The 57,671-nt window shown below is 56.7% G+C and carries 47 protein-coding genes and 1 tRNA gene (1 of these 48 running past the window's edge); 26 read left to right on the plus strand and 22 right to left on the minus strand.

The window, feature by feature from the left end; all coding sequences use genetic code 11:
• Nucleotides 1-116: 116 nt before the first annotated feature.
• Entirely contained in the window at nt 117-1,175 is a 1,059-nt protein-coding gene (locus GOV80_RS20480; protein WP_170787363.1) for a helix-turn-helix domain-containing protein, read from the minus strand.
• Between the two features lie 253 nt (nt 1,176-1,428).
• Here GOV80_RS20480 and GOV80_RS20485 point away from each other — a divergent pair, with 253 nt between their 5' ends.
• From GOV80_RS20485 to GOV80_RS20495, 3 genes are all read left to right on the plus strand, one after another.
• Nucleotides 1,429-2,475: an aspartate/glutamate racemase family protein gene (locus tag GOV80_RS20485; RefSeq protein WP_170787364.1), complete on the plus strand. Its 1,047-nt coding sequence runs from the start codon at nt 1,429-1,431 to the stop codon at nt 2,473-2,475.
• 55 nt (nt 2,476-2,530) lie between these two features.
• Nucleotides 2,531-3,814 (plus strand): carbohydrate porin, encoded by a 1,284-nt coding sequence (locus GOV80_RS20490; RefSeq protein WP_170787365.1) that lies wholly within the window; start codon nt 2,531-2,533, stop codon nt 3,812-3,814.
• 289 nt (nt 3,815-4,103) lie between these two features.
• The gene (locus GOV80_RS20495) at nt 4,104-5,819 is read left to right on the plus strand and encodes an adenylate/guanylate cyclase domain-containing protein (protein ID WP_272871076.1); all 1,716 of its coding nucleotides are present in this window, start codon (nt 4,104-4,106) and stop codon (nt 5,817-5,819) included.
• A 244-nt stretch (nt 5,820-6,063) separates the two neighbouring features.
• On the opposite strand, the gene GOV80_RS20500 is transcribed toward GOV80_RS20495, so the two are convergent.
• Both GOV80_RS20500 and GOV80_RS20505 read right to left on the minus strand, forming a co-directional pair.
• On the minus strand, nt 6,064-6,258 hold the full coding sequence (locus GOV80_RS20500) for a DUF1059 domain-containing protein (protein WP_170787366.1): 195 nt from the start codon (nt 6,256-6,258) through the stop codon (nt 6,064-6,066).
• Nucleotides 6,259-6,289: 31 nt separating this feature from the next.
• A complete protein-coding gene (locus tag GOV80_RS20505) occupies nt 6,290-6,700 on the minus strand; it encodes a GFA family protein (RefSeq protein WP_170787368.1) in 411 nt (136 codons plus the stop codon).
• 159 nt (nt 6,701-6,859) lie between these two features.
• Here GOV80_RS20505 and GOV80_RS20510 point away from each other — a divergent pair, with 159 nt between their 5' ends.
• Complete coding sequence (locus GOV80_RS20510; protein WP_170787370.1) at nt 6,860-7,756, plus strand: LysR family transcriptional regulator; 897 nt, start codon at nt 6,860-6,862, stop codon at nt 7,754-7,756.
• A gap of 57 nt (nt 7,757-7,813) precedes the next feature.
• Here the strand turns inward: GOV80_RS20510 and GOV80_RS20515 are convergent, their stop codons facing one another.
• The 3 genes from GOV80_RS20515 to GOV80_RS20525 form a co-directional block, all read right to left on the minus strand.
• Nucleotides 7,814-8,209 carry a rhodanese-like domain-containing protein gene (locus GOV80_RS20515; RefSeq protein ID WP_170787372.1) on the minus strand — a complete coding sequence of 132 codons (396 nt, stop codon included), beginning with the start codon at nt 8,207-8,209 and terminating at the stop codon, nt 7,814-7,816.
• Nucleotides 8,210-8,395: 186 nt separating this feature from the next.
• Nucleotides 8,396-10,042 carry a tetratricopeptide repeat protein gene (locus GOV80_RS20520; RefSeq protein ID WP_170787374.1) on the minus strand — a complete coding sequence of 549 codons (1,647 nt, stop codon included), beginning with the start codon at nt 10,040-10,042 and terminating at the stop codon, nt 8,396-8,398.
• Between the two features lie 383 nt (nt 10,043-10,425).
• Entirely contained in the window at nt 10,426-11,706 is a 1,281-nt protein-coding gene (locus GOV80_RS20525) for a tetratricopeptide repeat protein (RefSeq protein WP_170787375.1), read from the minus strand.
• A 266-nt stretch (nt 11,707-11,972) separates the two neighbouring features.
• Between GOV80_RS20525 and GOV80_RS20530 the strand changes: the two genes are divergently transcribed.
• From GOV80_RS20530 to GOV80_RS20540, 3 genes are all read left to right on the plus strand, one after another.
• Nucleotides 11,973-12,893: a sulfurtransferase gene (locus GOV80_RS20530; RefSeq protein ID WP_170787377.1), complete on the plus strand. Its 921-nt coding sequence runs from the start codon at nt 11,973-11,975 to the stop codon at nt 12,891-12,893.
• 62 nt (nt 12,894-12,955) lie between these two features.
• On the plus strand, nt 12,956-13,747 hold the full coding sequence (locus GOV80_RS20535) for a class I SAM-dependent methyltransferase (protein ID WP_237215966.1): 792 nt from the start codon (nt 12,956-12,958) through the stop codon (nt 13,745-13,747).
• A 66-nt stretch (nt 13,748-13,813) separates the two neighbouring features.
• Entirely contained in the window at nt 13,814-14,323 is a 510-nt protein-coding gene (locus tag GOV80_RS20540; RefSeq protein WP_214648083.1) for a MaoC family dehydratase, read from the plus strand.
• 163 nt (nt 14,324-14,486) lie between these two features.
• Here GOV80_RS20540 and GOV80_RS20545 read toward each other — a convergent pair whose 3' ends face one another.
• From GOV80_RS20545 to GOV80_RS20555, 3 genes are all read right to left on the minus strand, one after another.
• The gene (locus tag GOV80_RS20545) at nt 14,487-15,338 is read right to left on the minus strand and encodes a LysR substrate-binding domain-containing protein (RefSeq protein WP_170787381.1); all 852 of its coding nucleotides are present in this window, start codon (nt 15,336-15,338) and stop codon (nt 14,487-14,489) included.
• Nucleotides 15,339-16,021: 683 nt separating this feature from the next.
• A complete protein-coding gene (locus GOV80_RS20550; RefSeq protein ID WP_237215964.1) occupies nt 16,022-16,894 on the minus strand; it encodes a methyltransferase domain-containing protein in 873 nt (290 codons plus the stop codon).
• Nucleotides 16,895-17,024: 130 nt separating this feature from the next.
• Nucleotides 17,025-17,597, minus strand: a complete 573-nt coding sequence (locus tag GOV80_RS20555; protein WP_170787383.1) for a carboxymuconolactone decarboxylase family protein — start codon at nt 17,595-17,597, stop codon at nt 17,025-17,027.
• 453 nt (nt 17,598-18,050) lie between these two features.
• Here GOV80_RS20555 and GOV80_RS20560 point away from each other — a divergent pair, with 453 nt between their 5' ends.
• Nucleotides 18,051-18,254, plus strand: coding sequence for a hypothetical protein (locus GOV80_RS20560; protein WP_170787385.1), 204 nt, complete (start codon nt 18,051-18,053; stop codon nt 18,252-18,254).
• A gap of 326 nt (nt 18,255-18,580) precedes the next feature.
• Here the strand turns inward: GOV80_RS20560 and GOV80_RS20565 are convergent, their stop codons facing one another.
• Complete coding sequence (locus tag GOV80_RS20565) at nt 18,581-20,863, minus strand: adenosylcobalamin-dependent ribonucleoside-diphosphate reductase (protein ID WP_170787387.1); 2,283 nt, start codon at nt 20,861-20,863, stop codon at nt 18,581-18,583.
• A 129-nt stretch (nt 20,864-20,992) separates the two neighbouring features.
• On the opposite strand from GOV80_RS20565, the gene GOV80_RS20570 reads away from it, so the two are divergent.
• On the plus strand, nt 20,993-21,424 hold the full coding sequence (locus GOV80_RS20570) for a DUF1489 family protein (RefSeq protein ID WP_170787389.1): 432 nt from the start codon (nt 20,993-20,995) through the stop codon (nt 21,422-21,424).
• Here the strand turns inward: GOV80_RS20570 and hisG are convergent.
• Genes hisG through hisS form a run of 3 tightly spaced genes read right to left on the minus strand, consistent with a single transcriptional unit; the run spans nt 21,421 to nt 24,686 of the window.
• Nucleotides 21,421-22,110 carry an ATP phosphoribosyltransferase gene (gene hisG, locus GOV80_RS20575; RefSeq protein ID WP_170753491.1) on the minus strand — a complete coding sequence of 230 codons (690 nt, stop codon included), beginning with the start codon at nt 22,108-22,110 and terminating at the stop codon, nt 21,421-21,423. The two genes, GOV80_RS20570 and hisG, sit on opposite strands and share 4 nt — an antisense overlap.
• A complete protein-coding gene (locus GOV80_RS20580) occupies nt 22,107-23,195 on the minus strand; it encodes an ATP phosphoribosyltransferase regulatory subunit (protein WP_170787391.1) in 1,089 nt (362 codons plus the stop codon). The genes hisG and GOV80_RS20580 overlap by 4 nt, the downstream gene beginning before the upstream one ends.
• Nucleotides 23,196-23,198: 3 nt before the next feature.
• Entirely contained in the window at nt 23,199-24,686 is a 1,488-nt protein-coding gene (hisS, locus tag GOV80_RS20585) for a histidine--tRNA ligase (protein WP_170787393.1), read from the minus strand.
• Nucleotides 24,687-24,810: 124 nt separating this feature from the next.
• Here hisS and GOV80_RS20590 point away from each other — a divergent pair, with 124 nt between their 5' ends.
• Nucleotides 24,811-25,005 (plus strand): SlyX family protein, encoded by a 195-nt coding sequence (locus GOV80_RS20590; RefSeq protein ID WP_170352274.1) that lies wholly within the window; start codon nt 24,811-24,813, stop codon nt 25,003-25,005.
• Nucleotides 25,006-25,215: 210 nt separating this feature from the next.
• Here GOV80_RS20590 and dnaE read toward each other — a convergent pair whose 3' ends face one another.
• Nucleotides 25,216-28,716, minus strand: coding sequence for a DNA polymerase III subunit alpha (dnaE, locus tag GOV80_RS20595; protein ID WP_170787395.1), 3,501 nt, complete (start codon nt 28,714-28,716; stop codon nt 25,216-25,218).
• A 344-nt stretch (nt 28,717-29,060) separates the two neighbouring features.
• Between dnaE and xdhA the strand changes: the two genes are divergently transcribed.
• The 8 genes from xdhA to GOV80_RS20635 all read left to right on the plus strand — a co-directional run bounded on the left by xdhA (nt 29,061) and on the right by GOV80_RS20635 (nt 40,351).
• Nucleotides 29,061-30,458, plus strand: coding sequence for a xanthine dehydrogenase small subunit (gene xdhA, locus GOV80_RS20600; protein ID WP_170787397.1), 1,398 nt, complete (start codon nt 29,061-29,063; stop codon nt 30,456-30,458).
• Entirely contained in the window at nt 30,455-32,857 is a 2,403-nt protein-coding gene (xdhB, locus tag GOV80_RS20605; protein ID WP_170787399.1) for a xanthine dehydrogenase molybdopterin binding subunit, read from the plus strand. Before xdhA ends, xdhB begins: the two co-directional genes overlap by 4 nt.
• Nucleotides 32,857-33,792 (plus strand): xanthine dehydrogenase accessory protein XdhC, encoded by a 936-nt coding sequence (gene xdhC / locus GOV80_RS20610; protein WP_170787401.1) that lies wholly within the window; start codon nt 32,857-32,859, stop codon nt 33,790-33,792. The genes xdhB and xdhC overlap by 1 nt, the downstream gene beginning before the upstream one ends.
• Nucleotides 33,789-35,306, plus strand: a complete 1,518-nt coding sequence (locus tag GOV80_RS20615; protein WP_170787403.1) for an ABC transporter ATP-binding protein — start codon at nt 33,789-33,791, stop codon at nt 35,304-35,306. The genes xdhC and GOV80_RS20615 overlap by 4 nt, the downstream gene beginning before the upstream one ends.
• A gap of 62 nt (nt 35,307-35,368) precedes the next feature.
• Nucleotides 35,369-36,451 (plus strand): ABC transporter permease, encoded by a 1,083-nt coding sequence (locus tag GOV80_RS20620; protein ID WP_170768970.1) that lies wholly within the window; start codon nt 35,369-35,371, stop codon nt 36,449-36,451.
• Nucleotide 36,452: 1 nt separating this feature from the next.
• Entirely contained in the window at nt 36,453-37,373 is a 921-nt protein-coding gene (locus GOV80_RS20625; protein WP_170787405.1) for an ABC transporter permease, read from the plus strand.
• Between the two features lie 32 nt (nt 37,374-37,405).
• A complete protein-coding gene (locus tag GOV80_RS20630) occupies nt 37,406-38,479 on the plus strand; it encodes a BMP family ABC transporter substrate-binding protein (RefSeq protein ID WP_170768968.1) in 1,074 nt (357 codons plus the stop codon).
• Between the two features lie 117 nt (nt 38,480-38,596).
• Nucleotides 38,597-40,351, plus strand: a complete 1,755-nt coding sequence (locus GOV80_RS20635; protein WP_170787406.1) for an adenylate/guanylate cyclase domain-containing protein — start codon at nt 38,597-38,599, stop codon at nt 40,349-40,351.
• 27 nt (nt 40,352-40,378) lie between these two features.
• Here the strand turns inward: GOV80_RS20635 and GOV80_RS20640 are convergent, their stop codons facing one another.
• Both GOV80_RS20640 and GOV80_RS20645 read right to left on the minus strand, forming a co-directional pair.
• Nucleotides 40,379-41,611 (minus strand): HlyD family secretion protein, encoded by a 1,233-nt coding sequence (locus GOV80_RS20640; protein WP_170787407.1) that lies wholly within the window; start codon nt 41,609-41,611, stop codon nt 40,379-40,381.
• Nucleotides 41,612-41,614: 3 nt separating this feature from the next.
• Nucleotides 41,615-41,983, minus strand: a complete 369-nt coding sequence (locus GOV80_RS20645) for a hypothetical protein (protein WP_170769817.1) — start codon at nt 41,981-41,983, stop codon at nt 41,615-41,617.
• 142 nt (nt 41,984-42,125) lie between these two features.
• On the opposite strand from GOV80_RS20645, the gene GOV80_RS20650 reads away from it, so the two are divergent.
• Together GOV80_RS20650 and GOV80_RS20655 are read left to right on the plus strand one after the other, a co-directional pair.
• Nucleotides 42,126-43,199 (plus strand): NAD(P)/FAD-dependent oxidoreductase, encoded by a 1,074-nt coding sequence (locus GOV80_RS20650; protein WP_170787408.1) that lies wholly within the window; start codon nt 42,126-42,128, stop codon nt 43,197-43,199.
• Complete coding sequence (locus tag GOV80_RS20655; protein ID WP_170787409.1) at nt 43,196-43,849, plus strand: DUF938 domain-containing protein; 654 nt, start codon at nt 43,196-43,198, stop codon at nt 43,847-43,849. The genes GOV80_RS20650 and GOV80_RS20655 overlap by 4 nt, the downstream gene beginning before the upstream one ends.
• 351 nt (nt 43,850-44,200) lie before the next feature.
• Here GOV80_RS20655 and GOV80_RS20660 read toward each other — a convergent pair whose 3' ends face one another.
• The 4 genes from GOV80_RS20660 to GOV80_RS20675 form a co-directional block, all read right to left on the minus strand.
• On the minus strand, nt 44,201-46,708 hold the full coding sequence (locus tag GOV80_RS20660; RefSeq protein ID WP_170787410.1) for a GcvT family protein: 2,508 nt from the start codon (nt 46,706-46,708) through the stop codon (nt 44,201-44,203).
• A 137-nt stretch (nt 46,709-46,845) separates the two neighbouring features.
• Complete coding sequence (locus GOV80_RS20665) at nt 46,846-48,243, minus strand: FAD-binding oxidoreductase (protein WP_170787411.1); 1,398 nt, start codon at nt 48,241-48,243, stop codon at nt 46,846-46,848.
• 26 nt (nt 48,244-48,269) lie between these two features.
• Nucleotides 48,270-50,063 (minus strand): gamma-glutamyltransferase, encoded by a 1,794-nt coding sequence (gene ggt, locus GOV80_RS20670; RefSeq protein ID WP_170787412.1) that lies wholly within the window; start codon nt 50,061-50,063, stop codon nt 48,270-48,272.
• Between the two features lie 45 nt (nt 50,064-50,108).
• The gene (locus GOV80_RS20675) at nt 50,109-51,095 is read right to left on the minus strand and encodes a 2-hydroxyacid dehydrogenase (RefSeq protein ID WP_170787414.1); all 987 of its coding nucleotides are present in this window, start codon (nt 51,093-51,095) and stop codon (nt 50,109-50,111) included.
• Nucleotides 51,096-51,274: 179 nt separating this feature from the next.
• On the opposite strand from GOV80_RS20675, the gene GOV80_RS20680 reads away from it, so the two are divergent.
• Nucleotides 51,275-51,754 carry an SH3 domain-containing protein gene (locus GOV80_RS20680; RefSeq protein ID WP_237215965.1) on the plus strand — a complete coding sequence of 160 codons (480 nt, stop codon included), beginning with the start codon at nt 51,275-51,277 and terminating at the stop codon, nt 51,752-51,754.
• A gap of 2 nt (nt 51,755-51,756) precedes the next feature.
• On the opposite strand, the gene GOV80_RS20685 is transcribed toward GOV80_RS20680, so the two are convergent.
• Nucleotides 51,757-52,665 (minus strand): haloalkane dehalogenase, encoded by a 909-nt coding sequence (locus GOV80_RS20685; protein ID WP_170768959.1) that lies wholly within the window; start codon nt 52,663-52,665, stop codon nt 51,757-51,759.
• 302 nt (nt 52,666-52,967) lie between these two features.
• On the opposite strand from GOV80_RS20685, the gene GOV80_RS20690 reads away from it, so the two are divergent.
• The 3 genes from GOV80_RS20690 (at nt 52,968) to GOV80_RS22760 (ending at nt 55,317) form a co-directional block, all read left to right on the plus strand.
• A tRNA-Gln gene (locus GOV80_RS20690) sits at nt 52,968-53,042 on the plus strand.
• 231 nt (nt 53,043-53,273) lie between these two features.
• Entirely contained in the window at nt 53,274-55,127 is a 1,854-nt protein-coding gene (locus GOV80_RS20695) for an adenylate/guanylate cyclase domain-containing protein (protein ID WP_170787416.1), read from the plus strand.
• Between the two features lie 64 nt (nt 55,128-55,191).
• Nucleotides 55,192-55,317, plus strand: coding sequence for a hypothetical protein (locus GOV80_RS22760; protein WP_419555666.1), 126 nt, complete (start codon nt 55,192-55,194; stop codon nt 55,315-55,317).
• A gap of 304 nt (nt 55,318-55,621) precedes the next feature.
• Here the strand turns inward: GOV80_RS22760 and GOV80_RS20705 are convergent, their stop codons facing one another.
• Nucleotides 55,622-56,011: a hypothetical protein gene (locus GOV80_RS20705; RefSeq protein ID WP_170787419.1), complete on the minus strand. Its 390-nt coding sequence runs from the start codon at nt 56,009-56,011 to the stop codon at nt 55,622-55,624.
• 132 nt (nt 56,012-56,143) lie between these two features.
• Between GOV80_RS20705 and GOV80_RS20710 the strand changes: the two genes are divergently transcribed.
• Nucleotides 56,144-57,031: a transferrin-binding protein-like solute binding protein gene (locus tag GOV80_RS20710; protein WP_170787421.1), complete on the plus strand. Its 888-nt coding sequence runs from the start codon at nt 56,144-56,146 to the stop codon at nt 57,029-57,031.
• A gap of 144 nt (nt 57,032-57,175) precedes the next feature.
• Nucleotides 57,176-57,671 carry the 5' portion of a tetratricopeptide repeat protein gene (locus tag GOV80_RS20715; RefSeq protein WP_170787423.1) on the plus strand. 737 nt of this gene lie beyond the right edge of the window, so only the first 496 of its 1,233 coding nucleotides appear in the window; it begins with the start codon at nt 57,176-57,178; its stop codon lies beyond the right edge, outside the window.

Below are 57,671 nucleotides of genomic sequence, written 5' to 3' on the forward strand. Positions count from 1 at the left end.
GAGAATTGAATCAGCAGCTTGCCTCTCAATCAAGGAAGAGTTTTTCAACGACATCAGCTCAGAGCAGTCGTTCGCTGCGCAGTGCATCAGTGACCGCTGTGCGGACAAAGCGTAATTTAGCCGCGTTCGGCGGCAACGCCCGCTATCAAACTTCTTCCGCTCTTGTCCGCTTCAGCGAGAAGCCGAGTATTAGCCTGCCGTCTGAACTCACTCGGGGTTTGCCCGACCCATTCCTTGAAAGAGCGCGTAAAACTGGTTGGGGCCGAATATCCAAGGGCGTCGGCAATATCTCCAATAGGTCGGTCGGTTTGCTTCAACATTTCGACCGCGTAATTTGTCTTTAGGTGGACGAGGATTTCACCAAGGCTGGTGTTTTCCTTTTCAAGCAACCTTGAAATGCTGCGTTCTGATTTTCCGCAGAGTTTGGAGGCTGACTGCGATGTCAAAGCTACTTCACCAACAAATGGTCGAAGAGCTTGTTCGATTGCGGCTGCGGCCTTGCGCGCAGGAAACCCACTGGTCGCGTCCATAGTAGAGCGTTGTTCAAATTCGGATCGGTGGAACGGAGTTGTCAGCCAACTTGATGGAAACCCAAGTCGGTATCCGTGCCGATCTCCCCTTATCGCCTTGATGCCCAAAAACAGTGGCGGTAGGGCACTCGGGTCGCTTACTGTCACAACGATATTATGTGCATTCCAATCGTCACCCATTGCTCGACGAATGACCGACACCATCATTGCTGCAAAAAATCCATCGATTTGCGCGGGAACAAATGACGGCTCAAAAGCCCGGCGCCCGTAAAATACTGCCCGATCCCCATGAATTTCCAGGGATTGCGTTTGAGCGCTGGAGTGTTCCGTTGCTTCAATAGCAAAACGCGTGAGCAATTGGCCCAAGTCTGAGGCTTCGGCGCTGGCGGTAACCATGGGCGGCCATGTCGCGGTGTTCACAGCCTCTCCGAGGTGGGCGAGGAATGCCGGATCTCCGGCGGCAGCGGCCGCATCTTCACAAAACTGGTAAATTACCAACGCTGGGACAAAAGTTTCAGCATTTTCGAATGCGGATCGCTTTAGGCCGACACCATCCAATATGGCATCTGTGGGTAAATGCATCTTGTCCAGCGCGGCGACCAATACCGCAGCCGAATTTAGCCGGATCAGGGGGAGTTCACTCATATCCGGCCGTCGACTACTGACAGGGGAATTAGTCTGGTGGCGCATTCTTCCATAACAACACCAATTATGAACACTGCGGAATGGAATCTGACCGTACCACTCAATCTCGGTCAGTTAAATGGCGGCGTCGTCCGAGAAAGAAAGGACGCCAAAGCGCAGATGGGCTTTTCTGAACTCACATAGAGCGGATTCTGCGGGTCCTGTCTGCCAGGGCCGTGGAACTTGGCCAGAGTGGCTGCGAGGAGGAATTCACATGACCGATCATGTCGACAACAATCAATCTTACAGCGAAAAGATTTCGAGACTGAAGGGGAATGGCGATACCCCGGCAGATATCGCTGAGGGCGCCCCGCAATCGCCTGAACGCCGCGAACTGCTGGTGGCTGGTGGCGCCATCGGTGCGACGATGATGGTTGGCGGCCGTGCCGATGCCCAGGCGGTCTACAGCAATAGCCCACCGTCGGATGTTCCCGCTGAATACACAGCTCCATCTGAGACGCTGAAGCCAGGCGAGCCAACCAGTGATTACTACGTGCCGTCCACGGAAAGGGACGCCAACGTGAACTGGTGGATGGGACGCAATGTCGGTGGCGTTACGATTGGCTTAATACAACTCCGAGCGCACCTACCGATGGCACCGGGTAATATGGGCAATGCAACGACATTCGATTTCCCGCTGCTCTACCGCGAGATGCTGCCGGAAAACCCGTATGACATAATGGCGCTCGAACCTCCCGAAGCCTTCACGGACGAAATCGTCAAGGCGGCGCGCTGGCTGGAGCTTCAAGGGGTGCGCGCCATCATGGGGAATTGCGGTTTCTTTGGAACTTATCAGAAAGCTGTCGCCGAACAGATTGACACACCTTTCTATTCTTCCAGCCTCATTCAGCTTCCAACAATTCTGCAAAGCTTGCCGAGGAAGAAAAAGGTTGGTGTCATTACTGCGAGCGGCGAAGTTCTTGCGGCGGGGCCTGCGATTGAGAATTGCGGTGTCTCTCCAGAAGACAAGGCGAACAGGATTGTCATTGGAGGACTGGAGAATGGTCCGGAAATGAAGAAAGTCCTGAACTTGGTCGGGAGTTATAACATGTTGTTGCTGGAGCAGGAGATCGTTGCGATGGCGCGGTCGCTCGTAGAGAAAGATCCGGCAATCGGCTCAATCTTGCTGGAATGCACAGAACTGCCACCCGCCGCACATGCGGTACAGAATGCGGTCAGATTACCTGTGTGGGATTACACCACGCTTACCAAGTGGATCCACGACGGCTGTCTCAGACGACCATTCTACGGGGTTATCTAAAACCATTGATGTCAGATCCGACTCAGTCAATCGTTTCAAAACACAGGCAAAATGAATGATAGGCCAAAAACAATCCAACCAGTCGATGGCATCGATACTGCTGGCCGTGGCCTTAGGCATTGCCGCTCCCGGTGTCGCCATTTCAGAGGAGCTCTCGGCACCAACTGTGTCCGAAGGTCAAGCCAGAACGATCCCTCGCGGCCCCAACGAAGTTTCGGCGCGAATAGAAGCGGATAACGAGCCTAAAGAGACTACCTTTGATTTTCCAGGTATCGACCGGGCGCTTGAACCTTGGAACGATTGGAAATCGCGGATTGCCGAAGACAAGGGTGTCAGGCTGGGTTTCGACTATAACTTCGCAACGCAGGGAGCGAATAACGAAGCCGGAGAGGACAGTGCCACCGGTGGAATTTTCCGGGCCTATATCAGTTGGGATCTATGGGAGCGTACCGATAAATCCCGAACAGGGACTTTGGACATACGGGTCGAAAACAGACATCGCGTCGGTACGGCTCTGGCTCCCGAAGCTCTGGCTCCGAATTTTGGATGGGCAGGAACGACCGCACCGGACTGGAGCAATCAAGGCTGGGGGCTTCCTGTTTTCATGTTGCGGCAAAGATTAGATGTTGGCGACGCACCCATCGAATTACGGGTCGGCAGAATGAGCGCCTTTTCCCAATTCGACATTACACCATACTCGGACAACCTGACGACGTTCCAAAACAACAGCATCATTCTCAGCCCGACCATTGGTTACCCTTCAGCGGGATCGTTTGGCGTAGGGGGGTATGTCGGGATTCCCCGTAGCAAACTCTATGTCTTGGGCATGATCATGGATGCCAATGGGCGCTATGATGATTTGTCGCTGGAAACACTTGGTGACGGAGAATATTTCAAAGCGTTGGAATTCGGCTGGACCGATCAGGACTTGTCTGGCCTGTCCTACCTTTTCAACAACCTACACATAGCCCTTTGGCATACAGATGACGCCAATTACGGAGCAGGGTTGACTGGCTCTTACACATTTACAGAACAGCGTCTTGGAACGTTCGGCCGCATTGCCTGGGCCAAGGACGGGGCTGGCACACTTTACCAAAAACTCGTTTCTGCTGGTTTCACTAAAGGAGTATTCCGTGACAGTATGATCGGCATGGGTGCCAGCTGGGGAGAAGTTCAAAACACCGATGAAAGCCAGATCGCAGCAGAGTTATTTTACAGATGGCAAGTTGCTCAAAATCTGGCGATTACCCCCAGCATTCAATTTCTTTCCAATCCGGTATTCAATCCAGCCGAAAAATCGGTCACCGTATTCGGGGTCCGGGCGAGAGTTACATTTTAGCCAGTGGTTAATCGAATTATTTTCGGCTACCGCAACAATCAGTGCCTTTAATGCAGCTCCAATGACAGGTTTATTACGTGTTGCAGTCTTTCGAATGAACAGCGGCATTCGTCAAGATGGGCTCGAAGCGGCCATTCTCCGCAGCTTGCATGTTTGGCAGGTCCAGCCCGAAGCAGGCATTCACAGTCAAGCTTTTCAGTTTTGCACCAAACCATTCACTAGGACATGCGCGACGTTCAGGAAATCATGTTGTCTTTTCCAAGCAGCGTAATTTGCGTTACCAATAGACATGAATGGAGACCGCAGACTTTCCGCAGTACTCTCGGCCGATGTAGTAAACTACTCAGGCCAGATTAAGGCAGATGAAAATAGGACTCTCAGCGAACTTCGTGTTCTACGTCGAGAGTTATTTGATCCTTTGGTTAGCGATCATCAAGGTAATGTCGTTAAGAGGATGGGTGATGGATGGATAGTCGAGTTTAACTCGGTATCTGATGCAGTACGATGCGCCCTTGATCTTCAAAGCCAGGTGTCAACTCAGTCCTCATTGAAACTACGAGTGGGTGTGCATCTTGGAGATGTCGTATTCGACGAAGATGACATTTTCGGCGATGGCATCAATCTATCTGCACGTCTACAAGAGGCTTCCAACGAAGGGGCTGTGTTAATTTCAGATGTCGTCCATCGCAGCCTTGACGAGCGCCTCGCTGAGCAATTTTATCGCGCTGGAGAGCGACAGTTTAAGAACGCGCCGTCACCAATAGAAGTTTTCCAATGGTCGCCGCCAGGTTCTGCCCCACCGCGAGTAACTCCGGCTAGCCATACAAAGTCTCTGCTAATCGGCGTCTTACCTTTCGATAATCTTTCTTCTGACCCCGATCAGGAGTTTTTTGCAGATGGAATTACCGAAGAGATCATCACCACTTTATCAAAACTCCCGAATTTACTGGTCGTCGCGCGTAACTCTACATTCGTCTACAAAGGTCGCTCCGTTGACGTGAAACAGGTCGGTCTGGAGCAGGGTGTCGATCTTGTACTTGAGGGAAGTGTCCGTCAAAGCGGTAACCGGGTGAGGATCACAGCACAGCTAATCGATGCAAAGTCCGGCATGCATATTTGGGCAGACCGCTATGATCGCCTCATTGAAGATGTATTCGAAGTTCAGGATGAAATCGCGCTTAGGATTGCAACCGAGCTTCAAGTCGAACTGTTGGCGGGAGAAATGGCTCGTTTCAGAGGATCCGGCACAAATAACCTTGGCGCGTGGACTGCTCAACTAAAGGCCGTTGAGGCTTCGCGCAGAATTACCAGGGAAGCTCAGGCCGACGCTCGCCGATTTGCACAACAGGCAATTGAACTCGACCCGGGTTACTCGGCTCCGTATTGTACTTTGGGATTCATTTGCACTGTCGAAGCACGACATGGATTTGTTGCTGACCAGCGTGCCGCGCTAGCGGAGGCTCGTGACTGCGCTCAGCGGGCTCTGGAAATAGACAGCTACAACCCAGAGGCTCACGCTATTGCGGGTTTTGCGGACGCAATCGATGGCAAGCTGGTTTCGGCTATCGAAAAGTTCAACGAGGCACTAGCGCTGAATCCAAACCACGCTGACGTGGCTGCCAGACTGTCAATCACCCTAGCTTTCAATGGCCAGGCAAATGAAGCGATCCAAGTCGCACAACAGGCCATTACCTTGAACCCTCACTATCCAGGTTGGTATGCAGGCGTTCTGGGTTTAGCCCTTCGACTTGACGGTCAATACGAGGAAGCCAAGAAAGCATTCACCGAATATGGTCAAAGGGTTGAAGGCTTTGGTCACCTCGACCTCGTAATCGTCCATGTAGAGACAGAGAACCTGGAGGCCGCTCGCGATGAAGCACGGAATGTGATGAAATACCGCCCTCTGTTTTCCATTTCGGCCTGGGCGAAAACTCAACTTTTCTCTGACAGAAAAAGGCTGGAGAAAGACTGTGCGTCATTGCGACTAGCCGGTTTGCCTGAATAGGAGCAGGGTTTCGCTGAAGCAGGATGGTTTGTGATGCAAACCAATCTCACAAGTTTCCGATTTGGGTTCGTGATGGCCGTGCGCTTCTAGGCGCCTTGGCGGTAGGCCGCAGTCCAAACCCGGATACTCACAAATGGGCCCAGCAATTTCCCAGTAGCAGACGAAAGCTGCCCTTCGCGGTTAAACAACCAAGTTGATATTTTTGGCCGATTATCCGAAGGAACTTGAAGCTTAATTTATTTGATCACGCGGGCTTTATTAGTGTTTCCAGATATGCCCGAGTGTCGGCGTCCCACGAGCTGGGGTCCTCTCCATGGGCGACCACCGCGTGCAGTTCCATGAGCTTCCAGACTTCGTCCTTGGTCGCTGCGATCACTTTCCCTGGGCAGGCCTCCATGCCCTCGCAATCCTTGCAGGCATATGAATAAACAGTGTTCATCGCTTTCTCCTCCGTTCGCTCGAAAAGTTGCTTAGAACTCAGGAAACGTCGGCAGCCCGTCGTCGAGTTTTATCCATGGCTGCTGATGTGACACGAAGATGTGGGCCTTGGGTTGCGCAATCGATGGGTCGTCCAACGTTACAGAAGAAAACCAAGCGTCAGCGCTCCAGTCTTGGCCCTCAACTTCATTTAGGGCGGCATAGGTCAACGTCGTTCCACAGTCCCGACAAAACCCGCGGCGAATACCCGGAGTTTTCTCAATGTGTTGGATTTCGCCTTTGATAACGGCGAAGTCTTCGGCGGCCACTTTAGCCCAAGTTGCAAAGGCGCCACCAAGGGCCATTTGGCATGAACGACAATGGCAATGTCCCGACCAGACAGGTGGTGTCGCGATCTGGTATCGAACAGCACCACAGTAACATCCACCTTGAAGTTTTTCCATCGTATCAAGATCTCCTGGCATGCGGCTAGGTTGACATCAGCACTAAAGCATCCGCTCCAATATTTTATAATAGAAGCGCAGATTTCACTGTGAATAATGTCAAGAATGCCGATATCATGCGACTCAAATAGTCTAATCAAACATTAGAAAATCTACAGCATGGACTGGCTGCACCTTCCCCCAATGAACGCTTTGCGCGCCTTCTCAGCGGTTGCGGAAGCTGGGAGTTACACCGTGGCTGCTGAACGCTTGAACGTGACCCAAGCGGCTGTCAGCCAGCAGGTCAAATCGTTGGAAAGGCATTTGGGTGTAGCTCTCGTTGTTAGACGTGGGCGCAGCATTGAATTGACAGAGCCAGGCATCATTCTTGCGCGTGAACTGGGTATCGGCTTTGAAATCATTGGAAGGGGTGTCGAACGACTGGCAGAACACACAGCGCAGCGTCCCGTTCAAGTGACAATGTCACCAGCATTCGCGGTGGAGTGGCTGTTGCCGAGAATGGCAGAGTTTCAACGTGAGCATCCAGAGATCACTTTGATGCTGAACCCAACTTCTGAACTGGTTCAGATAAGACCAGGCGGCATCGATGTCGCCATTCGGTATCACGACAGACGCATGCCGAGAAAAGAAGAGGATACTGTCCTTGTTTCCGACATGGTCGTGATCGGGGCACCTTCACTGGTGGGAGGCCAAGATCTGCGTGACCCGGCTTCTCTGACGAAGCTGCCCTGGTTGCAGGAACTGGGCACCAACGAGGCGGCTGACTGGTTCACCTATCACGGGGTTGTTCCTGCCGAACCATTGACCATAAATCACATGCCGGGGAACCTGATCATGACTGCGGTTCGCCGGGGTGACGGTATCACGTATACCGCCAGAGCTTTTTTCGAGGACGATCTATCATCTGGTCGGATGATTGAATTGTTCTCTGAGCCTCTCTTCGGCGTCTATTACATCCAGACGCAGGCAGAATTTCAGCGCCCCGAGGCTAAGGTGTTCGTCAACTGGCTTAAATCTCAGTCGCAAGTCGTATCGAGACACAACTCTGGAAGCTGAGACGTATCTATTTACCCCTCTGCTCTGTTTGCTCAAGACCGTTGGTTTCGCCGTTTCTTAAGGCTGCTTTGTGGAGGAGCCAGCTGCGATCAGAGCCGCCATCCCTCCATCGATGAACTGCACGTTTTGAAAACCCATCGCAGTCAATACATTTGCCGCTGCCGCGCCTCGGTAACTAGGAGCGCCGCCACAGGTGGTGAAAATTCGCCTTCCACGATCCTGTAACTCTTGAGATCTGTATTCACTTTCAAGGTCTGCCATCCAAGCGACGGCGCGACCAGGAGCCGGAATTGCTCTCGGGCTGAGACCCGTGGCCGCCATTTCAGCACTATCCCTCACGTCCACCACAAGTGCGTTGGGGTCTTCGATCAGTACTGCCAGCGCGTCAGTTGCTGAAATTGGATTTGCTTTGGATATTTCCTGAGCTTCCATTTGTGCGAATGTTAAGACCATGTTGCCCCCCGACTGCAAATCCTACGCGATGCTACCATGCGGCTGATTTACCGCAAAACGGCATCCAAGCGATGATTGCCGGTCTTGTGGTCGCCCAGACGGTTGCCATCAACGAAGTTAAACAATTCCCGATCAACGGCAGAAGCGGGCCTCGCAAATGCCCCAGCCATTGCTGTTGATCCGAGATTACTCGGCGGCCAACGCCTTCTGCCTGCAATAACACGACGCCTTTATCGGCACCTCGGCGCGGGCAGCGGCCTTGTCCAATTGTAGCTTAATGTGGGCGGCTTCGACCGTTTCACCGCGCCGGGTGAGACATTCGTGCAAACCATGCAGGCTCCAGACGTTGCCCGGATGCTGACAGGCCCGGCTAAGCGTTGCATCCAGGCCAAGGTCTGCACGGTAAACAGCTTCGGCTTCCTCCATCTGGCCCTGTTCAAGAAGAAGAGCACCCAGCGCATGACGGGTGGGTTGCATCCAGCCCCAGGGCTCGTCGTATGGCAAGTTATCGTCGATCTCCACTGACTTTCGCAGGTGATCAAAGGCCGTTTCGTGCTCTCCTGTGTGATAGGCCAACTCACCCAGCATCATTTGCTCAGCGACCTTCAGAATGTCCCGACATGTGTTGTTGAACAGCATTCGGGTCTCAGGAACTCTGGCCAGAGCATCATAGAACTTGGCTTTTTCACTCTCGGCTTCAGCGACCCTGTGTAGGTTGGCCAAGGCAACCGTCCTTGCATACCGCATCATGGCGATAGTGACGCTGTAGAGCTCCGAATCTTCAGGTAAATCCTGATCAAGGATAGCCTGCCAGCGTCCAAACCTGATCAATACATGTTGTTTCATAGGAATGAACGCCTCGAACCAATCAGCCATTGGTCGAAGTGTCTCTGAAGGTAAAGTTTCGACAAGCTCATCGGCAGCTTCCAGTGCCGCCGTTGGCTGCCCTAAAAACATCGCTCCGTAGATTTTGAAGTGGTAGTTGTGACACCTGTAAACGGAATAGAAGTTGTCAGGACCTTCGCGTTCCAGGAACTTTCGATCTGACAAGATGGCTTTGTGATTACGCAACACAACGTTCATGTAATCTCCACACAAGACGTCAATATGGGTGGGCATGTGAAGCAAGTGCCCGGCTTCAGGCACCAACGTGCTGAGCACATCACCATGGCGAAGGGCTCGCTCAGGATTTGGCGACATTTCCATCAGGTGAATGTACATGTGCAGGAGCCCTGCGTGCTCCCATGCTCTGGGGAGTGTATCAAATGCAGTTTCGAGGACTGCTATGGCTTCAAGTGTATCGGCTCCATCCGCTGGTTTCCCAGTCGGCAAGTCCCAAAGCTGCCAAGGGGTCCGATTCATGAGTGCCTCGGCTAGGAGGGCGCAAACGTCGAGATCCTGTTTGAATTCAGCATGCAGCTTTCGCATCGCGTCAGCGAAGGCATCATTCCACGGGCTGAAATCCTCAATATCCGATGAGGATGGATAACGAGCCGGAATGGCTTCGATGAGCGCGCGTTCAACAGGCGTCAGTTTGTCCTTTAACGACGCAGCAGCCTCGATTGACGCTTTTGCCAAGGCGATACAGTCAGGCTTCTCGTCTTCTTCGAATGTTTCCCAGGGCTTGTTGTAGTTCGGCCCAATGCAATACGCGATGCCCCAATGCGCCATTGCGCAATTTGGATCCGCAGCCACGGCATTCTGAAAGCATACAATCGCTTCTTCGTGGTTGTACGCATAAGTCCAAGCCAAACCACGATCAAACCAAAGCTGGGCTTCGTCCGACGAGGTTGTGATCTTTCGGCTGTAGCTACCGAGATCATAGTATTCCATCACAATAACCCCCTAATTAAAGGTAGGAGGTTACCACAATGGGCTGTTTCTCGATACTGGCGACATCAAAGCCGACCCAAGGCATAGACCCGACTTATATGAGCCCCATTTGATCGAAGCATTCTTCTTGGCGACTGATCAACTTATCGGCTACGTGCGTGACGCACCGTCCAATCCATCCACAGTAGCCCACCGACAAGACCACAAACACCGCTCGCACACCTAAGACGGGCTTTTGAGAAAGCTGATGTCGGCAGTCAGGTTGGTCTTTTCCGCCAACCAACACTTTTGGGGCCTGGTAACGTCGTGCGACAGCTTCTGTTCTAACTGGCGTTGAAAACGTGTAATTTGAGCTCATTGCGGGCGTCATAAATACGGGCACCCTACCCTTCTAGAGTGGCAACTGCATGGTCGTGAGAGGTATGCGGTCGATGCATGTTGAGGATACGTCGAGCTTCATTCGATTGTCCCGATATTGCCAGCGCATGCGCCAATGAAAACTCAATAATGTCGCGTTGCGCCCGGCTACCACCAAGGCGTTCGTGCTCAGACATGACACTTACGAATTTCTCAATCGCTTCGTCCGCATTTCCATCCGCCAAGGCACGGAATGCGCCTGCTACCGAAGCAACGGTGGGGCCTGCGGGTCCCTTTGCGCCGTCAATGGTTGCTTCCAGACGCTCTCTGTTTCCAGCCATCGCATGCGCAAGAGCAGCGTGAACATCCGCAAAAGCCAAGCCAGGTGAAGGAAAGAACTGAACAGCATAGTCGCTGAGTTGTTGCCAACGCTCCTGAGGAATTTGCTCGCCAGCCAAAAAGGCGCGGTGAACAATTGCCACACTATCAGTCAAAACGTTAAGTGGCGGCGCAGGAGGTCGGTCGGGGGAAACATAATCATCGAACAGCTTCCACATACCTGCCACATCGCCGCTCTCAAGCGCCCACAGAGCGACGTGCCAGCTGAGATGGCAGTGCAGATACGCTGTTAAGGGATAGTCTTGCCAGAACTCGCGAAGATAAGCGTAGCCAGCGTCCGTCTCCCCGTTCTCATAGTAGAGATGGGCCCTGACATGTGCACTGTGTGCGCTGTCTGGCTTCAACTCAAGTGCGCGCTCAATGTTTTCCGCGGCCGGGCCGATCTGTCCGGCCTCCATCTGGGCAAATGCATGCTGGCAGAGAAACCACCAGTCGTCGCCATAGTGTGGCTTCAACATGGTTGTGTAAGCAAGCTGCTCCGCCTCGCGACCAGCCCGACCTGAAAACCCTATTAAGCCAAATACGCTGGTACATGTCTGAGCAAGCAAAATATCTCGCGGATGGTCTGCGACGTGATCTCGGATGCGCCTGTAGGCCTGCGGTGCACGCCCCTCAATGAGATCGCTGATAATGTCGATCTGGGCGGCTTCGCGCGGGCTGACGCCATGCGAAAGTTTTTTTGCGACGGCTATTTCACGCTTTGCATCTTGTCCACGCCCGACAGTAACAAGGTAGCGCGCAAGCCCAACATGCGGCATAGCAAAACCATCATCTGCCCGCATTGCTGATCGGTAGGCTTCTTCAACACCATCAAAAGCACCCAGGAAACGGTCGATGCCTTCAACGTACGCGTCTCGCGCAGTTTGTGATGTGGTCGTTAGCGGGCTTCCGTATCGATCTTCAAGCATCCAAACCTTCCACTATCTGTACCAAACCTGTCCGTCAGTTAGCTATATGAGCATGCCTAGCCATAAACGAGTCAAAGGAAATCGACGGTACGAGGCGCCATGATTTCAGCATCCGTTTCTTTCAGAAGTCTCATGAAATCATCTAAAAGCCGTTCAAACCATAGTTGCTTCATCAAATATCGATTTTCCAAAATTGGACTCCGAAACCAAATTTGGGGATTATTGCATACGGCTCGACCCGCGTCCGTTTAGAGGAGAACGTAGGTATGACTACCCAAACCCGCCCGCTCATTGATACGGCTTGGTTGGCAGATAACCTGACTGACCCGAAACTACGCATCATTGATGTTCGCTGGAAGTTTAGGGAGGAAAACGGCAAGGGCGTGGCCTATGATGATAGGAGCGAATTCCAAGCCGAGCACATTCCTGGCGCAGTGTATGTTGGCATGTCGACAGAGCTTGCAGACAGCACTCAGAACACTCCCGATATGATGCTCGGGCCAGAGGATTTTGGGGAAAAGATGCGAGAGTTGGGTGTTTCCAACGACAGTCATGTCGTGGTCTACGATGACTCCGGGCTTCCGTTGGCGTCTGCGCGTCTTTGGTGGGCACTTTCGCACTATGGCCATAACAACGTGCGGGTCTTGGACGGCGGCTTGCAGCAATGGAAACTCGAAGGTCGGACCACTGAAACTGGCGATCTAGCCGTTGAGCATGGTGACTTTGAACCAACAGTGCAGAGCAATTGGATTGCCCGCAAAGCTGATGTCTTGGATGCGATGGGTAAGCCCGGAGTCAGAATTGTGGACTTTCTACCAAACGACCTCTTCCGAGGCGACGGAGTTCACACATGGGGAGGTCGCTCGGGACATATCCCCAGTGCGGTCAACATACCGGCGATATCGAACATCGATCCGGACTTGGCACACACACCCATATCCGAACGTGCAGCTAAACTAAAGGAACGTGGGTCATTCAAGTTGGCGGATCATTCCAAGCTCCTCAAGCACTATCAGGACAAGGGAATTCAAACTGACGATGAGGTCATCGCCTATTGCGGCCGTGGCATAGCTGCTTCTTGTGGGCTCCTTGCGCTGCGCCAAATGGGGTTTGAAAAGTCCCGCCTGTATGATGGTTCATGGGCTGAGTGGAGCGCCGATGAGAGCCTGCCGGTTGAAACATCGTGAGACTACGATTTTGGGTCACTGAGGGTGGTCCGTTTTTGACGCGTTGCTAGGAGGATTTTTTGATGACGGACAATTTTCGGCTGACCAAAGAAGCTGCGCAGAAGTACAACAACCATAGTGTGCCTGCGATGTTCGGCCCATTGGCTGAAGCAACCATGGAGAAGGTTCAGCTTCGAAGCGGGACTTGTGTCATCGACATTGCATGCGGCACCGGGGCTTTGACGCGAGAGATTGCAAGGAAACTGACGGGCGAAGGGCGGGTGGTTGGCGTAGATCTGAACGAAACCATGATTGAGGTCGCGCAGTCCAATCAGCCGGATTGTCGTCATGTGCTCGAGTGGTATGCAGCAGATGTAACCGAGTTACCTTTCGAAAATGCTACGTTTGACTATGCCTTCATACAACAGGGGCTTCAGTTCTTCCCCGACAAATCCGCCGCTTTGCAGGAAGTTCATAGGATCTTACGCAATGACGGTCAGCTATTTTTGACATGTTGGCGCGCAGTGTCGCCCTTCAATGGAGCGCTTGCAAAAGCTCTCGAACGGCATGTTGGAACAGATGCCGCAGTAAAAGCCAGAGCGCCTTTTTCGTTTCGAGATGGGGACCTCATTTCGAACTTGTTGGTCGATGCAGGCTTCAAGATAGCTCGTTACGAGCCGTTGGTACTAGAGCGAAGATTTATTGATCTTCGTGCGCAAATCATGGCGCTGCCAATCGAAACTGATCTTAGGGATGCAGGTGCTGACGTCACCAAAAAGGTCGTGGAAGAGGTTGCAGACGCTTTGTCTAGATATGACAAAGAAGGCGTATTGCACGTACCGCAAGAAGCGCACCTTTTCGTCGCCGCGGCATAGGTCAACGACCACTGGCTCAGTTCTCAATTACGATCTTTGCCATGGTCGAAAGACAATGCGGCATTAGTGGCGGCCGAGCCTGGCTCCGCGTTGACGGTTGAGTCTGCATCAAACTATACTTTTGCCATGGCTAGCGGAAAATACATCGACGATTTGTCGGTTGGCGAAACCTTCGAAACCGGTGGCGTCACGCTGACCGAGGGAGCGATTATTGACTTCGCACTGGTTCATGACCCGCAGCCCTTCCACGTTAACAAAGTGGCTGCCGCAGAGTCGATGTTCGGCGGTCTCATTGCCAGTGGATTTCAGACAATAGCGCTTACTTTCAGGTTGTTCCGCGACACTGGTGTACTTACCGGAACCAATCTGGGTGGACATGGAATGGACGAGGTACGGTGGCTGGCTCCGGTGTATTCCGGTGACACGATCAGCGTGCGCGTCACGGTTGAGGCGATTACACCGTCACGTTCGAAGCCAGACCGGGGAACGGTCAAATTCCGATACCAGACATTTAACCAGAACGATGTTGAAGTTCTTAACCTGGTTATGCACCACGTGATGGCATATCGGAGTTAAGGCAGTTTGCAGCGACTTGGGCGCGGCAATCAATTTGAACTTCCATTGTCATCTTCAAGAGTATCCTTGGGCTCGCTACATAAGGCTTCTATTCGCAATTGCGGTCGTGGCGTACATGCAAACTAGCTTGTTCGCATGTTCTCAATCCTTTTTGCCTAAATAACTACTTGTAGATTGCCGCATAGCGAGGTGCGAAGAACTTAACGAAGGCTCTAACCTCTGGCCGGCGATAAGCTTCCGGCGAAATGAGCATTAGGTGCGGCACCGCAAGTTCGGGGATTTCGTCGAAACATCGGACAAAAGACATGTCTGTTTCCACCAGCTTGACATTGCTGATCCCAAGGCCTTGCCCTGACCTGATCGCCGCATGCATTAGCTCCAGTTCAGTGAAAGACATGACGATCTGGTCCGGCTCCACGTGATTGGTCAACCATTCGTGGAATACATTGGGCACATCGTCCCGCTGAAAGGTAACAAATTGATGCCCGGCCAGATCATTCGTTGACCCCGGTAAGCCAAATTTGTCCGCGTAGTTTCTGCTGCCGAACAAAGACCAGCGGGCCGTGCTGATCTTACGACAGATCAGGTCAGGATCGGGATCGGTTCTTGCAAGGCGCAAAGCAATGTCGGCCTCGCCCGCCATCAGGTCCAGCGCCCGAACGCTGGACAAAAACTCGAATGCGACATCCTGATTGACGGCGGAAAACTCGTTTACGATTTCGATCATGCGTGCGGAGAAATTTGCCGAATAAGCGGTGATACGGATGGGTTGTGTCGACGTCAATTCCTTCGCGCAATCGGCGAATTCAAGGACTGAAGCCTCGATTGCTTCGGCGAGGGGAACAAGGCGAAGGGCTTCTGGGGTCGGTTTGAACCCGTGCGTACCGCGCTCAAAAAGCGTCAAGCCTGTTTCTCTTTCGAGAACATCAATGCGTCGGGCAACCGTTGGTTGGGAAACCTTTAGCTTTCCAGAGGCCGCAAGCGTCGACCCTTCTCTGAAGACAGAGAGGAACACACGAATATCCGACCAATTTCGGAACCCGTTCTTCATTTTTGTAGAACAGCACAATTTTGTGCCGGATACCAGAAAAACAGGTGAACAGTTACTATTGTTGCGACAGCGCAAGCAACTCGGAAAGGACCATGAGATGGCTTCCCATACAATGTCACCCAGCATCTGGACCGTATTTGGTGGACTGTTCGGTAGGACCAAGAGAGGCTTCCCTAAAAACCAGAAATCGCGGCTTACGGACAATTATCTTCACTCGGAACGCGACTATATAAAAGAGGTGATCTGGAATAATCCGGACGCGTTTTCGAGTGAGCTGGACGTTCAGAACATGATGAGTCTGTATCCAGAAAGGTTCTGAAAACACTTGGTGACAATCGGCCGAACAGGGCGATTAGATCACGCCAAATACAGCTGCAAGCTGGAATTGACAGCCACGCACCTGTGTTGTCGCCATTGAATAAGTACCAATACGAGACTTTCTGTCATCACGCCTATCGCTGCGGTCGTTCGAACGTCTGATCAATGCCTGCACGTCTGGCACTTCCTTGGGACTTCACCGACGACAATTAAGTATGGACAAAAGATTTGCAGCACCTGTTGGGGCGCCTGTGACACCAATGGGGGTCTCTTGAACCGCGACTTTCATGAAGCCCGCGAAAGAACCTAGGCCGATTCACTTAGCTCAATCACCCCTTTTTGCGCACCACGACAACAAATTGGGTCATCGAAAAGAAGAAGCGTCCAGTCCTTGCAAGGCTGAGCTGCTCATCAAACCACGATTGCGCAACTGCGGGATCAACATGGTCATTTGCGACAGTGTATTGCTTCATGAGGTGCATCATCATGATTGCGAGGCCATCTGGCTTTAGCTGGTGATCTGTCATTGTGAACGACAAGACATCTTCCACACGGTCGCCGCGAGCCTTTATCAGCGCGGGCAGTCTTTCCGGGACGGAACCACTCACAAAGTGCTGGTTCCAGGATGTCAGCATCTTTTGCATTCTGTCGGGCTCATCGCTGAACCAGATCAAGCTGCCAAAGTGTAGATCGCTGATGACGAGGCGCCCGCCGGGTTTGACGCACCGCAGCGTGTCAGCCAACGCACCGTCTACGTCTTCGATGTACTCAAAGACCTGTACCGAGACGGCCTTGTCAGCACTCTCATCCTCAATGGGCAAGCTATTTGCGGCACCAGCACGAAACTCCACGTTTGCGTAGTCGCTGCACCGTTCTCTAGCAGCTGCCGTCATGTCAGCGCTTGGGTCGATCCCGATGACATAGCCATCCGAGCCAACTGCCCGGGCCAACTCAACTGTTAACATCCCGTTGCCACAACCGATGTCCAAAATAGTTTCACCAGGAGCCGGGCACAGCGCATCAAATGAAGCCTGTCTTCGCCGCGTCAGTTCTGCGCCTTGATAGGCGATTTCAAGTAATTTCGTTGTTTCAGCGTCAAATTTAAGCAACTCTCCACCCTTACAAAGCCCACATGCCCCCAAAACCTTATCAGAAATTGAGTTATCTACGAAAAGCAGGATGGATCGTTGAGGCTTGAACATGGATCCACCAACAATAAATGAATGCGCCGACTTGATCCGACGAATGATTTAACCCCGAGAGCGAAGGACGCATCTGCCGCTCTATCGGACCAGCTTTTCGTGGCGCTTCGAACGTTAGAACAAAATCAATTCAAGAGATGTCGAGGCCGTTCTCTCGTCCGAAATCGGTATAGAAGCTGTCACTGCGGCATCGGTTTAAAGTGGCTTCGTCCGCTTCTCTTGGGTCGGTGCCAGGGCTTTGGACACCTGTTCCTTCTATGAAGCGGTTCACGAGATTAAAGACACCGCAAACTTGGATAGCATCGAACAGCGCACTCTCCGACCAGCCTGCCGCGTAGACTGCTCTAGCGTCGGCTTCTGTCATTCGGGATGGCGAGACAGTGAGCTTTTCAATGTATGCCAGCAACGGTTTGAGGTGATCCTCGACGGGCGCCGTATCGCGGTCTTCCATCAGTGCCTCGATTGTCTCGACTTCAATACCGTAGGCTTTGGCGAAAACGATGTGCGCCCCATGGCAATACGCACAAGCATTCAATCCCGAGACATAGGCCGCAATGAGTTCACGTTCAGCAACCGAGAGGTCGCTCTCGCCCCTCATCACAAGGCTTTCGTACGCACAAAGCGGAGAGAGTTTATCTGGAAAGGCTTGATAGACACTTCCAAGTGTCGCGTTCTCCGGCAGAGATGGAAACAGGCGTTTCATTTAATTCTCTTTCAATCTTGCTATGGATTACGTTTTCTCAAAGTGAGGAACCAACGTTGTTTACGCAACCTTAAAGCAATTTCGGGTTCCGCTCAGAGATTCCGTTGGGATACTGCGAACGGTAAGTTTGCCAGACGACACCCCCAACTTGTTGCTGCTTGGTTAAAGGCAATTTCATTTGAGCCGTTCTCGTAAATTTGCAAAGTCAGCATTCTGCGCATTGATGTCATTGGGGCTTCGCGCAGCATCGGTCTATGTGGGCTCAATACCGTGATTTGCTGCATACTGAGCGTATGGCCGCTTTTAACAGGGATCATTTGCCGCTGAGCCTATTGTCGCGGCTTATGTCAAATCTGGAGAAGTTCGTTGGATGAGGCCAAAGTCAGCAATTCTTATACGTGAGATTAATTTCGACCTGCGATGGTTGCACGGTTTTCTACATGAGGATTTGACATGAAAAAACTTGCAACCATTGACCTGCCCAGGACAAACGCAAACGCTTTTGAAGTGCTGGCGCGCTGCCAGTCCGCAGCCGAAAGAGCCGGAGCAGAACAAGCCAGAATTCAGGGCTTCCTTGAGGACGCCGTCCAAGGTGATTATGAGCACTTGTTGCGTGTGGTGAAAACCCACTTTGAGGTCTCTAGCGCCCGGACTTGATTAGTGAGGGCCTGGCATGCCGACAGGCCACTAGCTCAAAATACTCTCAGTCACCAGTTAGGTTTCCGATTGGCTAGCGATTGTTAGCTCCAGCTACTATTGATCGCCTCTCTAGTCATCAATTCTCGTGAGATTTCTGGGTACACTTCCAATCTCGCACTAACAAAGAACAAGGCGCCGGTGACCAAAAATCCGGCGCCTTTTTTCCTGCAAAACCGAAGAATTACGAGTTGTGGGCGCTAATGACCTTGTGTATGGGCGCTAAAATCGCCGAAATGGGTTCGTATTGCCTTGCGGTTCACCACAGCGATTGTCTGCGATCTGCGTCAGCCACACTTAGAATGACCGCAGCTTCGGCAGGTCATGCAGCCCTCGATCATCGCCATATCGAACTGACCACAGGATGGGCAGGCTTTGCCGCGGGGTGCGTCCATATTGACCACCTGCGCCTGCGGGTCGGATTTCAGACCCATTCCTTCGCCTTCAAGAAAGCCGATATTGACCATATGCTGCTCGATCACGCCGCCAATCGCGGCCAGGATCGATGGGATGTATTTCCCCTGCACCCAGGCCCCGCCACGCGGATCGAACACGGCCTTTAGTTCTTCGACGACAAAGGACACATCCCCGCCCCGTCGAAATACGGCAGAAATCATGCGGGTCAGCGCCAGCGTCCAGGCGTAGTGCTCCATGTTCTTTGAATTGATGAACACCTCGAACGGACGACGGCGGCCACCAATGACGATATCGTTGATGGTCAGATAAATGGCGTGTTCGCTGTCGGGCCATTTCAACTTATAGGTCGACCCCTCCAGCGATTGCGGACGGTCCAGCGGTTCGGACATATAGACAACCTCACCGCCATCCACCTGATGCGGGGCATCCGCGCTTTCGCCGGGGGCTTTGTCGGCGCTTTCGGACACTGTCAGGACCGAGCCGGTCACGTCATTCGGGCGATAGGTCGTGCAGCCTTTGCAGCCCTGATCCCAGGCCTGCATGTAAACGTCTTTGAAGGCGTCAAAGCTGATATCTTCGGGGCAGTTGATCGTCTTGGAAATCGAACTGTCGATCCATTTCTGCGCGGCGGCCTGCATCTTGACGTGATCAGACGGGGAAAGCGTCTGCGCGTTCACGAAATAGTCGGGCAAGGCGACTTCGCCGAACTTGTCGCGCCACATCTGCACGGCATAGTCCACCACCTCTTCCTCGGTGCGCGAGCCGTCCTTCTGCAGCACCTTGCGCGTGTAGGCGTAGGCAAAGACCGGCTCGATCCCCGACGACACGTTCCCTGCATAGAGCGAAATCGTCCCAGTCGGCGCGATCGAGGTCAGCAGGGCGTTGCGGATACCGTGTTCGCGGATCGCGTCACGCACGTCATCATCCATTTGCTGCATGTTGCCGCTGGCCAGGTATTTCTCGGCGTCAAACAGCGGGAAAGCACCCTTCTCCTTCGCTAAATCGACCGAGGCCAGATAGGCGGCGCGGGCGATCGCGTGCAACCAGCGTTCGGTTTGACGCGCCGCTTCGTCGGACCCATAGCGCAGGCCCAACATCAAAAGCGCATCCGCCAGACCCGTCACACCCAAGCCAATCCGGCGCTTATCTTGTGCTTCGGCTTCCTGCTCGGCCAGCGGGAATTTCGACGCGTCTACAACATTATCCATCATACGCACTGCGGTCGCGACCAACTCTTGCAACGCGGCCTCATCCAGACGCGCCGCGTCCTCGAACGGATCTGTCACCAACCGCGCCAAGTTGATCGAGCCCAGAAGGCACGCGCCATAGGGTGGCAATGGCTGCTCGCCGCAGGGGTTGGTCGCGGCGATGGTTTCCACATAGCTCAGGTTGTTGGCTTTGTTGATCCGATCGATGAAGATCACGCCGGGCTCGGCGTAATCATAAGTGGCCTGCATGATCTTGTTCCACAGATCGCGCGCCTGCACCGTGTGATAGATTTTGCCGTCGAACACCAGTTCCCATGGGCCGTCGGCCTTAACCGCTTCCATGAACGGGTCCGTGACCAGCACCGACATGTTGAACATGCGCAGGCGGGCCGGGTCAGATTTCGCGGTGATGAATTGTTCGATATCAGGGTGATCACAACGCATGGTCGCCATCATCGCCCCGCGGCGCGAGCCCGCGGACATGATCGTCCGGCACATCGCGTCCCACACATCCATGAAGCTCAGCGGGCCAGAGGCATCCGCCGCCACGCCTTTCACATCGGCCCCACGCGGACGGATGGTCGAGAAATCATACCCGATCCCGCCACCCTGCTGCATGGTCAGCGCGGCTTCTTTCAGCATGTCGAAGATACCGCCCATGCTGTCGGGCACGGTGCCCATGACGAAACAGTTGAACAGGGTCACCTGACGCGCCGTACCTGCACCCGCAGTGATGCGACCAGCGGGCAGATATTTGAAATCTTCCAACGCCTCATAGAACTTATCTTCCCAATGGGCCGCGTCATCCTCGACCCGCGCCAGATCACGGGCGATGCGCCGCCAACTGTCCTCGACCGTCTGGTCGATGGGCGTGCCATCCGCTTCTTTAAAGCGGTATTTCATGTCCCAGATCTGCTCGGCGATGGGGGCGGCAAAGCGGCTCATTGGTGATTCCCTGTTCTGAAAGAGGTATCCAGACTACTCCAATTCACATCCAAACCACAACACCTTGATGACGTCGCATTGCGAGCTACAATATAGAGGTGGGCCTTGGGACGACTCTGTGGGAAAGCTGTGGATAAGTACGTAAACCTCATCAAACTGTCCGTCGGATCGGAAAGCGTTGATACGCTGATGGCGTGGCAGGACAGTCGCAGACCGCTTTACGAGGACGGCTGCCCGCGCCATGTCACCCGCATGTGGCCCAAGCGCGAGTCCGAGATTCTGAATGGCGGATCAATCTATTGGGTGATCAAGGGCGTAATCCAATGCCGTCAGCGCATCCTGCGTCTGGATGAGGTGCGCGGCGAAGACGGCATTCGCCGCTGCGCTATCGTGCTGGACCCACAGGTCCATCGCACCCAGACCGCGCTCAAACGCCCATTCCAAGGCTGGCGCTATCTCAAACCCGAGGACACCCCCGCCGACCTGCCGGAAGGGCGGGAACAGGACGATGCCTTGCCCGACGATCTGAATCGCGCGCTTGCCGAGATCGGCGTGCTTTAACGCAGGCGATCCAGCAATGCGTTCAGAGTGGCCTTTGTCTCGGGGTCACATTTCGCCACCCGACTGCGCCACAGGGTCGCCTGCGATTGCAGGATCAGCCCGTCGGTCAGGATTTTGAGGTGGTTCGCCCGCAGCGTCTCGCCGGTAGATGTGATATCGGCAATCGCCTCGGCGGTCTCATTCATCACCGTGCCCTCGGTCGCGCCCTGGCTATCGACCAGAGTGTAATCGGCAACTCCCGCATCGGTCAGAAACTCGCGCACCAACCGGTGGTATTTAGTGGCAATCCGCAGCCGATGCCCGTGGGTCTTGCGAAACGCCGCTGCCGCCGCGTCCAGATCATCCAGCGTGTCTACATCAACCCAGCAAGCAGGTGTCGCGATGATCAGGTCGGCCTTACCGAACCCAAGCTGCGAGATCTCCTCGACCTGTTGTTCCCAGCGGGGCAGCTTTTCATGCACCAGATCAATGCCGGTGACACCCAGATGAATGCGCCCGGCGGCCAGTTCGCGCGGGATTTCCCCAGCAGACAGCAGGATCAGAGAGACCCCGTCGATGCCCTCGACCTTACCCGCATATTCCCGGTCCGATCCGCTGCGCGACAGAGTGATGCCGCGCTTTTCGAACCAACCAAAGGTCTTGTCCATCAAACGGCCTTTCGAGGGCACGCCCAGTTTCAGGCTCATCGCGTGTCCTCCTCGATCTCCAGCATCAGGTCGGGGCGGATGACACCGCCCACCGCCGGAATTTCGGCCCCGTTCCCCAACTGCCGCGTCAGCGCGTCATAGCGCCCGCCAGTGGCGATGGGGGGTAGATCGGGGCGACCCTCAGCGTAGAAGCCAAAGACAAACCCGTCATAATATTCCATCGAGGTGCGGCCATAAGCGGCCTCGAAATCCAGACCTTCCACATCCACGCCACGCGCCTGTAGCGAGGCAATCCGCGCCTCAAGCCGGTCCAGCGCCGGAGTGATCTGCGGCAGATCCACCGCCACGTCGCGCAGCTGTTCCAACGCAAAGGGCATGGTCTCACGCACGTTCAGCAGGGTTTCCAGCCCAACCAGTTCGTTGTCGGAGATAGGCGGTGTGTCGCGATCTTCGCGCAAGGCAGCGATCCGCGCTTCGATCTCGGAGGCACGGCGCTTGCCGATCATCGGGATGTCCGTATCCAGCGGATTTTCTGCATCCAACAGGCTGTCGCGCCCTTCAGGTCCCGGTTTGCGACCGGCAAAGCGGTCCAGCAGCACCCGGAATCGACGAGGCCGCCACAAGTGCCGCATCAGCGCCGCCTTGCGCCGGTCAGTGGTCTTCAACCCCGCAACTGCGGCCGTTAGAATACCGATATCCCCAGTCGCAGCCCGCAGAGGCAGCCCCCGCAATTGCAACGCGAACAGTGAAAACACCTCGGCATCCGCGCCTGCGGGATCATTGCGGTCGAACACCTCGTACCCGACCTGAATATATTCATTCGAGCGGTCCGGATCATGCTCCTGACGGCGGAACACCTCGCCAGAATAGGTATAACGCGCGGGTTCCGCCCCGTCGGACATATGCATCTGCACCACGGGCAGGGTAAAATCCGGGCGCAGCATCTGCTCGCCCCGCAGCGCGTCCGAAGTCACGTAGGCGCGCGCGCGGATATCCTCGCCATAAAGGTCCAGCAGCGTGTCGGCCGGTTGCAGCAGCGGAGGGTCCACGATCTGCGCGCCTGCGGCCTCGAACCTCACGCGCATCATGGCAGCGCGGGCTTGTATCTGGGAACGGTTCGGCATGCGTCAGTCCTGACTGTCCAGAATTTCACGCACCTTGGCGACCAGCTCGCCACGCGGCACTTCGAACTGGCTGGGGCGCTCTTTCCATTCCTCCAGCGTGGCGCTTTCGGCGATCTTGGCCCCAAGGATCAGGTCTTTGATCTGCACGATCCCATTTGCTTTTTCATCGCCACCTTCGATCACCGCGATTGGCGAGTTCCGCTTGTCCGCATATTTCAGCTGATTGCCAAAGTTCTTGGGATTGCCCAGATAAACCTCGGCCCGGATGCCTGCATTGCGCAGCTCGGCCACCATCGCCTGATAATCGGCCATGCGGTCGCGGTCCATCACGGTGACAACGACGGGGCCGGTGGCTTGCGCCGCGATCCGGCCCTTTTCGCGCAGGGCGGCCAGCAGCCGGTCGACACCAATGGACACGCCGGTCGCAGGCACTTCCTGACCGGTAAACCGTTTGACCAGATCGTCATAGCGACCGCCGCCCGAAACCGATCCGAACTGCCGCTTGCGGCCTTTCTCGTCGAAAATCTCAAAGGTCAGTTCAGCCTCATAAACCGGTCCAGTATAGTATCCGAGGCCTCGCACAACCGACGGATCAATCTCAATCCGGTCCGCGCCATAGCCGCCCGCATCCAGCAGCGACCCGATCTGTTCCAATTCGGCAATCCCATCCACCCCGATCTTGCTGTCGCCCACGGCAGCACGCAGGTTGGCCAGTGTTCCTGCGGTATCCGCAGCCTTCGAGGTCAGGAAGGCAATTACCGGCTCGGCCTGATCGTCGCTCAACCCCACACCGTCGATAAACGCGCCCGAGGCATCCAGTCGGCCCTTGGTCAGCAGCTCGCGCACACCGGCCTCACCTACTTTGTCGAACTTGTCGATGGTGCGCAGAACATTGTCGCGGGCAGCTACGTCTTCGCCCAGCCCCATCGCCTCAAGCACTCCGTTCAGGACCTTGCGGTTATTCACCCGCACCAGATAGTCGCCGCGCGGAATGCCCACGGTCTCCAACGTGTCCGACAGCATGGCACAAATCTCGGCATCTGCCGCCATCGAGGCCGTGCCCACCGTATCCGCATCGCATTGATAAAACTGACGATACCGCCCCGGCCCCGGCTTTTCATTGCGCCAGACCGGACCCATCGCATAGCGACGATAGGGCGTCGGCAGATCATTGCGGTGCTGCGCATAGACACGGGCCAAAGGCGCGGTCAGGTCATAGCGCAGGGCCATCCAGTCACCGTTGCCGCCGTCGTCAAACTCCTGCCACGCAAATACGCCCTCATTCGGGCGATCCACGTCGGGCAGGAACTTGCCCAGCGCCTCGACGGTTTCCACAGCGCTGCTTTCCAGCGCATCAAACCCGTAGCGATGATAGACATCCGCAATCGTCCGCAGCATCTCGGTGCGCTGCGAGACTTCCTGGCCGAAATAGTCGCGGAACCCTTTCGGCGTGACTGCCTTGGGGCGGGGCTGTTTCTTGGGCTTGGCCATGTGGGGCGTCCTTGCGGTTCATGTTCCGCGCGCGGTCTATCCCATGGCCCGCATCGGGGCAAGGCGCGCTTTCGCTGGTCATGACCCGCCCGTGCCGCTATGACCACGCTCAAAGGAGACCCCCATGCAGCATCTGGAAGAGCAGATCGCCCACCTGACCCGCACGGTCGAAGAGTTGAACACAGTCGTTACAACCCAACAGAGCGAGATCGACCGCCTGACCCGGCGCGTCGAGATGCTGTTGCAGCGCGAGGCTGAACGGGCGCAGGAAGGTTCCGGCGGGGTTGTGTTCGGCGACGAACGCCCACCGCATTATTAAGGGCTGAAACCTTAGCGCTCGTTTCACCGCAAGACCTGCTACGCCGGCGTAGTAATTTTGTCAGCGGTTAGGCAGCAACTGGTGCCAGCATTGTCACCCCCGAGATCGCGGCCCATCCGTGTCCAAGAGAGGATATGGTCGCAAAAAGGCTTTCCAACCGCATGAAGCTAAGCGCATTCAACACAGCTGTGTGGCAGCATCGGGTTGGGCTCAAAACTCCTCGACCGACATCACGCCTTCCAGCGATTTGATCGCACCCTTGATCTGCGGGTTGATCGGGAAACTCTGGCCCAGGTCCATCTCGACCTCGCCCGGCAATCCGGGGGCCATCAACAGCAATTGAATCGGCCCGCGTGCGGCGTTCTTGGCAGCACCTGCAGCATCCTCCAGCACTTTGGCCACAGTGGGCAGCGCCTGTTCCTCATCCACGAATATGCGCAGGCCGGTTGCACCCGCTTCGGCCACGACTGTATCTACCGGACCGACCGAGCGGCCCAGCAGCTTCAACTGGTCGGCCTCCATCGTTGCCTCGGCGGTCAGAACCACCTGCGCGCCGGTTTCCAGATACTCGCGCGATTTCTCCAGCGTTTCCGAAAACAGCGTGACCTCATACGCGCCGCTGGGGTCTGAAAGCTGCGCAAAGGCAAACCGGTTGCCGCGCGCAGATTTCCGTTCCTGCCGACCAGCAACAACACCGGCCATCTTCGCGATGAAGGGCCCCGAGCGCGCCTTTTCCGTCACCTCATCCAGCGTCATTACCTGTTTACGTTTCAGCGCGGGCATATAGTCGTCCAGCGGATGGCCTGACAGGTAAAACCCGATGGCCTTGAATTCCTCGCTCAACCGCTCGGCAGGCAGCCAATCGGGCGTGGGCGACAGGCGCGGTTCCGGCAGGTCGTCACCCGCCTCACCAAAGAGCGACACCTGGTTCGAGTTCTTTTGTTCGTGGATAGCCGCCGAATACTGCACAAGCGGATCAAGGCTTTCGAACACGCGGCGGCGGTTCTTATCCAACTGATCAAACGCACCCGCCCGCGCCATCATCTCCAGCGGGCGTTTACCGACCTTCTTCAGATCAACCCGGCGGGCTAAATCGAACAGGTTCACAAAGGGCTTTTCCGCGCGACCATCGACCACCAGGTTCATCGCCTCAACGCCCACGTTTTTCAAGGCGCCCAGCGCATACACAAGCTCTCCGTTCACCACATCGAAGGTAGCTTGAGATCGGTTCACGCAAGGGGGCACATAGGGCAACTCAAGCCCTTTGCGGACCTCTTCGAAGTAAACGGCTAGTTTGTCGGTCAGGTGGATATCGCAATTCATGACACCCGCCATGAACTCTACCGGGTGGTTCGCCTTCAGCCAGCCGGTCTGGTAGCTGACCACCGCATAAGCCGCAGCGTGGGATTTGTTGAAGCCGTAGTTGGCAAACTTGTCCAACAGGTTCCAGACCTCGGTCGCTTTGGTCTCATCGACATCATTTTCGGCAGCCCCTTTGAGGAACTTGGGCCGCTCAGCATCCATCGCCTCCTGAATCTTCTTACCCATCGCGCGGCGCAACAGGTCTGCGCCGCCAAGGCTGTAACCGGCCATTTCCTGCGCGATCTGCATCACCTGTTCCTGATAGACGATGATGCCCTGCGTCTCGTCCAGGATGTGGTCGATGGACGGGTGCAGCTTGTCCCGCTTACTGAGCCCGTTCTTAACCTCGCAGAACTTGGGAATGTTCTCCATCGGACCGGGACGGTAGAGCGCCACAAGGGCAATAATATCCTCGATACAGTCCGGCTTCATCCGCTTGAGCGCGTCCATCATGCCCGAAGATTCCACCTGGAACACTGCCACGGTCTTGGCCGCAGAATAGAGCTTGTACGTCGCCTCATCATCCAGCGGGATGGCGTTGATCTCGTTCACCGCGCCTTCGGCCGGTTCGTAAAGCTCGGTGCCATCGGGCGCGATATGAAGATCGCGCCCGGATTTGAAGATCAAATCCATCGCGTTCTGAATCACGGTCAGTGTTTTCAGACCCAGAAAGTCGAACTTGACCAGCCCGGCCTGTTCCACCCATTTCATGTTGAACTGAGTCGCGGGCATATCGGACCGAGGGTCCTGATAGATCGGCACCAGCGCATCCAACGGCCGGTCTCCGATCACCACCCCCGCCGCGTGGGTCGAGGCATTCCGCAACAGCCCCTCAACCTGCCGGCCATAGGTCAGAAGCCGGTCCACAACCTCTTCGCTGCGTGCCTCTTCGCGAAGGCGGGGTTCGTCTTTCAGGGCCTTTTCGATGGAGACAGGCTTGACCCCCTCCACCGGGATCATCTTGGACAGGCGGTCCACCTGCCCATATGGCATCTGCAACACCCGCCCAATATCGCGCACGGCGGCCTTCGACAACAGAGCACCAAAGGTGATGATCTGCCCCACCTTGTCACGCCCGTATTTCTGCTGAACGTAACGGATCACCTCTTCCCGACGGTCCATGCAGAAGTCGATATCGAAGTCCGGCATCGAGACCCGCTCGGGGTTCAGGAACCGCTCGAACAGCAGCGAATACCGCAACGGATCTAGGTCTGTGATCGTCAGCGCATAAGCCACCAGCGAGCCCGCACCCGAGCCCCTCCCCGGCCCGACCGGGATGTCGTGATCCTTGGCCCATTGGATAAAGTCCGCGACGATCAGGAAATAACCGGGAAAGCCCATGCCCTCGATGATGCCGAGTTCGAAATCCAGCCGTTCCTGATATTCCTCGGGCGTCACCGCATGCGGGATCACCGCCAGACGTTTCTGCAAGCCTTCATTGGCGATACGCCGCAGCTCGGCGACCTCATCATCGGCAAATTTCGGCAGGATCGGATCGCGGCGATAGGCCATAAAAGCGCAACGGCGCGCAATCTCGACCGTGTTCTCAATCGCCTCGGGCAAGTCGGCAAACAGCGTCACCATTTCCTGCTGCGACTTGAAATAATGCTGCGCGGTCAGGCGGCGGCGACCGTCCTGTTGGTCGACATACGCGCCCTCGGCGATACAGATCAGCGCATCATGCGCCTCATACATGTCGGTGGTCGGGAAATAGACATCATTGGTGGCGACCAGAGGCAGATTCTTGGCGTAGGCCATCTCGACATGCCCACGTTCGGTTAGACGCTCTGCCTCGGGCTGGCCCCCTTCTCCCGGATGGCGCTGCAATTCGATATACAGGCGGTCCGGGAACATCCCAGCCAGGCGATCCACCAGAGCCTCCGCCGACGGACGCTGGCCTTGCTGCAACAGCATCCCCACAGGCCCATCCGGCCCGCCGGTCAGACAGATCAACCCGTCCGAGCGTTCCGCCAACTCCTCCAACGTGACCTGCGGCAACTGCCCGCCCTTGTCCACATAAAGGCAGGAACTCAGCTTCATCAGGTTCTCATACCCCGCCTCGGACTGCGCCAGCAGCACCAGCGGCGCAGGAGCTTTGGGCTTTTCGCCTGGCTGCGGCTGCACATAGGTCAGATCAACCTGACACCCCATGATCGGCTGCACCCCAGCGCCGCTGGCAGTCACGGAAAACTCCAAAGCCGAGAACATAGAATTGGTGTCCGTCACCGCAACAGCGGGCATCTCCATATTCTCGCACAAAGCGGGCAGCTTCTTCAGCCGCACAGCGCCTTCCAGCAGAGAATATTCGGTGTGAACACGTAGGTGAATGAATCGAGGAATACTGCTCATACCCGCTACGCTATCCCAGCCAGCGACGCGGCAAAAGCAGGAACCGCCGCTTTGAGATGCCTAAAAAATCAACACCTATTATTCGGATTTTTCAGAAGGTGCTTCGGCCGCAATTGGACCCGATCTGCAAAAAGCGCTTTATTTACAGACAACTGATGTCTAGACAACGGCGAAAATCGCAGATCGTTCAGGTCCAATGGTGCATCACATAATCAGTTTTTCTTGCCAGATAAGGCGCGCTGTTTCTAACATCTGACGGCAAGCACTCTGCCCGCCCCTTTTTCTACGTCGCATCGAAGAAGGGCACCGAAGGGCGCAACCGGGTAAGGCGACGGGTTTCTCGAATGAACATCACGTTTCTTCTGAACGGAGAGACAGTGGAGCTGGCGGACGTCAATCCGACGGCAACTCTGCTGGACTGGCTGCGCGAGGATCGCGGCCTGACCGGCACTAAGGAAGGCTGCAACGAAGGTGACTGCGGGGCCTGCACCGTCATGGTCACGGATGAAGGTTCCAGCAAAGCACTGAATGCCTGCATCCTATTCCTGCCACAACTACACGGCAAAGCCATCCGCACCATCGAGGGCGCAAACGGCCCCGACCAGCAGGCTCACCCCGTGCAACAGGCCATGATCGACCTACACGGTTCACAATGTGGCTTTTGCACCCCCGGCTTTGTCATGTCGATGGTCGCGGGCCACACCAATGGCGTCACCGACCACGACACCCAGCTTGCGGGTAATCTCTGCCGTTGCACTGGCTACGCCCCCATCATCCGCGCGGCCCAAGCCGCCGAATCCCAGCCAGTCCCAGCATGGGTTAATGACGACCAATCCTTCTCTTGTTCAAAAATACCTCGGGGGGAGGCCGCAGGCCGGGGGGCGGAGCCCCCCTTGCTCCCCACCTCATCCGACGAACTGGCCGCGATCTATGCACAAAATCCCAACGCCACGCTCATCGCGGGCGCAACCGATGTGGGCCTCTGGATCACAAAACAACTGCGCGACCTGGATCCGGTCATCTTCCTGAGCCGCTGCGACGACCTGAAAAACATCGCCATCACCAATGACGAAGTCCACATCGGCGCCATGGTCGACATGAACCGCATGTGCGACACGTTGACAGACCTCCATCCCTCTTACGCCGAGATGATCCGGCGTTATGCCAGCGTTCAGGTCCGCCACGCCGCAACCGTGGGCGGCAATATCGCCAATGGCTCACCGATCGGAGACAACCCGCCCGCCCTGATCGCATTGGGTGCAACCCTGCATCTGCGCAGAGGCGACACTCGCCGTCAGATCCCGTTGGAAGATTTCTTCATCGACTACGGCAAACAAGACCGCGCGCCCGGAGAATTCGTCGAAGCCGTCAGCTTCCCCCGCCAACCGGACCGGCTGAAAACCTACAAACTCAGCAAACGGTTCGATCAGGACATTTCAGCCGTCTGCGGCTGTTTCAACATCACCGTCACGCACGACACCGTCACCCGGGCGCGGATCGCGTTTGGCGGCATGGCGGGCACTCCGAAGCGGGCCACCCATGTCGAGGCCGCATTGATCGGCAAACCCTGGACCGCTGCGACCATTCAGGCCGCGCTGCCCGCCTTTGCTGACGATTACCAACCACTCACGGATATGCGCGCCTCGGCCACCTATCGTCTGGAAACCGCCAAAGCGATGCTGGAGCGGTATTTCCTTGAAGATCAGGGCGAAGTGACCGACGTACTCAAGGTGACGGCATGAGCGTGACCAAACCCCTCCCCCATGACGCAGCCCCGCTGCATGTCGCAGGTGCCGCGCGCTATGTGGATGACATCCCAACGCCCAAGGGCACGCTGCATCTGGCCTTTGGCCTCAGCCCGATTGCCAAGGGCACGATCACCACGATGGACCTGTCGGCAGTAAAAGCCGCTAAGGGTGTGGTGCAAGTGATGACGGCGGATGATCTGCCTTTTGCCAATGATGTCTCGCCCTCGATCCATGATGAGCCGCTGCTGTCGGACGGCACGGTTCATTATATCGGCCAGCCCGTGTTTCTGGTGGTGGCGACCAGCCATCTGGCCGCTCGCAAGGCTGCACGGCTGGGCAAGATTGACTATGCCGAAGACACCCCGATCCTGACCATCGAACAGGCTCTGGCCGCTGACAGCCGGTTCGAGGACGGCCCCCGCATCTATGCCAAGGGCGATGCGGACGTGGCGATCGCGTCGGCCCCCCACGTGATCGAAGGTTCCTTTGAACTCGGCGGGCAGGAACATTTCTATTTGGAAGGCCAGGCCGCTCTGGCCTTGCCGAATGAAGGCGCGGACATGCTGGTCCACAGCTCGACCCAACACCCGACCGAGATTCAGCATAAAGTAGCCGATGCCTTGGGTGTGCCCATGCACGCCGTACGGGTTGAAACTCGCCGCATGGGCGGAGGGTTCGGCGGCAAGGAAAGTCAGGGCAACGCTCTGGCCGTCGCCTGCGCCATCGCCGCCCGCGCCACCGGCAAGGCCTGCAAGATGCGTTATGACCGCGATGATGACATGATCATCACCGGCAAGCGCCACGCCTTCCGCATTGCCTACAAGGCTGGGTTTGATGAGAACGGCCATGTTCAGGGTGTCTCCTTCCACCATTACGTCATCTGTGGCTGGGCGCAGGACCTGTCGCTGCCCGTCGCTGACCGCGCGATGCTGCATTCCGACAATGCCTATCTGCTGCCGAATGCCCGGATTGAAAGCCATCGACTGAAAACCAACACCCAATCCGCCACAGCCTATCGCGGGTTCGGCGGCCCTCAGGGCATGGTCGGGATCGAACGCGTGATGGATCACGCCGCGCACGTGCTTGGGCTGGACCCGGTCGAGCTGCGTCGCCGCAATTACTATGAGCCCGCGCATAACGTGGCCGATCAACCGCTGCATAAAACACCGCTGGGCCACCCCGACCCGCATGAAGACCTGACCAGTCGCGGCGCGGTGGAAACCGGGAACGCCCCCCTTCGTCCCCTACCTGCCGGCGGGAACACCACGCCTTACGGTATGGAGGTCAGCGATTTCGAACTGCACGGCATGACCGCAGCACTTCTGACATCCAGTGACTATGCCGTCCGCAAGACCGCCATTGCTGAATGGAACGCAAAGAACCGGGTGATAAAGAAGGGTATCGCCTTCTCGCCGGTCAAATTCGGGATTTCCTTTACGCTGACCCACCTCAATCAGGCGGGCGCACTGGTGCATGTGTATCAGGATGGCTCGGTCCACCTGAACCATGGCGGGACCGAGATGGGACAGGGCCTGTTCCAAAAGGTCGCGCAAGTGGCCGCATCGCGGTTCGGCATTCCGCTGGAGTTGGTCAAGATCACCGCCACCGACACCGCCAAGGTGCCGAACACCTCGGCTACGGCGGCGTCTTCGGGCAGTGACCTGAACGGGATGGCTGTCAAAGCCGCCTGCGACACGATCCGCGACCGGATGGCGGACTATCTGGCCGAACGGCATCAGGCTGATCCATCGGCGGTCACGTTCGCGGATGGGCACGTCTCGGTCGGCGCAGAACGCTATACCTTCGCCGAAGCCGCCGCGCTGGCCTATCAGGGCCGTATCAGCCTGTCCGCCACGGGGTTCTACAAAACCCCCAAGATCGAATGGGACCGGATCGCAGGCCGGGGCCGACCGTTTTTCTACTTCGCCTATGGCGCGTCCGTCACCGAGGTGGCGGTGGACACGCTGACCGGTGAAAACCGCATCCTGCGTACGGATATCCTTCACGATGCAGGCGCCTCGCTGAACCCGGCGCTGGATATCGGGCAGGTAGAAGGTGGCTATGTCCAGGGCGCGGGCTGGCTGACGACCGAGGAACTGGTCTGGGACGGAAAAGGTAACCTGCGCACGCATGCGCCCTCGACCTACAAAATCCCAGCCTGCTCAGACCGGCCCGATATCTTCAATGTCGCGCTCTGGGATGGCGAGAACCGCGAGGACACGATCTATCGCTCGAAAGCGGTGGGAGAGCCGCCCTTCATGCTGGGTATCTCGGCTTGGCTGGCCCTGTCGAATGCGGTGGCAGCCTGCGGTGACGCTTACCCCGCTTTGGATGCGCCCGCCACTGCCGAAGAGGTCTGGCACGGCGTCCAGCGGATGAAAGGGGGCATCTAATGGGATTTGATCTTGAGGCTTTGAGGGAGGCGGTCAATACCCACGGACGCGTGGTCCGCGTGGTCATCACCGTGATCAAGGGCTCGTCCCCGCGTGAGGTCGGTGCCGCCATGCTGGTCTGGGAAGGCGGACAAAGCGGCACAATCGGTGGCGGCACGTTGGAATATCAGGCTGCGCAGGCGGCAAGGTCGCAGGCCGCGCCGGCGCGGCTGACCCATCACGCGCTGGGTCCTGACATGGGTCAATGCTGTGGCGGCGCGGTTTCGCTGCTCAGTGAAGTCTATGATCACAAAGCGGTAAATGCGCTGAACGATACCGTCATCGCGCGATCTCCGACCGGCGGCGACATGCCGTTGTCGGTCAAACGGCTGCTGGCCGAGGCGCGCGGTCAGGGCATTGCGCCCGAGCCACAACTGCTGGACGGCTGGATGGTCGAGCCGGTTCATCAACCAACCCGCAACTTCTGGATTTGGGGTGCGGGTCATGTCGGGCGGGCGCTGGTCGACGTTTTGGCCCCCCTGCCCGATCTGGCGATCACATGGGTCGATACGGGGCCTGAGCGATTTCCCGACAATATTCCTGCGAGCGTCACACCAGTTCCAGCAGCCAAACCTGCCGAGCTTGTCCGCCACGCCCCGCAGGACGCTGAACATCTTGTGCTGACATATTCGCACAATCTGGACCTTGAGCTGTGCAATCGACTGTTGACGCGTGGTTTTGGGTTTGCTGGCTTGATTGGCTCCGCTACGAAATGGGCGCGATTCCGGTCGCGGCTGGCGGCCCTCGGGCATTCCCCCGAACGGATCAGTCGGATCACTTGCCCAATCGGCGACCCCGCCTTGGGCAAACACCCGCAGATGATCGCCGTCGGCGTCGCCGCGCAGCTTCTGCGCCCTGCCCGACAAATCGAGTTGAAGAAGGACCTGAGCGCGTGACCACTCCACTATTAAGTCTGCAAGGGCTAACCAAGGCTTATCCTGGCGTCGTGGCCAATGATCAGGTGTCCTTCGATATCGGCGAAGGCGAAGTACACGCCCTGCTGGGCGAAAACGGCGCAGGCAAGTCCACACTGGTAAAAATGATCTATGGGCTGGTGAAACCCGATAGCGGCACGATGCTGCTGCGCGGCCAGCCGTTCGCCCCGCCCGAACCGCGCGCGGCCCGCGCCGATGGGATCGCGATGGTGTTCCAGCATTTCTCGTTGTTTGACGCGTTGAACGTGGCCGAGAATATCGCGTTGGGAATGGAGAACCCGCCGCCCATGGGCGATCTGGCCGCACGTATCCGCGAAGTGTCCGAAACCTATGGCCTGCCGCTGGACCCGTATCGCACGGTGGGCGACCTGTCCGCAGGCGAACGCCAGCGGGTCGAGATCATCCGTTGCCTGCTGCAGGACCCCAAACTGCTGATCATGGACGAGCCAACATCGGTTTTGACCCCACAAGAAGTCGATATCTTGTTTGAAACACTGAACAAATTACGCGCCGAAGGTACCTCGATCCTGTATATCTCGCATAAGCTGGAAGAGATCCGCACGCTGTGCGACCACGCGACAATCCTGCGTCTGGGCAAGAACGTGGGCGAGTGTGTTCCCTCTGAGACCTCGGCGCGGGACATGGCCGAGATGATGGTGGGTTCGACCCTGCAAACACCGGAACGGTCAGGGCGGGATTTTGGCGAAGTTGCTCTGGATGTCAGCGGGCTGTCGGTACCGTCTCCGTCGGAATTCGGTACCGCGCTGCGCAATGTTCACATGACCGTCCGCAAGGGCGAGGTTCTGGGCATCGGCGGCGTCGCAGGCAACGGGCAGGATGAATTGCTGGGGGTGCTGTCGGGCGAAATCCCGACTGCGGCCGATGCGATCAAATTCAACGGCCAGCCGATTGGCAAGCTGGGCCCCACCGCGCGGCGCAAGCTCGGTGTGCTGACCGCGCCCGAGGAGCGGCTGGGCCACGCCGCAGCGCCTGATATGAGCCTGACGGAAAACGCCTTGCTGACAGGATCCGTCCGCGAAGGGTTGGAAAATAATGGCTTCCTGAAATGGGCCGAGACCAAAAGCTTTGCCGAGAAAATCATCAGCGCCTTTGACGTCCGCACGCCTGGCCCCGAGAACGCGGCGCGGTCTTTGTCGGGTGGGAACCTGCAGAAATTCGTAATTGGGCGCGAGGTGTTGCAAAACCCCGATGTGCTGGTGGTGAACCAGCCCACATGGGGCGTGGATGCCGCCGCCGCAGCCTCCATCCGGCAGGCCATTCTGGATTTGGCGGCAAAGGGGACAGCGGTGATCTGCATTTCGCAGGATCTGGACGAGTTGATGGAGATCTCCGACAGCTTTGCGGCGCTGAACGAAGGCCGCCTGAGTGCGCCGCGAGAAACCACCGGTCTGACGGTCGATGAGATCGGCCTGATGATGGGCGGTGCTCATGGCATGGAGGTGGCGCATGTGTAAGCCGTGGAACCGTCTCCGGCGGCCGTATTTGGAACGAGAAGAAGACCTGGGGGTTTGAGCAGATGATTGTGTTGGAGAAACGGCCTCAGCCGTCGAAAGCGTGGTCATATGCGACCCCTCTGGTCGCGGTGGTGGCAACGATGGTGTTTGGCGGTTTGCTGTTCGCCCTGCTGGGCAAGAACCCGGTCGAGGCCATCGGCACCATATTCTGGGAGCCCCTGTTCGGAGAGTTCGCATTCTACTACCGCCCGCAATTGCTGGTGAAGGGCGCGCCTTTGGTGTTGATCGCCATCGGTTTGTCGCTGGGGTTTCGGGCAGGGATCTGGAACATTGGGGCCGAGGGTCAGTACATCATGGGCGCCATCTTTGGCGCCGGTGCGGGTTTGGCCTTTTACCCGCTGGAAGCGTTCTACATCTTTCCTATCATGGTGATTGCGGGCGCGTTCGGGGGCTGGCTGTGGGCGATGATCCCGGCCTTTCTGAAGGTACGTTTTGGCACCAATGAAATCCTCGTGTCGCTGATGCTGGTCTATGTGGCCGAACAGATGCTGGCCTCGGTCTCGCTTGGATTGCTGAAGAACCCCGAAGGATTCGGCTTTCCCGGCTCGCGCAACCTGCAGTCCTATGACAGCGCCCACAATGCCGAGCTGATTGCCGGATCGGGGATGCATTGGGGCGTGGTGACGGCGCTGATTGCGGTGATCTTTGCCTATGTTCTGTTGAACCGGCACATGCTGGGCTTTCATATCCGCCTGACGGGCGAGGCCCCGCGTGCAGCTAAATTCGCAGGCGTCAATCCGGCACGGCTGATCCTGTTCTGCCTGGGTCTGTCGGGCATGTTGGCCGGGTTGGCGGGTATGTTCGAGGTGTCCGGCCCTGCCGGTCAGGTCAGCATCGACTTTAACGTGGGCTATGGCTTTACCGCCATCATCGTAGCCTTCCTTGGCCGCCTGCATCCGGTGGGCATTCTGCTGGCCGGCTTCCTGATGGCGCTGACCTATATCGGTGGTGAAATCGCGCAATCCCAACTGGGCTTGCCGGCCGCTGCCATCCAAGTGTTTCAGGGGATGCTTTTGTTCTTCCTGCTGGCCTTTGATCTTCTGACAAACTTCCGCATCCGTGCGGCCCGTAGCGAGGTAGCGTGATATGGACCTTGGTGAAATCAATCCCGTCCTTCTGGTCGCCTCGCTAATGGTGGCCGCAACCCCCCTGCTGCTGGCCGCGATCGGAGAACTGGTCGTTGAAAAAGCAGGTGTTCTGAACCTTGGCGTCGAGGGCATGATGATCGTCGGCGCGATCAGCGGCTTTGCGATCTCGGTCGAGACCGGCTCACCTTGGCTGGGGTTCATCGCATCCGCTATCGGCGGCGCGGTGCTGTCGCTGCTATTCGTTCTGCTGACGCAGGTAGCACTGGCCAATCAGGTGGCCAGCGGCTTGGCTCTGACGCTGTTTGGTCTGGGCTTCAGCGCCCTGTTGGGACAAAGCTATGTGGGGATCAAGCCCCCAAGCATGGGCGACATTCATATCCCGGTGATCGGCGATATTCCGGTGATCGGCCCGATCCTGTTCCAGCATGACCCGATCCTTTATGTAGGCATCGCACTCACGGCCGCCGTCTGGGCCACGCTGAAATACACGCGCGTCGGCCTAATTCTGCGCGCCGTGGGCGAGAACCACGATGCGGCGCATGCGCTTGGCTACAAAGTAATCAAGATCCGCATTATGGCGATCCTGTTCGGCGGGGCCTGTGCCGGGCTGGGCGGAGCCTACATCAGCCTGATCCGCGTGCCGCAATGGACAGAGGGCATGACTGCCGGTGTCGGCTGGATTGCGCTTGCGCTGGTGGTCTTCGCCAGTTGGAAGCCATGGCGCGCCTTGCTGGGTGCCTATTTGTTTGGCGGTATCACCGTGTTGCAGCTGAATTTGCAGGCAGCGGGCGTTGCCATTCCGGTCGAGTATCTGGCAATGTCGCCCTACATCATCACGATCCTTGTGCTTGTGATCCTTTCGGCTGACAAGAGCAGCGCACCTGCCGCATTGGGCCGAACCTTCCATGCCTCGCACTAGGGGCCAACTAAAACCAACTTGGAGAGTAACACATGAAATTCACCACTCTACTGACAAGCGCCGCCGTGGCGCTGGGTCTGGCCACGGGGGCCATGGCCGAAGACAAGACCAAGGTCGGCTTTGTCTATGTCGGCCCCGTCGGCGATGGCGGCTGGACATATGAGCATGACAAGGGCCGTCAGGCGGTCGAAAAGCACTTTGGCGACAAGGTCGAGACCGTGTTCGTTGAATCCGTCCCCGAAGGCCCGGATGCTGAACGTGTGATGACCCAGATGGCGCTGGAAGGCGCAGATCTGATCTTTACCACCTCGTTCGGCTACATGGACCCCACTATCAACGTGGCCAAGAAATTCCCGAACGTGAAGTTCGAACACGCGACCGGATATAAGACCGCTCCTAACGTCTCGGCATATTCGGCACGTTTCTATGAGGGCCGCGCGGTGCAGGGTCACATCGCGGGCAAAATGACCAAGTCGAACATCATCGGCTATATCGGGTCCTACCCAATCCCCGAAGTGATCCGTGGCATCAACTCGGCCTATATCCACGCCAAGAAGGTGAACCCGGATGTCGAATTCAAGATCGTCTGGGCCTACACTTGGTTCGACCCGGCGAAAGAGGCTGACGCCGCCACCGTTCTGATCGAACAGGGCGCCGACGTGATTCTGCAGCACACCGACTCGACCGCCCCGCAAGCGGCCGCGCAAGAGGCAGGTAATGTTGTCACCTTTGGCCAAGCCTCGGACATGAGCGAATACGCACCCTTCCCGCGTGTTTCGTCGATCATCGACAACTGGGCACCTTACTATATCGCCCGCACGCAGGCCGTCATGGATGGCTCGTGGGAGACCGTAAGCACCTGGGACGGCATCAAAGAAGGCATGGTTGAGATCGGTGAGATTTCCGACGCCGTACCTGCCGACGTCAAGGAAGAGGCGCTGGCCTTGAAAGCCGCGATGGCCGCAGGCGAATACCACCCCTTCACCGGCCCGCTGAAGAAGCAGGACGGCAGCGATTGGCTGGCGGATGGCGAAACCGCTGATGACGGTACGCTGGCAGGCATGAACTTCTACGTCGAAGGGCTGGACGGCGAGATCCCGCAGTAAGCCACGCGTAAATAGCATTGGACAAAGCCCGCCTCGTTTGGCGGGCTTTTTTCTTGTCATGCATTCATGGCGCAAACCGCGTAAGATTGCCCAAGGCACGGCTTGCGAGGGACCGCGATGGAGGATTTTCTGGACGGCAAACGACGTGCCGCCATTCTGGCCATGGATGTGCTGGGCTACGCCCATCTGACCGAAACCGATGAGGTCGGAACCCTGCGCGCTGTACGGCATCTGCGGAACACGATCATCTCGCCCGCGCTGGAACAAAATCAGGGACGATTGGTCAAAACGATGGGCGACGGATTTCTGGCCGAATTCCCGGAGCCTGACACCGCGCTGACCGCTGCGATGCGGATTCAGACCGAGGCCGCAGCGCAGGCTCGGCAGCAGCCGCCAGACGCGCGCATCCTGCTGCGCATTGGGGCGCATCTTGGGGATGTGTTCGTTGACGATCAGGACATTCTGGGCGACGGCGTCAATATTGCCGCCCGATTGGAAGGCCTTTGCCACGCCGGGGGGCTGGCCGCCTCGCAGGCATTTGTCGATGCGCTGCCGCAGGGCAAAACAAAAGACCTGACACATGATGGCCAACATCAGCTCAAGAACATTTCGCGCCCTCTGACCGTGTTTCGCTGGCAGGCCGAGGGGACGTCGCCCGCGCTGTCCCAACCCGTAATCCGAACAGGTCCACCGACCCTTGCGGTCTTGCCTTTCCAGAACCACTCCCCCGATCCTGAACATGCCTTTTTCGCCGAAGGGCTGGCCGACGACATCATCTCAGGCCTGCAACAGATGGGCCGGGTGCCGGTTGTCTCGGGCGCGTCCAGCCTGTCCCTGAACCCAGAACTGAGCGTCGAAGACGCCGCACGGGTTTTGGGGGCGCAGTATCTTGTGACTGGAACATTGCGCCGGTCGGGCCCTCGGGTGCGGGTGACGGTGGAATATATCGAGGTAACAACCGGGCTTGCCCTCTGGTCCGAGAAATACGACCGGCCGTTCGAAGATGTGTTCGAGATTCAGGACGACATCACCTTGCGTGTCGTCACCGCATTGGACACCGAGCTAGTCGAGGGAGAGATCGACCGCATTCGCCGTAAACGCCCCGACCATCTGGGGGCGTGGGAAAGGTACCTGCGGGGGATGTCGGGACTTAGAAAGCCGGGGCTGGAAGATTTGCAAGCGGCACAGGTTGAGTTTCAGGCCGCTGTGGCACTGGATGAAGACTATGGTGATGCCTGGGCGGGGCTGGGATGGGCCTATCTCAAGGAATATGGGTTTGGTGCGTCCGAGCGTTCAAAGGACGTGTTGGCCAAGGGAGTGGCCGCTGCGCAAAAAGGGTTGGAACTGGCCAATAAATCTCCGTTTGCGCATTATGTGATGTCGACAGCCTATGTCTGGCAGGGAGAGAAGGCGTTAAGCCTGAAGGAATTGGAATACGCGATCCGCCTAAACCCCTTTTTTACACGCGCTAAACTGGCCTATTTCAACCGGTCCGAACTTGCCGATCCCAGTATCGGCCCACAGGCAGCCGAGGAAATACGCAAGGCTCTGGCCTTGTCTCCGCGGGAACCGGACCGGGGGTTCTATTTCTGGGCAATTGCCCGGATGTATCTGGTTGCGGGTGAAAATATCGAAGCGTTGGACTGGGCAGATCGTGCCGTCAATGTGCGCCCCAACGATCCCAACATGCTGTATCGCCGCGCCATCTGCCTTGCTGCCTTGGACCGCGTGGATGAAGCACAGGAGGCTCTGGCCGCCTGCGAAGGCCTGTCCGAGGGCTATGTCGACCGGATGCGGGACTGGCGGCCCTACGACGACGCCCGTAACGACAAGGTTTTTGCGGGGCTGCACCGCAACGGTCTGGCCGTATAACGTGCACCCGGCCAGACCAAGTTGAAATCAGTGCCCGCTCAGCACCAACGTGTTCACCGGCATCAGGATCAACCGCAGGCGCAAGCCCGCCGCATGAACCACTCCAATTGTATCAACCACGTGCAAGAACGCCGCGTGCCAGAAGCCGAGATCCTCATGTTCCAGCCGTTCATGATTGCTGGTATAGACATTCGCCAAACAGTTGCTGCCCGGAGGAATGTCGCCAGCCATCCCTTTATACAACGGCTCCATATAGACCAGAATGGACCCCGGATTTGTATTGGTCTGCACATCGCGCAGTTCATCCGAAGGGCGGAGTTGCCCTGATGGGATCACGTCCTGCACATCGACCACAACCATAGGAATGACCGTAAAAGGCTTGGTCATGCAGCCCAGTTCGCCCACCATGCCCGGCTTGATTACCTGGGCCGCCATCTGGTTGAACGCCGCCTGAAACCGGTCATGACCCGAATGCGACGGCACCAGAATTCCCGCAGGCCGCAGCAAAGGGCTGACAAAATCGCCAACTTGCAGGCCGAATTGTTCGATCCGGCCCGTCACGCCCGCGGCAACCACTGTCTTGTCCAGCTCGGTCAGGGCGGCGTCCAGTTGCGCATTTGCACTGGCCAGCTGCGCCGGGATCAGCTCTTCGATCTGTTGCACAACCGCGGCCCGTTGCGCCTCGGCCGCCACCAGCTTGGCTTCGCGTTCGGCGACGATGTTTTCCAGCCGGTCGATCTCGGCCAGACGCACGGCGCTGGATCCCTCGTCGCGCAGCGTGGTGTTGCGCTCAAGGTCTTCAATCGCCTGATCCAATGAGGCTTTGGCACCCGCAATCCCGGCGGTTGCTTCGGCCAGGTCTGTCTCGGCCACTTTCAACGAGGCCTGAACCTGCGCGATCTGCGCATGAGCAGCCTCGACCATCGCCGTTTGGGTAAAATCCTCCATTCGGAAGATCGGCTGACCTGCGACCACCTGCTGGTTGTTGGACACATAGACCTCGGACACGCGCCCTCCCAGTTGCGGCAGGATCGTCACGGTGCGGAAATAGGACGCTGCCGTCCGGCTGGCCGGGTGAAAGTAAAACAGCGTCGTGATCACCGTCAGTGCCAGAATGGCACAGGTCGTCAGCCCCCAGCGCAGCTCGTACCACATGGTGAACAGCGTAATTTCATGGCCTATCCGTTTGCCCTGCACGTAACGACGGAACAGAAAATCAGGCAGCACCGTGATCAGTGCACACATCAGTGTTTCAAGCATGCCTTATTGCTCCTGATGTTCCGCCCGAGGAGGCGTGGCTGGGTCTTGCGCTTGCGGACCCAACGATCGGATCGCATCTGCGATGGCCCGCAAAGGGGCACCAATGTCAGGGAACTGGAATCCGGCAACCAGAATGGCAGCAATCCAAAACAGACCATTATGAGTAAACAGCGCAAGAAGCGCTAGAATACCAACCAGTTGGAACTGGGGGTGGTTGGATTCATGTGCGATTTTTTCTGGGATCGAATGCAGGGTGAAATATCCCACCCCAATCAAAATGATCACTCCAACCGTAAAAATGAACATAAACGTTAAAAGAAAGTCGCTGCCATCGGCCTGGGTCACGTAGGACGGTATATGTCCCGTGGCCATCGGGTGTAAGTTATCGCCAGTCACCCTATCCTCCTATATCAATGGGGCATTCTTTGTATGGGTTGAGGTGCAATTTCAACCCTGCTTGTAGATCGGCAGCAAACCTTGTGTACTTCGCCCCGCACTCTGCGAAGAGAGGGATATGATAGATTTCCTAGTCATCGGTGGCGGTATCGCCGGGCTCAGCGCTGGCGCGCGCCTGTCAGCCCATGGACGGGTTGTGGTTTTGGAGGCCGAAGACGCCCTGGGCTATCACGCGTCGGGGCGTTCAGCCGCACTATTTGAAGAGAACTACGGCCCAGAGTCTGTCGTTGCCTTGAACCGGGCCAGCGCCAGCTTTCTGAAGACCGACAAGGGTGGTTATCTGACACCGCGTGGCCTGATGCTGGTGGGTCGAGCAGATCAAGCCCTGCAAATGTCCAATGATACCGCATCCTTGAACATGCATCCCATATCAATTGCCGAAGCTGTGAATCGAATCCCAATCCTCAACGCTGACGCCGTTCGCTTTGCAGCGATCAGCGACGCCGCGTTCGACATCGATACCGACCGTCTTATGCAGAGCTTTGCACAAGCGATCCGACGCAATGGCGGAGACATTCTGACGAAATCCCGCGTCACCGCGCTGCGCCGGGATCGAAACTGGATTGTCGAGGCCAACGGCAGCTTTGAAGCTCGCGTAATTGTCAACGCAGCCGGGCCGTGGGTGGACCAGGTCGCGGCATTAGCAGGGATCAAACCGATCGGGATATCTCCACTACGTCGATCGATGGCGCGTCTTCCCGCGCCGGGCGGTCATGATTTGCGAGATTGGCCAATGCTGCTGGGTGCTGGGGAAAGCTGGTACGCAAAGCCCGATGCTGGGAAATTGATCGTCTCGCCATCCGAGGCTGACCCGGTACCACCGCATGACGCTTATGCCGACGACTTGGTCTTGGCGGAAGGGCTTGCGCGCTATGAAGAAATGGTGACCGAAGCCGTCACGCGGGTCGAGACAAACTGGGCGGGGCTACGCAGTTTTGCCCCTGATGGGACGCTGGTTCTGGGACCGGACCCGACCGAACCCAATTTTATCTGGTCGGCTGGCCAAGGTGGCTATGGGTTTCAAACCGCGGCGGCCGCGTCTAAATTAGTTGCCGACTTGGCAATCGGCGCACCGCCCGACCTGGACGCGGAAATTGTGAACGCCCTTAAACCCGACAGGCTGCGACAATGAGCAAACGAACCCTTCCTCCTAACGCCAGCGTTGCAACTCAGGTCGAGGGTGCCCGAATGGTCGCGCCTGCTGCGACCCGCAATGCAGATGTGCTCTGCGATCTGCTGGCGCAATGGGCCCCTGACAGCGGGAACGCATTGGAAATTGCCAGCGGGACAGGCCAGCATGTGAGCGCCTTTGCCCAGCGCCTGCCCGGCCTGACCTGGCACCCGACTGAGATCGACCCCGACCGCCGCGCCAGCATCAATACATACACGATCGAGCAAGAGAACATCAAAGTCGCCGCCACTCTGGACGCCACGGCGGAGGGATGGCATCGAGAATTTGGCGGCAAGGATCTTATCGTCCTGATTAATCTGACCCATCTTATCAGCTGGGTTGAAACCTGCACGATTCTAACTGAGGTTTCAAAGGCGCTGGAGCCTAAAGGGCGATTTATCCTATACGGTCCTTTCATGCGCGCGGGCAAATTGACCAGCGATGGTGATCAACGGTTTCACCAGGCCCTGGTCCAACAAGACCCCGAGATCGGCTATAAGAATGACTCCGAAATTGCCGCGTATATGCAGGCCCGAGGTCTAACGATTCTCAAAATATCAGAGATGCCAGCAAACAATATCGCTTTCATTGCGGAAAACTCGGGCACTTGATGAGAATAAGTTCTCTGCCAAGGATGGGCCCTATCCAATCCATCTTCGGAAACCACGTAATATTTCTCCCCAGAGATGCGCCACGAAAACCTGCTTAAGCAGGTTTGCCTCCGGCGGAGGTATTTTTGAACAGAAGAAGTAACGGGTCGTTAACTCTGATGAGCAATAGTGATTTTGCGGTACAGGCGGAGGCGCCGTTGGCCGTAACAGGAGAAGGCCCCCCTAGCCAAAAGCAGGGGGGCTGGATCATGTCACCAGCCCCCGCTTCTTCTGTTTGAAAATACCTCCGCCGGAGGCATGGGCCGCCTTAGGCGGCCCATTTTGGAGCCCCGCCTACAGCTAAGCTCAGAATCAACCGTCTTTACGGATCGTTTCGTTCTTAGGATCATAGGGGCTGTCACAAGTCACAACCGCATCCCACAGCCTGTCCTGAATTTTGACTTGTAGCTTGGTGCCTTCAACTGCCAGCTCGGGGGGCACATAGCCCATGCCGATCGATTTCTCGAAGGCCACCGAATACCCGCCCGAGGTCAAACGACCCACGCGCGCGCCTTCGGGCGTATAGAGCGCTTCGCGCCCCCACGGGTCGGCATCGTCTGGTCCGTCGATCAGAAGGGTGCAGCACTTGAAGCGCACACCGGTCTCTTCCAGCTTGACCTTGCCGTAGAAATCTTTCGACAGGTCGACAAAGCGCGGCAGGTCGGCTTCCAGCGGGGTCGCGTCGCGGCCCAGTTCGGTGCCGAAGGCGCGATAGGATTTCTCCTGACGCAGCCAGTTCTGCGCGCGGGCACCAACCAGCTTCATACCGTGTTTCTCACCAGCCTTTTCCAACAAATCGAACAAATAGTTCTGCATTTCGATCGGGTGGTGCAGTTCCCAACCCAGCTCACCGGTATAGGCCACACGGATGGCGTTCACGGGGCACATGCCCAGTTCGATCTGACGGGCCGACAGCCATGGGAAGCGCTTGTTGGACAGTGCGGTTTCCGGATCGGCGTCTTTGATGACCGTTTTCAGGACATCACGCGACTTGGGTCCGGCGATGGCGAAGACACCCCACTGAGTGGTCACATCCTGTATCTCGATATACCCAAACTCCTCCATCTTGTCCTCGGCCGCTTTTCGCAGATAGTCCGCGTCATACTCGGTCCAGGCACCTGCGGAGACGATGTAGTAGTGATTCTCGCCATTGCGGACGATGGTGTATTCAGTGCGGGTGGTCCCATGCGAGGTCAGCGCGTAGGTCAGGTTGATGCGACCGACCTTGGGCAGCTTGTTACAGGTGAACCAATCCAGAAACTGGGTCGCGCCGGGGCCTTTGACGACATGCTTGGTGAAGGCCGACGCGTCGATCAGGCCAACGCCTTCGCGGATCGCTTTGGCCTCTTCCACAGCGTGTTTCCACCAACCACCGCGACGGAAGCTGCGGCTTTCCTTGTCGAAGTTATCCGGCGCATCGACGGGGCCAAAATAGTTCGGACGTTCCCAGCCGTTCACCCAGCCGAATTGTGCGCCACGCGCTTTCTGGCGGTCATAGGCCGGAACAGTACGCAACGGACGGCAGGCTTCGCGCTCTTCGTCGGGGTGGTGCAGGATGTAGACGTGCTCGTAGCATTCTTCGTTCTTGCGCGCCGCGAATTCGGTGGTCATCCAGTTCGACGAATACCGTTTGGGGTCCAGCGAGGCCATGTCGATCTCGGCTTCGCCGTCAACCATCATCTGCGCCAGATAATAGCCAGTACCGCCTGCAGCAGTGATCCCGAACGAGAAGCCCTCGGCCAGCCACATGTTGCGCAGGCCCGGAGCGGGGCCAACCAGCGGGTTGCCATCAGGCGTATAGCAGATCGGGCCGTTGAAATCGTCTTTCAGGCCGGATTCGGCGCAAGAGGGTACACGCTCGGCCATCGCCATGTACTGGTCGGCAATCCGGTCGATATCCAGCGGGAACAGGTCCGCGCGGAAGCTGTCCGGCACACCATATTCGAACTGCGCTGGCGCGCCATGTTCGTAGATGCCCAGAATCCAGCCGCCACGTTCTTCACGCGCGTAGGATTCATTATCGGCGTCACGGACGACGGGGTGTTCCGGGTTGCCTGCTTCGCGCCATTTGACCAGCTCGGGGTCTTTGTCCATGACGATAAAGGTGTGCTCGACCGGGATGGCAGGCATCTTGATTCCCAGCATCTTGGCGGTGCGCTGCGCATGGTTGCCCGATGCGGTCACGACATGCTCGGCAGTGATGACGACCTGCTCATCCGACGGCACGAGGTTGCCGCCTTTTTCGACCATCTTGGTGCAGGTGACTTCCCAGTGGGTGCCGTTCCAGTGGAAGGCATCGGCCTGCATCTTGCGCACGATATCCACGCCGCGCTGGCGGGCACCTTTGGCCATCGCCTGTGTCACGTCTGCGGGGTTAATATAGCCATCTTCGGTGTGATAGATCGCGCCCTTCAGATCGCCGGTTTCGATCAGCGGCCAGCGTTCCTTGATCTGCTCGGGCGTCAGCCACTCATAGGCCACATCGCAGGTCTCGGCGGTCGAGGCATAGAGCATGTATTCGTCCATACGCTCTTGCGTCTGCGCCATGCGCAGGTTGCCAACCACGGCAAAGCCAGCATTTAAGCCAGTCTCTTCCTCAAGTGTCTTGTAGAAATCGACCGAGTATTTGTGGATGTGGGTTGTCGCGTAGGACATGTTGAACAGTGGCAGCAGGCCAGCCGCGTGCCAAGTGGAGCCCGAGGTCAGCTCGTCACGTTCGATCAGCATCACATCGTCCCAGCCTGCCTTGGCAAGGTGGTATGCAATCGAGGTCCCGACGGCACCACCGCCAACGACCAGTGCTTTGACTTGGGTTTTCATTCGCCCGTTCTCCGGATTGAGTCTAATTTGCAAGGTTTATGCCCAAGCCCGAGGCCTAAGCGCCAAGTCCAGCCGACGCAAAAAAGTGCAAAACCGACTTTTGGCGTCAGCAATCGCTCAAATGACAGTGAAAGCCGCTACAGGATCTTGCCGGGGTTCATGATATTTTCCGGGTCGAGCGCCACCTTGATCGCCGCCATATAGCGGGTTGCGTCCCCCAGCTCCTTGATCAGATAGGGGCGTTTGCCCTGCCCTATTCCATGCTCGCCGGTGCAGGTGCCGTCCATCGAAATGGCCAATTCATTCAACCAGCCGACAAACTGATCGGCATTGGCCACCTCGTCGGCGTTTTCCATATCGATCAGCAACAAGGTATGGAAATTCCCGTCCCCGACATGGCCGACCATAGGCGCGATCAACCCAAGTTCCTCTGCCTTGTTTTGTGTGGCGGTGACACATTCGGCCAAACGCGAAATGGGCACGCAAACATCGGTTGAAATTCCGCGTGCACCCGGACGCAGCTGCAGACAAGCCCAATAGATGTCGTGCCGCGCCTGCCACAGCTTACTGCGTTCCTCAGTGGTCGAGGTTGCCGCAAAATCGGTACCGCCGAATTCTTCGGCAATCTGACCGAAGGTTTCTGCCTGCTCGATCGCGCCGTTTTCCGAGCCATGGAATTCGAGCAAAAGCAGTGGCGTTTCGGGCAATGTCAGATTGGAATAGGCATTGGCCGCCTTTACCGACATTTCGTCCAGCAACTCGATCCGGGCCACGGGAACGCCGTATTGGATGGTCATCATCACCGCCTGGCAAGCCGCATCCACGGTTGGAAAGGAACAGCGCGCCGAAGAAATCGCCTCGGGGATGCCTTGCAGCCGCAAAGTGATTTCCGTGATGACCCCTAGCGTCCCTTCGGCCCCTATCAACAACCGCGTTAGGTCGTACCCGGCCGAGGATTTCTTGGCCCGTTGCCCGGTGCGAATGATCCGCCCGTCCGGCATCACCGCCTCGAGGCTGAGGACATTGTCCTTCATCGTGCCATAGCGCACTGCATTCGTCCCTGAAGCCCGCGTTGACGCCATCCCCCCTAATGAGGCATTGGCGCCGGGGTCGATGGGGAAGAACAATCCCTGATCGCGAAGATGCTTGTTCAGATCCTCACGCGTGACGCCGGGCTGCACGACACAGTCCAGATCACTGGCATTCACGGTCAGAACCTTGTTCATCTGGGTCAGGTCGACCGAGATACCTCCGGCCGGCGCATTGACATGCCCCTCGAGCGAGGTGCCGGTGCCAAAAGCGATCACCGGCACTTTATGCGTGGCGCAGGTTTTGACAATCTCGGACACTTCTGCAGTGGTCTGAGGAAACACCACAGCATCCGGGGACTGGTTTTCAATCCACGTCGTCGTGTGCCCATGCTGTTCCCGAATGGCCTGGCCGGTTTGCAGGCGGTCGCCGAATTTCTGCTTTAGAACGCCTATGACCGTTTCGATCCCAGCCTCGTTCCGAGGCAAAGCGACTGCCTGCACCATACTGTTCCTCCCCCCTGATCGCCGGGCTATTCGCCCAGCGCAATTCCTTCGCGACGTGGATCTGCGCCGCCGATCAGGACATCCCCGATCTCAATCGCGTGCAGGCCCGAGGTCAGATCCCGTGGATTGACCTCATACCCAAGCGCAGTCAACTGATCTGCATACCCTTCGGCCGCTGTTCCCAGCTCAACATCATAAGTCCCGAACCGGTTGACCAGATGCGGCAGGGACAGAGCCTGCTGCACGTCCATATCCCAATCCGCCCACGCGATGATCGACTTGGCCACATAGCCAATGATCCGGCTGCCGCCCGGAGAGCCAATAGCCAGAACAGGCGCGCCGTCCTGCATCACGATTGTCGGGCTCATCGACGAACGCGGGCGCTTGCCGGGTTCCAACCGGTTGGCAATTGGCACGCCATCGCGATGCGTCTTGAACGAGAAATCGGTCAATTCGTTGTTCAGCAGAAACCCGTTGGTCATCAATCGAGAGCCAAAGCCGTTCTCGATCGTGGTCGTCATGGAAAGGACGTTGCCAAATTGATCGACAATCGAGATATGCGAGGTCGACGGCAATTCCAGAGATTCATCATCCGCCCAGTTTGATGCATGATCGAAGGCCGGGTTGCCCGGCGCCACGTCGATCAAGGCTTCGCTCTCATTCAACAGACCGCCACGCTCGGACAGATAAGACGGGTCAACAAGCCCGTTGGTCGGCATCGGGACAAAGTCGTGATCAGCCATGTACCGCCCCCGGTCGGCAAAAGCCAAGCGCGATGCATCGCCGATCAGCCGCCAGCTTTGAACATCTTCCGGTCCCATGGCCGCCAGATCATAACCATCCAGCATGCCCAAAATCTGCCCAACTGTCAGCGCGCCCGAAGAGGGCGGCCCCATGCCGCAGATCTCGTAGGCACGATAGGTGGCACAGACCGGCTCGCGCTCGATCACCTGATACAGGGCCAGGTCAATGCCCGATAGCACACCGGGGTTTCCTTCCGCCCCACGCACCGTGCTGACGATCCCCGCTGCGATCTCGCCACCGTAGAACCCTGCCGCGCCTTCGCTGGCCAAAGTGCGCAGTGTTTCCGCATAGTCGGGGTTCATCAGGCGCTGGCCCTGCTCTAACGGCTTGCCATCCGGCAGGAAATATTCCGCCGTCACAGGGAAGCGTGACAACCGTTCGGCGTCCTTTTCGACCAGCCCCGCCAGTCGTGGAGAAACCAGAAATCCGTCCTCGGCCAGCGCAATCCCATCCGCAAACAGGCTGGGCCACGGGCTTCGACCCCAGCGGCGATGCGCCTCTTCTAACAGGGCTGGCGTTCCCGGTGTTCCAACGGACAGTCCCCCGACTACAGCATCGAAGAATTTCAGGGGTTCGCCATTTTCGTCGTGGAACAGCCGGTGAGTGGCCTCAAGCGGGGCTGTCTCGCGCCCGTCCAGCGTGGTCATCTTGCCAGTCGCGGCATCATACCAGACCAGAAACGCACCACCGCCCAGACCAGAGGATTGCGGCTCGACCAGGCCTAGCACCACCTGAACCGCGACCATCGCATCCGCGGCCGACCCCCCTGCCCGCAGCACCTTGGCCCCGGCCTCAACCGCCAACGGGTTGGCCGCTGCAACCATCCAGTTCTGCGCAGTGACCGGCTTGCCCTCCATCTTCGCCTCAAGCGCGGCAATGACCTCGGCGGTCAGGCCTTGAACCTGGCCTTCGGACCCGCCTTCGGGCGAAACCGCGTCGGCAGCCTCCTGCGCGAAAGCTGGTGACGCAAAGGCCAAAGCCGACAGGAACAAGCCGGAAATCAGACGTCGTTTCATAGTATCCTCCTGAAAAATTGATACCCGGCCAGTCGGCCGTGCCGATTAAAGCATTGCAGGAACCACCTGATCCGGTGGGCGGTGCCCATCTTCGAATGTCTTGATATTAATGATAACTTTTTCGCCCATCTCGATCCGACCCTCCAGCGTGGCGGACCCCATATGGGGCAACAGAACCACGTTGGGCAACTGTCGCAATCGCGGGTTCACGTCGGTGCCGTGTTCGTAGACGTCCAGACCTGCCCCTGCGATCTCACCAGCGCGGATCTGCCGGGTCAGCGCGTTTTCGTCTATCACCTCGCCCCGCGAGGTATTCACGATCACGGCCGAGGGTTTCATCAACTTCAGCCGCCGCGCATTCATCAGGTGAAAAGTCGAGGGCGTGGACGGACAGTTGATCGAAATCACGTCCATACGCGCAACCATCTGGTCCAGGCTTTCCCAATAGGTCGCCTCAAGCGCCTGTTCCGTCTCAGCGCGCAGCCTGCGGCGATTGTGATAATGCACCTGCATTCCAAAAGCGCTGGCGCGACGCGCCACGGCCTGACCGATCCGGCCCATGCCAAGAATACCCAGCCGACGTCCGCCGATCCGGCCACCCAGTAAGGCGGTCGGAGCCCAGCCTTCCCACTCGCCCTTTTGCATGGTTGTCAGGCCTTCGGGGATACGACGGGTCACGGCGAGGATCAGCGCCATCGTCATATCCGCCGTGTCATCGGTCAGCACACCGGGCGTGTTGGAGACAAGGATGCCCCGCTGACGCGCGGTGGCCACATCAATATTATCGACGCCAGCGCCATAGTTCGCGATCAGCCGCAGGTTTTCACCCGCCTGCCCCAGCACCCCGCCATCAATCGTATCGGTAACGGTGGGAACCAACACATCCGCCGTTTTGACCGCTGCGACCAGCTCATCCCGCGTCATTGGGGCGTCGTCGTCGCGCAGCTTTACATCGAACAATTCGCTCAACCGCGTTTCCACCGCCTCGGGCAACCGTCGCGTTACGACAACACTCAGACGTTCTCTTGGCACCTGTGCACTCCCACTGCTTTGCAAACCTGCGCGCGCCATGTCATCGTGGCGCAGGAAAAGGCGGGGCACAAGAACCCCATGGCATTGAACCAAGCTTTTTTCGCAACAAGATCAACAGGCACAAGAGCAGGCAGTCCGTGAGAGGTTTTCTACCCCTAAAGCGCCGTTTAGCGTCGGTGTTGAGCGTTTTTCTGATCTCGACCGGAGGTCTGGCCGCCAGCGCGCAGGACAAGCGCGGTCCGGTCACGAATCTGCCGCTGCCACGCTATGTCTCGATGAAGGCGGCCGAGGGCAATGTGCGGCGCGGGCCCTCCCTGACTCATCGAATCGACTGGGTGTTCAAGCGGCGCGGCATGCCGCTGCAAATCACCGCCGAATATGGCAACTGGCGCAGGGTTCAGGACCGTGACGGCGCAGGAGGCTGGGTGCACTACGCCCTGTTATCCGGTGTGCGCACCGTTCTGATCGAAACGGATATGTTGCCGGTCTATGCCAACCCCAGTTCCAGCGCTCAGATCAGCGCGCAATTCGAATCCGGCGTAGTTGCGCGCCTGGGCAGTTGCACATTGGACTGGTGCCATGTCTCGGCCGGAGGGCATCGTGGCTGGACGCTGAAATCCAACCTCTGGGGTGTCGACCCCGAAGAGGTCCGGGAATAGCGTCAGGACGTTCGGGCGATGAAATCGCAGGTCAGATCGACCAGTTCCGCCCCGACATCTTCCTGCAGAAAATGACCGGCGTCCGGCAGGATTGTGTGGGGCTGCCCCTTGGCCCCCGGACAGAGCCGCTGAAACACCGTATCTATCCCAGCCATGACCTTGTCATCCGCCCCAAAGGCCGTCAACACCGGGGTCTGCAAAGTGCGGATAAGAGCCCAGGCTTTTCTGTTTGGCTCAGCCTCAGGATCGTCCTGCGATGCTGGCACCAACATCGGGAACTGCCGCGCCCCGGCCTTATAGCTTTCGTCCGGGAATGGCGCGTCATAGGCGGCAATCGTGTCGTCTGACATCGGCTTTTGCGTACCGCCTTTCAAGATCCCCCCCGCCGGGAACACGGGAACCTCCTGGCTGAATTTACGCCAGTTTTCGAATGCCTCTCCCATCGGCTGATCGCCGGTAGGCAGGGCCGTGTTGGCAACCACGATACGGGCAAAGCGGTCCGGCATCTCGGCCCAAAGGCGCAATCCGATCAACCCGCCCCAATCCTGACAGACCAGAGTGATATTCGTCAGATCCACCCCGCGCAGCCAGTCCCCCATCCACGACACGTGGCGCGCATAGGTGTAATCCGAGCGCTCGGTCGGTTTGTCAGACCGACCAAACCCGACCAAATCCGGCGCAACCGCCCGATGTCCGCGCGCGACAAAGCCTTTGATCATGTGACGATAGAGGAAAGACCAGCTTGGTTCGCCATGCATCATCAGAACAGGGTTGGCGTCCGCTGGACCTTCGTCCACATGGTGGATCCGAAGTTCTCCGCCTTCGGTATCATCGACCATCGAATAATGCGGTTCGAAATCGTAACCTTCCAGAGATTGGAACCGCTCGTCCGGCGTGCGTAGAAACTTCATTTCCGGTCTATCCTTTTGCAATTTCACTGGCCTGGCCGAGTGCCAGTCTTCGCGATCCCGGCGCGCCAATACCCCCTGGGAAACTTACCGCAGAATCGTACCGACGACATCTACTTGAAACAAGCAACCTGCGCCGCCGACGTTTTCTTGGTAAACCGCGAAATGACCGGCACGGAAAAGCAACTCAAAGCTACGTTTCCAACGGTTACATATCTTGGCAAATTTTTTTCTGACTGCGTTCATATTTTTGCGGGAAAGGGCTTGAACCCCCCAAACAACAATCGTAGATAGCGCCTCACCGTTGGGGTGTAGCCAAGTGGTAAGGCAGCGGTTTTTGGTACCGTGTATCGTAGGTTCGAATCCTACCACCCCAGCCAGTTCATCAGAACATAGATAGACAGCAGGCACTTGGGGCTAAACCCTCTGAGAAATGCCCCCGTTTATGCCCCAGTGGTTTCGGGTGTTACGGGTGTTGAGGGTGGGCCCTCAGAGGTCGTTGAAGGCCCATGCCACGGCTCAATCTTACAAGCAGAACTTTCAAAAAAATAAGAATTTGCATATAATCTGACGAATTACACCAATAGATAGTCTCGTTCACGGGGCATGTCATGGGGGATTTAAAAGGAAACACATCCCAAGGGAATGGCAGCGAATGGCATGCCTCGATGTCAGTCGCTTTGGCACTTGGGCTGGGTTTCTTTGTTCTCACTTCAGTAGCTGGTGTACTGGGCGTGGGGTTAGTCGTTGGCTATCGCAACACCTCAGAGTTGCTCACACAAAAGGCTCAGCTCATAATTGGTACGCAACGTCAACAAGTGGAGCGTTATCTAACCGCAGCTTCAGATCAGATCGATTTTATCGCGAGCAAGATTTCTTCGGAGGAAGTTGAACCGGACGGTTCTGAAGAATTCGTTAGCCTATTGCTTGGTGCCGTTTCAGCGACCCCTCAAATTCTTCGGATACAATTCATAGACAGACGGCAAGTCCTGACAGGTGTTGAACGTACCGAAGACGAGACGCTTCCCATATTCTCGAAACTTGGAGACGATATCGACCTGCGACACCTTATTGACGATTCAATTGATTCCGGAAAAGCTCATTGGGGCAAAATTCTCTGGCGTGAAGAATACGGCCAATCTGTACTGAGTTACCAAAGGCCAGTCATTCAGAAAGGTACGATAGTCGGTGTCCTGTCAGCTTGGATTTCAGTCATAAAATTATCTGAATTTTTGGCTGATCAGGAAATGGAATTCGGTGCAAACGTCTTCATTCTGTACAGTAGGGACGCTGTTTTAGCCCACCCACTTATGGCGTTTGGTTATGCCGGTTTGAACCGTGCTGTACCACTTCCACAACAAGACCGTTTTGCCGATCCAATTGTTTCAGCAATGTGGCAGCCGAATGACCGATTTAGTGTCGCGAAGTATTTTCTAACCGGAGCGAATACTCGTTTTGTTGCCTACGCTGATTGGGAGTTTGTCATATTCTTTGAAGAGTTATCTGACTATGGTGTTGAGCCACTTACCGTAGCTACTTACTTTGAAACCCACGACATTATTGCGGAAGCGGCTCGTTTGAAATGGGCCATCATATTCTGCCTTGTCATGGCGGTTATATCGGCCGGAGTGGCGGCTTTGATTGGTCAGGAAATTGCCAAACCCGTGCGCCGCTTGTCGGACAGTGCGAAGCGAGTGCATGATCTCGACATTTCGAATGTCGATGAGATCGAAGGATCCTTTTTCCGGGAATTGGATGAGGCGGCACGCTCGTACAATTTCATGCTCGAGGGTCTGCGCTGGTTTGAACTCTATGTGCCAAAACGGTTGGTAAGACAATTAATGCGTCAAAACGCAGGGAAGCAGACAAAGTCTTCCCACCGGGACGTGGTTATTATGTTCACAGATATTGTTGAGTTTACGACATTGTCGGAACATCTCACAGCTCCTCAAACGGCATCGTTTCTGAATGATCATTTTGCAGGGTTGGCCAGCTGTATCCAAAATAACCGTGGTACCATCGACAAATTTATTGGAGACTCTGTGATGGCGATCTGGGGTGCTCTGGAACATCAAGACGATGCGGCCGACTTGGCTTGCAACGCGGCGATTGATATCGGGAAGTGGATTGCGGACTACAATCAACATAGGCGAGTAGATGTGGGCTTAGCATATTCAGTTAGGCTGCGCATAGGTATCCACATCGGTCGCGTGGTCGTTGGAAATATCGGTAGCGAAGGGAGGCTCAGCTATACCGTAGTTGGAGACGCGGTGAATGTCGCCCAACGTCTAGAGGAAGCCGGAAGAGTTCTGGGCAATGCAAACGGCGAAGTGAATATTCTTGTTTCCAGTTCAGTGCGAAGCGCATTGGTCGACCCAATAGAATTTGAGCGCGTTGGCGCGCATAAACTTCGCGGAAGAGAAGAGTTAGTAGAAATATATTCGCTGGCATTGAACCGGCCATAAAGTGGCCTCTGCGCGGTTCGTTTACTGCGTGGTTAACCGGGCGGTGATCGATGAGGCGACGGTGGTGCGTCATCGCTGTCATAGCGAGCGCTGTGTCCGTCCTGAGCACCTGATTGAGGGGTCGGCGGCGGATAACAAGCGCGACGATTGGGACTACTGGGCGAACGGTGTCGATCGCGATCGACTATAAACCGTGGCATGGGCCTTCAACGACCTCTGAGGGCCCACCCTCAACACCCGTAACACCCGAAACCACTGGGGCATAAACTGGGGCATTTCTCGGTGGGTTTAGCCCCAAGAGCCTGTCGTCGTTCCATGTATGAATGAACTGGCTGGGGTGGTAGGAATCCTTGCCCTCCGATGATCGTTATAGGCTTTTTGGCGAAGCTTGAGAAACTGGGGCGATTTCGGGGGCATTTCGAGGGTGAGCACGGGGCATTTCTGACTGCGGTATAGGCACAACCCCATGATAGGTGAACCGACACAACACAAAGTTATTTGTACTTAACAACTGTACCTTCGCCGATGCGACCTCCCCAACTCATTGCACGTACTTTGACTTGAGATATGACTACATTGACAACTGCATCCCCGCCCAACTCAGCCGCGCTCTGTCGCAGCCGAGCCTCAACTTGCGTGACGGTCGGATCTTCATTGAACACTGTAGTTTTATTTACTGCCACTTTTATTTCTTGGATCACGGTATATTCCTGAGAGGCCGTTTTGCCGCTAAACAACTCTATCTGGTCCGCTGTTCTAGTCGCACCCGCTGCCGCCGTGATTTCAGAGTTGTTGATCCCATCTTCTTCCCACGTGCTTGAGCAAGCGCCAAGCAACGCAGCTAAACTTAACGCTGCAATCAACTTCAAAGTAATTGTCTTCATTTGCTTTCCCCCCACCAAGTTCTTTTCTCATCGTACCGTGAGATGCAGCTACCCCCCTTGATCCATGTCAACGATACATTCGAATAAAAATATATACTGAGGTACTTTCGGAGTTTCTTTTGGGAGGAAGAGATGGCTGATCTATTCATATTTCGCACTATTTCTGGAGCATTGGCTTGCACGGCCTTGACGGCTTGTTTGGGCAGCGAAAGCATTGACTCAGGGGCAACCGTTAAGCCGTTTAACGGTTTTTCAAACATTCCCGATAATGGAACGACTGACATAGACGGTCAGGCTGTTACGGCGAACTACGTTGCCGACCCCACTACTGGGGAAGTGGTAATAACTAACCCATCTGGACCGTCACAAAGCACCACCCGCGTAGTCACCAGAAACGGAACGCCAGTTGCATTGACAGCTAGCGCACCTGGATCGTCCGTTTCATTTGATACGAGAAACGGCGACACCAGGATCGATGCTCCATTTGTTACAGGCTATGTAACAGCTGATGGTCAAGATTCCGCGACGTTTATCAATCCCGGACAAGCTGGTTATGAATACCAGACCTATGGTGCATGGGTGACAGGGGCCGGCACAGGCGCAGGAACCGTTGGTGCAGGAAGTTATGGGCTTAAAACAGAAGCTACTGACGTTCCTGTTGGAGTCAGCGCAACATATCAGGGCGTCGGATTGGGAGTGGCTCGTCGTGCAGATGGCCAGCCATACCAAACAGTATCCACGGTCACAGTATCCACGGATTTCAACACTGCAAGCATCGATAGTGCGAACACGGCAGCTGTAAATCTCAACACAGCCGCAACGAGCAGTGCACCGGAACTGGATTTTAGCGGTTCAGGCACGGTTAGCGGCTCAGGGTTCACGGCAACTGTGACGGGAACGGGTACATCTGGCTCTGCACAAGGGCAGTTTTATGGTCCGTCTGCCAACGAAGTTGGAGGCACGTATTCAACTTCCGGTCCGGGTGGAGTCTGGCATATGGGAGCGTTCGGCGGAAATTGAGCAAAGAGCTGAATTGCGGCCAACGCAATACTACTCCGTTGCGAATAGTCATTAGGCATATGTGACACTTCACGCACCGTTCCCAAAAGGCGTGCACAGAGTCATTCAGATCGCAGAAGAAAACAATAATCCAGTGGGGTCGCGATGACTTTTTTGCGGTTGATCGTAGTCTTTTTTCTAACCTTTTGCGTGGTCCCCAGTGGAGCGAATGCATCAACCACCGATCCGGCCGCCACCGATGCCAGGTTCAAATCGGGGCTCGCCGCCACTAGCCGCGGTGACTACAGTACAGCAATTGCAATATACCTTAGCATTCTTGCGGAAGATCCTAACCTTACACGTGTGCGCTTGGAGTTGGCGCTGGCTTATTTCCTAAGCGAACAATGGAACCGTTCGCGGTCCGAGTTTTTTAAGGTGCTGTCGGGTGATATTCCGGAGCCTGTTCGACAAAAAGTTCTAACTTTTATTGCAGAAATTGATGCGCGGCGAGGGTTTGAGTTGGATTTTGAGTTTGGGTTAAAAAAATTGGGTTCTACGCGAAACTACGACACAGACCAGATTGAATTAGACTTCTTCGGGATACCTATACCAGCAACTTTAGATCGCTCCAGCAAGACTACATATGGTGTCGGATATTCTG

It is taken from the genome of Ruegeria lacuscaerulensis, from assembly GCF_013034685.1.
Lineage (GTDB): Bacteria > Pseudomonadota > Alphaproteobacteria > Rhodobacterales > Rhodobacteraceae > Ruegeria > Ruegeria lacuscaerulensis_B.

Coding starts and splice junctions, on each gene's coding strand:
- GOV80_RS20685 (WP_170768959.1), bottom strand. CDS start 52,665: ATGAAGTTTCTACGCACGCCGGACGAGCGGTTCCAATCTCTGGAAGGT.
- GOV80_RS20500 (WP_170787366.1), bottom strand. CDS start 6,258: ATGAACACTGTTTATTCATATGCCTGCAAGGATTGCGAGGGCATGGAG.
- GOV80_RS20550 (WP_237215964.1), bottom strand. CDS start 16,894: ATGTTCAAGCCTCAACGATCCATCCTGCTTTTCGTAGATAACTCAATT.
- GOV80_RS20620 (WP_170768970.1), top strand. CDS start 35,369: ATGATTGTGTTGGAGAAACGGCCTCAGCCGTCGAAAGCGTGGTCATAT.
- GOV80_RS20525 (WP_170787375.1), bottom strand. CDS start 11,706: ATGCTTGAAGATCGATACGGAAGCCCGCTAACGACCACATCACAAACT.
- GOV80_RS20625 (WP_170787405.1), top strand. CDS start 36,453: ATGGACCTTGGTGAAATCAATCCCGTCCTTCTGGTCGCCTCGCTAATG.
- GOV80_RS20710 (WP_170787421.1), top strand. CDS start 56,144: ATGGCTGATCTATTCATATTTCGCACTATTTCTGGAGCATTGGCTTGC.
- GOV80_RS20695 (WP_170787416.1), top strand. CDS start 53,274: ATGGGGGATTTAAAAGGAAACACATCCCAAGGGAATGGCAGCGAATGG.
- GOV80_RS20630 (WP_170768968.1), top strand. CDS start 37,406: ATGAAATTCACCACTCTACTGACAAGCGCCGCCGTGGCGCTGGGTCTG.
- GOV80_RS20565 (WP_170787387.1), bottom strand. CDS start 20,863: ATGAGCCGCTTTGCCGCCCCCATCGCCGAGCAGATCTGGGACATGAAA.
- ggt (WP_170787412.1), bottom strand. CDS start 50,063: ATGAAACGACGTCTGATTTCCGGCTTGTTCCTGTCGGCTTTGGCCTTT.
- GOV80_RS20510 (WP_170787370.1), top strand. CDS start 6,860: ATGGACTGGCTGCACCTTCCCCCAATGAACGCTTTGCGCGCCTTCTCA.
- GOV80_RS20645 (WP_170769817.1), bottom strand. CDS start 41,983: ATGGCCACGGGACATATACCGTCCTACGTGACCCAGGCCGATGGCAGC.
- xdhC (WP_170787401.1), top strand. CDS start 32,857: ATGGGATTTGATCTTGAGGCTTTGAGGGAGGCGGTCAATACCCACGGA.
- GOV80_RS20580 (WP_170787391.1), bottom strand. CDS start 23,195: ATGCCGAACCGTTCCCAGATACAAGCCCGCGCTGCCATGATGCGCGTG.
- xdhA (WP_170787397.1), top strand. CDS start 29,061: ATGAACATCACGTTTCTTCTGAACGGAGAGACAGTGGAGCTGGCGGAC.
- GOV80_RS20555 (WP_170787383.1), bottom strand. CDS start 17,597: ATGAAACGCCTGTTTCCATCTCTGCCGGAGAACGCGACACTTGGAAGT.
- GOV80_RS20635 (WP_170787406.1), top strand. CDS start 38,597: ATGGAGGATTTTCTGGACGGCAAACGACGTGCCGCCATTCTGGCCATG.
- hisG (WP_170753491.1), bottom strand. CDS start 22,110: ATGAGCCTGAAACTGGGCGTGCCCTCGAAAGGCCGTTTGATGGACAAG.
- GOV80_RS20590 (WP_170352274.1), top strand. CDS start 24,811: ATGCAGCATCTGGAAGAGCAGATCGCCCACCTGACCCGCACGGTCGAA.
- GOV80_RS20705 (WP_170787419.1), bottom strand. CDS start 56,011: ATGAAGACAATTACTTTGAAGTTGATTGCAGCGTTAAGTTTAGCTGCG.
- GOV80_RS20665 (WP_170787411.1), bottom strand. CDS start 48,243: ATGGTGCAGGCAGTCGCTTTGCCTCGGAACGAGGCTGGGATCGAAACG.
- GOV80_RS20650 (WP_170787408.1), top strand. CDS start 42,126: ATGATAGATTTCCTAGTCATCGGTGGCGGTATCGCCGGGCTCAGCGCT.
- GOV80_RS20485 (WP_170787364.1), top strand. CDS start 1,429: ATGACCGATCATGTCGACAACAATCAATCTTACAGCGAAAAGATTTCG.
- dnaE (WP_170787395.1), bottom strand. CDS start 28,716: ATGAGCAGTATTCCTCGATTCATTCACCTACGTGTTCACACCGAATAT.
- GOV80_RS20490 (WP_170787365.1), top strand. CDS start 2,531: ATGATAGGCCAAAAACAATCCAACCAGTCGATGGCATCGATACTGCTG.
- GOV80_RS20660 (WP_170787410.1), bottom strand. CDS start 46,708: ATGAAAACCCAAGTCAAAGCACTGGTCGTTGGCGGTGGTGCCGTCGGG.
- GOV80_RS20640 (WP_170787407.1), bottom strand. CDS start 41,611: ATGCTTGAAACACTGATGTGTGCACTGATCACGGTGCTGCCTGATTTT.
- GOV80_RS20505 (WP_170787368.1), bottom strand. CDS start 6,700: ATGGAAAAACTTCAAGGTGGATGTTACTGTGGTGCTGTTCGATACCAG.
- GOV80_RS20495 (WP_272871076.1), top strand. CDS start 4,104: ATGAATGGAGACCGCAGACTTTCCGCAGTACTCTCGGCCGATGTAGTA.
- GOV80_RS20530 (WP_170787377.1), top strand. CDS start 11,973: ATGACTACCCAAACCCGCCCGCTCATTGATACGGCTTGGTTGGCAGAT.
- GOV80_RS20515 (WP_170787372.1), bottom strand. CDS start 8,209: ATGGTCTTAACATTCGCACAAATGGAAGCTCAGGAAATATCCAAAGCA.
- GOV80_RS20480 (WP_170787363.1), bottom strand. CDS start 1,175: ATGAGTGAACTCCCCCTGATCCGGCTAAATTCGGCTGCGGTATTGGTC.
- GOV80_RS20655 (WP_170787409.1), top strand. CDS start 43,196: ATGAGCAAACGAACCCTTCCTCCTAACGCCAGCGTTGCAACTCAGGTC.
- hisS (WP_170787393.1), bottom strand. CDS start 24,686: ATGGCCAAGCCCAAGAAACAGCCCCGCCCCAAGGCAGTCACGCCGAAA.
- xdhB (WP_170787399.1), top strand. CDS start 30,455: ATGAGCGTGACCAAACCCCTCCCCCATGACGCAGCCCCGCTGCATGTC.
- GOV80_RS20535 (WP_237215966.1), top strand. CDS start 12,956: ATGACGGACAATTTTCGGCTGACCAAAGAAGCTGCGCAGAAGTACAAC.
- GOV80_RS20560 (WP_170787385.1), top strand. CDS start 18,051: ATGAAAAAACTTGCAACCATTGACCTGCCCAGGACAAACGCAAACGCT.
- GOV80_RS20520 (WP_170787374.1), bottom strand. CDS start 10,042: ATGGAATACTATGATCTCGGTAGCTACAGCCGAAAGATCACAACCTCG.